Source organism: Streptomyces sp. NPDC043867 (assembly GCF_056435845.1).
Genome location: NZ_JBWKDS010000004.1, coordinates 20,706 through 77,963 on the forward strand (window position 1 = coordinate 20,706; position 57,258 = coordinate 77,963).

Here is a 57,258-nt window from a genome sequence, read left to right on the forward strand (position 1 = left end):
CTGGGACTCTCCGGAGGCGGCCCTGGCGCCGGGAGCGGCCGGGGTCCAGGAGACGGCCGACGTCCGGGAGACGGCCGGGGGTCCGGGAGGCGGCCGGGGTGCCGGGAGGCGGCTGGGGCTGCCCGGGAGGCGGCCGGGGTGCCGGGCGGCTGCTGGGACTCTCCGGAGGCGGCCCTGGCGCCGGGAGCGGCCGGGGTCCAGGAGACGGCCGACGTCCGGGAGACGGCCGGGGGTCCGGGAGGCGGCCGACGTCCGGGAGACGGCCGGGGGTCCGGGAGGCGGCCGACGTCCGGGAGACGGCCGGGGGTCCGGGAGGCGGCCGGGGTGCCGGGCGGCTGCTGGGACTCTCCGGAGGCGGGCCCTGGTGCCGGGAGCGGCCGGGGTCCGGGAGGCGGCCCGAGGTCCAGGAGGCGGCCGGGGTGCCGGGGAGCGGCTGAGGCTGTCCGGGAGGCGGCCGGGGTGCCGGGGAGCGGCTGAGGCTGTCCGGGAGGCGGCCGGTACCGCCTCACCTTCCCGCAACTTTCGGCTACCAAGCCGAAACATGGCTGTCCGGGAAGCGGCCCTGGCGCCGGGAGCGGCCGGGGTCCAGGAGGCGGCCCGGGGTCCGGGAGGCGGCCCGGGGTACCGGGAGGCGGCCCGGGGTCCAGGAGGCTCCCGGGGTCCGGGAGACGGCCGAGGTGCCGGGGAGCGGCCGGGGGGTCCAGGAGGCCGCCGGGGTGCCGGGAGGCGAAGAGCGGATGGCTTCGCGGGTGGCGGGCGGAGGACCGCCCGCAGGACGCTTCGCCCCGGACTGTCCGCAAATCGGCCGTCACTTGACTTGGCGGATCGGGAACTCCCTACATTCCGCCCGTGGACCCCGAAATGCTCAGATCCAGCTTCGCGGTCGTCGAGAGACGGGCCGAGTTCGCGGTCAAGTACTTCTACTCTCACCTGTTCCGTCACCATCCGGACGTTCGCGAGCTGTTCCCGCTGGACTTCCCGGAGGACATGGAGCGGCAGCGGGACCGGCTGTTCGCGGCGCTCACCCATGTCGTGGGGCGGCTGGAGGACCCGGCGCTCGCGGCATACCTGGGCGAGCTCGGACGGGACCACCGGAAGTACCTGGCTCAGCCGCGGCACTACGCGGCCGTGGGGACGAGCCTGATCGCCGCGTTCGCCGCCGTCGCGGGACCGGCCTGGAACGCGGAGGTCGAGAAGGCCTGGGGCGAGGCGTACGAGACGATCGCGGACGCGATGCTCCGGGGCGCCTCGCGGGCCGAGGACGACGGCGAGCCGCCGTGGTGGGACGCCGAGGTCCTCGCCCGCCGGCGCTTCGGTCAGGACGTCGTCGTGCTGACCCTGCGGCCGGCCCGGCCGCTGGCCCATCTCCCGGGCCAGTACGTCAGCGTCAGCGTCCCCTACTTACCGGGCATATGGCGTCCCTACTCGGTCGGCAACGCACCCCGGCCCGACCACACCCTCGACCTCCACGTCAGCCGCGTCGAGGAGGGGCTGCTGTCCACGGCCCTGGTGCGGCGGACCCGGGAGGGGAACCTGCTCCGGCTCGGCGCACCGAGCGGCGGGCTCACCCTGCGGCCCCCGGAGGACCGGCCCGTCACCTTCATCGCCGCCGGGACCGGCTGGGCGCCCGTCAAGGCGCTTCTGGAACAGCTGGTGCGGCTCGAACAGACCGAGCACACCGGGCACACCGAACGAACCGGGCGGATCGCGCAGGCCGCGTCCGCGGGCCGGGACGGGGCGCCCTACGACTCCCGGCTCTTCGTCGTCGCCCGCGATCTCGCCCACGTCTACGACCGCTCCGCCATCGAGGAGTTGCGGGCACGACTCCCCCGGCTGGCCGTCACCTTCATCACGCCCGCGCCCGGCCGGCCCAGGGCGCAGGCCACCGAGCGGCTGCTCACGGCCCTCGGCAACCGGGCCAACTGGGCCCAGCACGACGTCTATCTCGCCGGACCGGCCCAGCTCGTCGAAGAGGTCGGCGACGCGCTTCCCGCGCTCGGCACCGCGCCCGAGCGGATCTTCCACGATCTCCTGCCTTCCGCCGGGGAGTGCGGCATCCGGCCGTCGGGCCCCGCCGAGTGGTTCCTGGCCCGGCACCGGCCGAGCTGGCACAACCCGGCGAGCCGCGAGCCCGGCCACTGACCGGCCACGACACCCAGGGACGACACCCCGGTCGACCGGACACGGGCACGGCACTCAGCCCTCGGCCGTGCCCCCGGCTTCCGCCGCCTCCGCCGCTTCCGCCGCCTCCGTCGCCTCCGTCGCCCGGATCGCGTCCCGGTAGGTCCGCGCCGCCGCCCGCAGGGCCGTCTCCGGGTCGACGCCCGCCGCCTCCGCGCGGGCGGCGGCGGCCAGCAGCTCGTAGCCGACGCCCTCCCCCCGGGGCATCGGGACGTCGAGTCCGGCCGTGCGGACGCGTGCGGCGAGCTTCGCCGCCAGGGCCAGGCCCGGCTGCCCGAGGGGGATGCCCTCCGTCACGGACGTCCGACGCTTCTCCTGCGCCTTCGTCCGCAGCCAGTGCTCCTTGACCTCCTCGGGGGTCGAGGCGCTCTCGTCGCCGAAGACGTGGGGGTGGCGGTGGATGAGCTTGGTGACGATGCCGCCCGCCACGTCGTCGATCGAGAAGGGCTCGGTGCCGTCCTCGGGGCGTCCCTCCTCGGCGATCCGCGCGTGGAAGACGACCTGGAGCAGCACGTCGCCGAGTTCCTCCCGCAGCTCGTCCCGGTCGCCCTCCTCGATGGCCTCCACCAGCTCGTACGCCTCCTCGAGGCCGTACTTCGCCAGGCCCTCGTGGGTCTGCCGGGACGACCAGGGGCACTCGACGCGGATACGGTCCATGACCTGGACGAGGTCGAGGAGGCGGGCGCCGGGAAGGTCGTACGACGCGGGGAGCAGCTCCAGCTCCGGCATCTGTATGCGGCCGGATCCGGCGAGCCGGGCGAGTCCGTCGGTCAGCCGCGGCTCGCCCTCGCCGGTGGCGACGACGACCACCGTGCGGCCGCCGGAGCACTGGTCGAGCAGGTCCTCGGCGGCCGGGGATGCCTCGTCGACCGTGATGCCCGCCTCGCGCAGGTACGGCAGCTGCGGGTGGGCGCCGTCCGCGCACAGGACCCGGTCGGCCGCGTGCAGCGCCTGCCAGGCGGGCCAGGACAGCAGCCCGGGGGCGACGCGGTGGCTGGTGGTGAGCAGGACGATACGGCCGGACGCCGGGGCGGCCCCCTCGGGCACGGGGGTGTCACGGCCGGGTGCGCCGGCACCGGAGCGGTGCGCGTTCGGGTCGCCGTCGAGGCTGATTGCGTTCACCCCTCGAACGTAACCCACCGGGCCGGCGCCCCCGCCGGTTGTCCACAGGTCACCGGACGGCCGCCGTGACCGTGGGCAAACGGCTGAACCGTTTGTCCACAGCCTGGCGAGCCGGTGTCCGCACAGACCTACGCGGGCTTCCCGGCCGCCGCCGTGACCTCGCGCAGCCACGGGGTCTTCGCGTCGACGCGGCTGCTCTTCTCGACGTCCCAGGTGCCGTAGCGCGGGTTCAGGTCGACGTGGAGCTTCCTGGAGGCGTCGGACAGGGCCTTCCAGAACGTGGCCTTGCCCGCCTCGGTGTTCATGTCGGCGCCGAGCGCGGTGGCGAGCTTCTGCGCCTCGATCTCGGTGCGGAGGCTGTCGTCGAGGCGCTGGGGGGCCACGCCGTACTGCTGGAGCCAGGCCGTCTCCAGCGCCTTGGCGCCGCCCGCCTGCCGCTCCAGTCCCGCCCGCATCTGCTGGGTGTCCTTGCGGCTGACGCTCACGCCCGCGTCCTTCGCCGCCCGCGCCAGGACCCGGTCCAGGACCAGGCTGTGCAGGGTGTCGCGGGCCAGGCTGCCGGTCTTGGCGATCGCCTGCTCGTACTGCGCGTCGTCCTTGGTGGCGGCGCGCTGTGCCACGCGTACCTCGTGCACCCGGTTCTCCAGCTGGCCGACCGTGATCCGCCGGCCGTCCACGACGGCCGCGGCGCCGGGGTGCGCGTCGCTTCCGCAGGCGGTGAGAAGAGGAGCCGCGGCGATGAGCGCGGCGGAGACAACGAGCGCGGAACGACGGCGGCGGTGCAAGGGGGCCTCCCGAGGAGATGGTGAAGACAGGTGCGACACGCGGCGTCTCGTCGAGGGTGGTGGCCGGGCGACGGGCGGGGCGCACAAGGTCTTGCGGTGATCGATGTTAGGCAGTGGCTCAGCTCTCGGCCACCCATTCGACCAACGATTCGCGAGGACTTCGGGCACCCCCTGAGCACCGGCACGTACGCCCGCCGGCCGACGGGCAGGCCCACGGACCGCCGGGAGGGCGCCTCGGTCAGCCGCGGACCTGCCCCAGCCACTGCAGCGTCCGGCGGATCTCGGCCGCCATCGGATGCCCGGGCCCCCGCAGCCGTTCCACGTCGTGCAGCAGCCGGGCCAGCGTGTCGTGGGCGGCGGGGCGGTCACCGAGCGCGAGCAGCAAGTGCCCGATGCGGCGGCGCACTTCGAGGGAGAGCTCGGGATCGCCCGCGACGTACTGGTTCTCGTAGTACGGGAGCAGGGCGCGGTACTCCGCGAGCGCGGCGGCGGGTTCGCCGAGCTGTTCCAGGCACTGGGCGGCCTCGTAGCGGAAGCGCAGCGACTGGGTGTCGGCCTGTCCGGCCTCCGCGGCCCGCTCGTCGGCGAGGCGGCGCAGCTCGGGCAGGGCGCGCCGGTACTGGCCGTCGTCCATGAGGGTGGCCGCGTACTGCTTGCGCAGGGTGCGTACGACGGGTGAGTGCTCGCCGTGCTGGGCGGCGGCGGCCGGGAGGATCGCGCCGAGGATGTCGACGGCCTGGGTGATGCGGCCCTCGCCGAGCAGCCGCTTGACCTCGTCGACGGCGCCGGCGACGTCGGGCTTCTCGGCTGCGGGGGTGGACGCCGTCACGGTCGGCTGGGGCGCCGGGATGCGGGCGCGGTCAGGCCAGGGGGCGTGCGGACGCAGGAAGGGGCGCGTGGGGTCGAGCGGGGCACCAGAGGGCATGCCGCGCGCGGGCAGCAGCGGAAGCAGCTGCTCGTACGTCTCCTGTGCGGAGTCCGGGCGGTGCTGCGGGTCCTTGGCGAGCAGGCGCAGCACCAGGCGCTCCAGGGCCTCGGGGACCTCGGGCCGCAGCCGGCGCACGGGGAGGGGCGGTTCGTAGAGGTGGCGGTGCAGGACGCCGAGGGCGGTGGACCCCGAGAACGGCACGTCCCCGCTGAGGAGTTCGTGCAGCAGCACGCCGAGCGCGTACAGGTCGGTGTAGGGGCCGACCGCGCCGCCCATCGCCTGCTCGGGGGCCATGTAGGCGGGGCTGCCGATGGGCGAACCGGTGTGGGTGAGCCGGGTGGTGTCGGTGTCCATCACGGAGGCCACGCCGAGGTCGAGGACGGTGACCGTGCCGTCCTGCTTGACCATCACGTTCCGCGGTTTCAGGTCGCGGTGGACGATCGGCACGGCGTGCACGGCGGAGAGCACCGCGCACAGCTGCGCCGCGACCGCGACCGCCCACGGCCACGGGTAGGGGTCGTGTTCGGCGAGGTGGTCGGAGAGGTCGGCGCCGTCGACGTACTGCATGACGAGGAACAGTTCCTCGCCCTCGCTGCCCGCGTCGTGGACGGTGACCAGGCCCGGGTGGTCGACCTGGGCGGTGACCCGGCACTCGCGCACGAAGCGGCGGCGCAGTTCGTCGGCCTCCTGGCCCGCGACCTTGTCGGGGCGCAGCAGCTTGACGGCGACGCGCCGGTCCAGGCGCTGGTCGTAGGCCGTCCAGACCTGGCCCATGCCGCCCTGCCCGATCAGCGTGGACAGTTCGTAGCGGTCGCCGACCACGCGCCCCGTCGCCACGCTCATCTGCCGTCCTCGTGGGTGCCGTCGTGCTTGCGCAGGTAGTCGCTGAGTTCGTCGAGTTCGGCACGGACCTGGTCGATGCGGGCGGGCGCGGGACGCGTGGGCGGCTGCGCCGGCCGGGCGGGCGGCTGCGGCACGGGAGTCCCGGGGACGGGGGTGTGCGGCAGGGGGGCCTGGGGCACGGGGGTCGGCTGGTGCGCGACGGTGTACGGCGACGCGGGCTGCGGGTAGCCGTAGTGCGGGGTGTGGGGCTGCGGCGGCAGGTACCCGACGGGGCTCAGCCGCTGGTGGTGCCGGATGTCGGCGAACAGGAACCAGGCGGTGCAGGCGGCGGCGTTGAGCAGCAGGATGATCATGCCGGTGTTGCCGTTCGGGCTGCTGAAGTCGTCGGTGTGGTCGGTGCTGAGGAACGCGAAGCTGATGCCGAGGACCACGAGGGACCCCACGAACATCCACCAGTGCGCGGCGCGGCGGGTGACGATCGCGACCCGCAGGGGCGAGACCCACGCCAGGAACCCGATCGTCAGCAGGGGCACTGCCGCGAAGATGATGCGCAGCACGACCAGCGTCCCGGTCGAGGGTCGCTTCGGCGGAGGCGGCGCGTAGCCGTGGCCGTGCATGGCTGCTCCTGAATGCCTGGTGGGGCGGACGGGTGAGCTGGAAGTCCGAGCGTATAGGCCGACAAGCACTACCGGTCCCGGGTTGTACCGAACCGTTGTCGTGCTGATCACTTCGCCCGCCTCACGGGGACTCGGGCGCGACCGTCCCGTCCGTCAGCCCGTCGTACATGCCCCGCACGAGTTGCTCGCCCAGGCGGCCCGCGAGCCTGAGGGCGCCCTCGAACTCGGCGAGTGCCCGGAACCGTTCGCCGTAGCGGCGCTGCTGGTCGAACGGCAGCCGGGGCAGCTGGAGGCGGCGCACGTCGAGCCGGGTGGCGGTGGACGCGTAGCTGCTGGCCTGCCGGGTGTTGGCGGTGCCGCGCAGGAACCCGGCCAGGAACCACGGGTCGAGCGCGGCCGGGTCGGGGCGCAGCAGCGTGAGATTGCGCCCGAGGGCGGCTCCGGCGGTCTCCTCGTCGATCACGCGCGCGACCGCGCCGCCGCCGAGCACGGGGACGACGACGTCACCCGCCGCCACCAGCACGGCTTCCTCCTGCCCCTCGGGTAGGACACCGGAGGGGGCGGTCCCGGCGACGACGTCGTGGTCGGTGAGCACGGGCACGCGCGCGGGGGCACTGCTTCCGCCGGTGCGCAGCAACAGGGCGCCGCCGCGGGCCAGTTCGCCGACGGTGGTGAGCGGCCAGCGCGCCGGGTCCGCGTCGGCGTCGGGCCGCGGGGCGAGGTCGGCGGTGAGCCGGAGGGTCTCGCCGAGGCGTTCGCGTACCGTCGCGAGCCGCTCGGCGCCCCCGGCCTCGGCGGGCGGCGGCAGATGACGGGCGGGGGCCAGGTCCACGTCGTCGTCGAGGAGGTCGATGACGGGGACGGAGCGGCTGAGTCCGGGGCGCTCGGGTGCCGTGCCGGTGCGTTCGAAGGGCCGCCAGGCGTCGAGGACGGCGGTGCGCACGGTCTGCCAGTCGAAGCCGGCCCGGCCGCCTCCGGTCTCCCGGACCCGCTCGGCCGCGGAGCCGGCTCCCTCGGCGTGCGCGGCGGTGTCGGCGAGCAGCACCTCGGGGTGGGCGGGCGCCTTCCCGGGGCGGCGCAGCACCCACAGGTGCAGCGGGATGCTGTACGGGGGTGCCGCGCCGGCCGGCAGTGCGATCACCGCGCGCAGGGCTCCCCGGCGCAGCAGGTCGGCGCGGATCCGGCGGCCGGAGCGGCGGGATGCGACGGCGGGCGGCATGAGGAGGACGGCGGTGCCACCCTCCCCGAGGCGGGCGAGCGCGTGCTGGACCCAGGCCAGTTCCGACTCGGTGCGGGCCGGGAAGCCGTACTCCCAGCGGGCGTCGTAGGCGAGTTCGTCGTGGCCCCAGTTGCGTTCGTTGAACGGCGGGTGGCACAGCACGACGTCGGCGCGCAGCGTCTGGTGGGCGTCCGCGCGCAGGCTGTCGTCGGCGGCGGTGCGGACGGTGGCCTGGGTGTGCAGGGCGAGGCGGATGGCGCTCAGCGCGGCGAGTTCGGGGGCGCTGTCCTGGCCGTACAGCCGCTGGCCGGGTGCCGGCGCGACGGCGCGCAGGAGGGCGCCGGTGCCGCAGGCCGGGTCCAGCACGGTCCGGGCGGGGCCGGCGAGTTCGGCCATGAGTGCGGCGAGGTCGCCGGGCGTGAGCGTGTACTGCCTCGGGTTGGCGTCGAGGTGCCGCCCGAGCAGGAACTCGTACGTCTGCCGGGCGCCCAGCTCGGCCGCGAGCTCGGCGGCGCCGCGCAGGAGGGGCGCCGACGGGAGGAGTTCGGCGGTGGACGGGGTGGGCACGGCGCGTGCGCGGGCGGTGCCGAAGCGCGGGGTGAGCACCTGTTCGAGCGCGGCGGGGAGCTGCTCGGCGAGGCGTTCGTCGGAGGTGGCGCCGAGTTCGAGCCACACCGGGGGGCGGTCGTGGATGAGCAGGAGGGCGCACCCCGTGTGCACCAGGGCGGTGACCGGGCCTCCGGGGTGGCCCGCGAGGTGCTGCCACACGCGCTCCCGCAGCGGGACCTCGGCGAGTTTGCCCTGGGCGCGCAGCCACTCCTCGACCTCGGCCAGCGCGAAGGAGGGGCTGGTCTCGGTGCCGCCGACCGGCCTGGGGAAGTCGGCATGGCGGCGGCGCCAGTTGCTGACGGCCGCACGGCCGACCCCGGCGAGCCGCGCGATACCGGCGGCGGTCACCTCTGTCCCGTTCTCCTGCACCCGCCCGGCTCCCCTCTACCTGGTGTGTGGCGTCGAGCATACCGACGTATGCAAGATCTACCGGTTCACGATCGTGTACACAAGGGTCGCCGTTAACCGTGTTGACTCGGTTCACAACCTCTGCTGTGATTGACCTATGCACGGTCCGCCGTCGCGGTGCTCCCACGCAGCGCGTCAGGCCGGTTCCGACGTCACCCATGCCGTCTCACTCTGAGGAACTCCCATGCGCCGAACCGCACTTGCCGCTCTCTGCCTCGCCGCCGCGGCCACCGTCAGCCTCACCGGCTGCGGCGAGGACAAGGCGGACGGCCCCTTCGCCGGACTCTCCGGTGGCGAGATAGCCGACCGGGCCGTGAAGGCGACGAAGGGCGCCACGTCGCTCCGCATGAAGGGGGACGTCGCCGACGACGAGAGCGGCGGCACCATCCGGATCGACATCGCGCTGGACAGGAAGGGCAACTGCGCCGGCACGATGAGCGCCGGCGGGGAGGGCAAGGCCGACCTCATCAAGACCGGCGACACCCTCTACATGCGGTACGACGAGACCTTCCTGCGCGAGCAGAGCAAGGGCGACCCGAAGGACGAGACCGACAGCGTCGTCGCGATGATGGCGGGCAAGTGGACCAAGATGTCCGCGGCCGGCGGGGACGCCAAGGAGATCGAGAGCCTCTGCGACCTCGACACGGTGCTCTCCGAGGCCGGTGATGTGAACTCCGACGCCACCCGGGGCAGGACGTCGTCCGTCGACGGCACTCCGGCGATCGTCCTGCACGAGAACGACGGCAAGGACCGCGCCACCCTCTACGTGGCGACCGAGGGCAAGCCCTACCTGCTGAAGATCGACAGCAAGTCCGCAAAGGACCCGGGCACGCTGACCTTCAGCGACTACGACAAGCCGGTCCCCGCCGAGGCCCCCAAGGGCAAGGTCATGGACCTGGACAAGATGGGCTGAGCGCCCGCCCGCCGGACGCCGGACGGGAGGGTCACCCTGGTCACCCCAGGACGGCCGGCCGATGACCGCACCGCGGGCGGTCAGCCCGCGTGGAAGCGCTCCGGTGCCCGCGTGGGACTGCCGCCCGCGGGGAGTTTCTGGCCGGGACAGCCCGACAGGACCCGCTTCATGGCGGCCTTCTCGGCGCCGGTGACCCAGAGCCCGTACTTCTTCTTCACGGCCACCTGGGCGGCGACATACGTGCAGCGGTAACGCTTGTTCGGCGGGAGCCAGGTCGCCGTGTCGCCGTCCCCCTTGCTGCGGTTGCGCCCGGCGTCGACGGCGAGGAGGTTGAGCGGGCCGTTGGCCAGGGCGATGCGCTTGCTCGCGTCCCACTGCTGGGCGCCCTTCTGCCAGGCGTCGGAGAGCGCGACCAGGTGATCTATGTCCACCTGGCTCCGTCCGCGCGCGAACGTCACCTCCTTGCCGGTGTACGGATCCGGGTCGAGCGTCCCCGAGGACACCTTGCACGTGCCGTCGCTGAACTTCACGTCCTTCAGGTCCCGTTTGAGGATGTCGTCCCGGGTGTCGCAGCGGTTGGAGTCCGTGTCGGCCCAGGCCGTGCCGAACCGCTCCCGGTCGAACCCGGTCCTGGGCGCGCGTCCCTTCACGGTCAGCGAGTCCACGGCGGTGAGGGCGGCACCGCCGGCCGCCGTGTCCTCGGGCCCCGCGACGCCCGTCGTCTGCTCCTTGCAGCCGCTGACGGCGAACAGCACCAGAACAGCGGCGGTCACCCCACCCCTCAGACGTACCACGACGCCCCTCCCCTTGCCCTCCGGTACCGCCTGGAGCAGGCGGTTCTCCCAGCAGACACCGTAGCGGCCACGGAGTCCCGGCCCTATCCCACCCGAACGGGCAATCACCGCATGCCGGGCGTATCATCGAGGGTGAGTCACCTCTGGAAGGAGCTCTGGATGGGCATCTTCGACAGGTTCAAGAGCCACACGCGGGACAAGAGTCCGGAGATGTCGGACGCTGCGGAGCGGGAAATCAACAAGCGGACCGACGACAAGTACACGGACCAGGTCGACAAGGCCCAGCAACAGGCCGAGGACCGCATGCGGATGCATCGCGACAACCCCGACCGGCCGTAGCCCGCCGCACCACCCGTACCCCCGCACTTCCCACTGCCCGCGCGGACGGCCCCTACGGACCACTGCGGAGCAACACGTCAGTGCGCGGGGCGGCACGGCAGTGCGCGGGGCGGCACGGCACTGAAACGGTCGCCCTGTCACAGCACGCGCCCGACGTCACGCGGAAACCGCGATGCACGCCGCCCGCCGCCCCATGACGCACCGGTGCACGGACGTAACCACCGTGACCCCAGAGGCCGTCCGGGAGATCCCCTCCCCCGGGCGGCCTCGCGGCACGCAGGGTGCGAGGCGCTTCACCGCGCGGTGCGAGGCGCCTTGTCGTGCCCGCGGTGTGGGCGGCCGACGTCAGGCCTTTCCGATGCCCAGCGTCGTCTCCGACGGCAGGAGTCCCGAACCGATCACCGCGACCCAGAACTCGCCGAGCAGCTCGACGAGGCGGCCCATGGCGTCCGGACCGAGCGACTGCCAGGGCGCGGCGGCCAGTTCGTCCGTGTGCCGCTCCACCCGGCGGCGCAGCTCCCGGCCGGCCTCCGTGGCGGTGCCGTCCTCGGCGACGAGGCCGCGGTCCGCGAGCCGCCGGTGCGCGGCGGTCCACTCCTCGGCGCTCCAGCCGCGGCTGTCGAACCGCTCCCTGGAGGCCGCGCCTGTCGCCGCGAACGACACGAGCGACTCGACCGGGTCCAGGCCGGCGACGAGGAGCGCCGCCACATGTCCGTCACCGCGGTGCTCGCGCAGGAGGGTCGCCGCGTGCCACAGCTGCAGGGGCGGGGTGTCCGGCCAGGCCAACTCCGCGTTTGCCGCGGCCAGCGGACGGCCCGCGGTGTTCGCGGCCTCGGCCGCGCGGCGGGCGAGGGCGGCGGCCTCGGCCAGCTCGGGACTCGCGGCGCGGTCCCCGAATATCGCGCCGTAGGCCCGGCCGACGGCCCGCTCACGCGCCGCCAGTACGGCTTCCGGATCCGCCTTGCCCCACGCCGGATCGACGTACCGCGCGACCATGCGCGGGCTGAAGCTGTAGAACGCCGACGTGACGCGCTCGCTGCTGACGGCTCCCAACGGGGCGGCGCGGAACGGGAAGTAGCTCGGCCAGCGCTCCCCGGTCCCGAAGCCGAGCGCGGCCGCCTCCTCGAAGGCCTCCGGCGCGTAGTACAGAACGGCGTGCAGGGGCTCCAGCAGATGCCACAGCTGACGCACCCGGCCGAGCTCCACCTCGCCGCCCCGCCTCGGCCCCCCGGCCGTGGACCCACCGACCGCACGTGTCTCGCTGACGCTTTCCGGCATGGCGTGACTCCTCGTCGCGTCCCACTCACTCCACAACTTGACACTGACAAGATTGCCCGGACCCGCAGAACTTGTCAATGCCTAGATTCTGCGTACGCTGCTGCCCATGACCAGCACCGAGTCCGACGACCGCGGCCGCTACCACCACGGCGACCTGCGGCGCGCGATCCTGAGCGCCGCGCTGGACGTCATCGCGGCCGACGGCCCCTCCGCGCTGAGCCTGCGTGACCTGGCGCGCCGGGCGGGCGTCTCGCACGCGGCCCCCGCCCACCACTTCAAGGACCGCACCGGCCTGCTCACCTCGATCGCCGCCGAGGGTTTCGGGCTGCTGTCGGGCGCGCTCGCGGAGGCCGCCGACCTCCGGGACGCCGGCGTCCGCTACGTACGCTTCGCGCGCGAACACCCCGCGCACTTCCAGGTGATGTTCACCCCCGGCCTGCTGCGCGACGACGACCTGGAGCTGACAACGGCCCGGGCGCTGGCCGGGGAGCGCCTGCGCGCCGCGGTCACCGCCGTGCCGAGCGAGGGGCGGGGCACCGACGCCCGGCTCGCCGGGGTCGCAGCCTGGTCGCTGGCGCACGGTTACGCCACGCTGCTCCTCGGCCACAACCTGGACGGTCCGGTCGGTGACCGGGACCCCGAGGAGGTCTTCCGCACCCTGACGGGGCTGCTGTTCCGGTCCGGCTGACCGACAGCGCCCCGCCCCCGGGAAAGGGGCGGGGCGCCAAGTGGGGCCGGAGTTACGGGGGGTTGCGGGCGCCCGGCATTCGGGGCGCCCGGGCGGAGCCTACGAGCCGAGGATCGTCGTCAGGAATTCGCCGGTCCAGCCGAGCAGATCCCTGCCGACCAGCGGCTTGCCGCCCACCTTCGCCGTCTTCGGGCGGGGCACGAGAAGCTGGTGGGCGGTCGGCTTGATGACCGTGCCCGGGTGGAGACGCTTGAGGCGCAGTTCCTGCGACTCGCGCAACTCCACCGGCGCGAAACGGATGTTCGTCCCCTGGAGGACGATCTCGCCGACGCCGCACGCGCGCGCGAGCATCCGCAGGCCCGCGACCAGCAGCAGGTTCTCCACCGGCTCGGGCAACTTGCCGTAGCGGTCGACGAGTTCCTCACGGACCGCCTTGATGTCCTCCTCCGTGTTCGCGGAGGCGATGGCGCGGTACGCCTGCAGGCGGAGCCGCTCGCCGGGCGCGTAGTCGTGCGGGACGTGCGCGTCGACCGGGACCTCGATCCTGACCTCCAGCGGGGGCTCCTCCTCCACTCCGCCTTCGAGAGCGGCGCGGTAGTCCGCCACCGCCTCGCCCACCATGCGGATGTACAGGTCGAAGCCGACGCCCGCGATGTGGCCCGACTGCTCGCCGCCGAGGAGGTTTCCGGCGCCCCGGATCTCCAGGTCCTTCATCGCCACGTACATGCCCGCGCCCATCTCCGTGTGCTGGGCGATGGTGGCGAGGCGCTCGTGCGCGGTCTCGGTGAGCGGCTTCTCCGGCGGGTACAGGAAGTACGCGTAGCCGCGCTCCCGGCCGCGGCCCACCCGGCCGCGCAGCTGGTGCAGCTGCGAGAGGCCGAAGTTGTCGCCGCGCTCCACGATCAGCGTGTTCGCGTTCGAGATGTCGATGCCGGACTCGACGATCGTCGTCGACACCAGCACGTCGAACTTCTTCTCCCAGAAGTCGACGACGACCTGCTCCAGCGCCTGCTCCCCCATCTGGCCGTGCGCCGTCGCGATGCGCGCCTCGGGGACGATCTCCCGCAGGCGGGCGGCGGCCCGGTCGATGGACTCGACCCGGTTGTGGATGTAGAAGACCTGGCCCTCGCGCAGCAGTTCGCGGCGGACGGCCGCGCCGATCTGCTTCTCCTCGTACGGGCCGACGAAGGTCAGCACCGGGTGGCGCTCCTCCGGCGGGGTGGTGATCGTCGACATCTCGCGGATGCCCGTGACGGCCATCTCCAGCGTGCGGGGGATGGGGGTGGCGGACATCGTCAGGACGTCGACGTTCGCACGGAGCTTCTTCAGCTGCTCCTTGTGCTCGACGCCGAACCGCTGCTCCTCGTCGACGATGACCAGGCCCAGGTCCTTGAACCTGGTCTCGGAGGAGAACAGCCGGTGGGTGCCGATGACGATGTCCACCGAGCCGTCCCGCAGGCCCTCCAGGACCGCCTTCGCCTCGCTGTCCGTCTGGAAGCGGGACAGGGCGCGCACGTTCACCGGGAACTGCGCGTACCGCTCGGAGAACGTCCCGAAGTGCTGCTGGACGAGCAGTGTCGTCGGGACGAGCACGGCCACCTGCTTGCCGTCCTGCACCGCCTTGAAGGCGGCCCGCACGGCGATCTCCGTCTTGCCGTACCCCACGTCGCCGCAGACCAGGCGGTCCATCGGGACCGTCTTCTCCATGTCCTCCTTGACCTCGGCGATCGTGGTGAGCTGGTCCGGGGTCTCCGCGTACGGGAACGCGTCCTCCAGCTCGCGCTGCCAGGGCGTGTCGGGACCGAAGGCGTGGCCGGGCGCCGCCATCCGGGCCGAGTACAGCTTGATCAGGTCGGCGGCGATCTCCTTGACGGCCTTCTTGGCGCGCGCCTTGGTCTTGGTCCAGTCCGCGCCGCCCAGGCGGTGCAGCGTGGGCGCCTCCCCGCCGACGTACTTGGTGATCTGCTCGAGCTGGTCGGTGGGGATGTAGAGCCGGTCCCCGGGCTGGCCGCGCTTGGCGGGCGCGTACTCCACGACGAGGTACTCGCGGGTGGCGCCCTGGACGGTGCGCTGCACCATCTCGATGTAGCGGCCGACGCCGTGCTGCTCGTGGACGATGTAGTCGCCCGTCTCCAGCGTGAGCGGGTCGATGGTCTTGCGGCGGCGGGCCGGCATGCGCGCGCCGTCCCTGGTCGCCGAACGCTGGCCGGACAGGTCGGTCTCGGTCAGGACGGCCAGCTTCAGCCGCGGGTCCACGAAACCGTGGTCGATCGAACCGCAGGACACATGGACGAGGGAGGGGCTGATGCCGGCCAGGTCCGTGTCGAGGCGGGCGGCGACGCCCTCGCCGCCGAGGACCTCGACCGTGCGGGCGGCGGGGCCGTGGCCCTCGGTGACGAACACCGTGCGCCATCCGTCCGAGATCCAGCCCTTGGCGTCGGCGAGGGCGCGGGCCGTGTCGCCGCGGTAGGCCTCGGGGGCGTGCATGCCGAGCTTGAGGGTGGCCGCGTCGAGTTCCTCGTCGGCGGCGAAGGGGCTCACCGACCACCACATCATGCCGAGCTCGCGGGCCCGCTCGCGGACGTCCGCGATGGACCGGAGCGAGGCCGCGTCGAGGTCGATGGGGGCCTCGCCGCCGCCGGCGGTCGCCGCCCAGGACGCCTGCAGGAACTCCTGCGACGTCGCCACCAGGTCCGAGGCACGCGTCCGCACCCGCTCCGGGTCGCACACGACGGCCATCGAGCCCTTCGGCAGGACGTCGAGCAGCAGCTCCATGTCGTCGACCAGCACCGGCGCCAGGGACTCCATGCCCTCGACGGCGATGCCCTCGGCGATCTTGCCGAGCAGCTCGACCAGCTCCGGGTGGTCCTCGGCGAGGGCCGCGGCCCGCTGCCGTACGTCGTCGGTGAGCAGCAGCTCACGGCAGGGCGGGGCCCACAGGCCGTGGTCGGCGACCTCCAGGGAACGCTGGTCGGCGACCTTGAAGTAGCGGATCTCCTCGATGTCGTCGCCCCAGAACTCCACGCGGAGCGGGTGCTCCTCGGTGGGCGGGAAGACGTCCAGGATGCCGCCGCGGACCGCGAACTCGCCACGCTTCTCCACGAGCTCGACCCGGGAGTACGCGGCTGCCGCGAGCGCGTGGACGACCTCACCGAGGTCGGCGCTCTCGCCGCTGCGCAGCGCCACGGGCTCCAGGTCGCCCAGGCCCTTGACCTGCGGCTGGAGCACGGAGCGGATGGGGGCGACGACGACGGAGACCGGGCCGGTCTCCGGGTCGTCCTGCCGCGGGTGCGCGAGGCGGCGCAGCACGGCCAGGCGGCGGCCCACGGTGTCGCTGCGCGGGGAGAGCCGCTCGTGCGGGAGCGTCTCCCAGGACGGGTAGTCCACGACGCCGTCGGGCGGCAGGAGGGAGCGCAGCGCGGCGGCCAGGTCCTCCGCCTCGCGGCCGGTCGCCGTCACCGCGAGCACGGGGCGGCCGGTCTCGCGGGCCAGGGCGGCCACCGCGAAGGGGCGGGCCGCGGGGGGGCCGACCAGGTCGACGTGCATGCGGTTTCCGTCGGCTGCGGCCTTTACCGCTTCCGCGAGGGCGGCGTCCTTGACGACGGCGTCGAGCAGACCGTGCAGGCTCATGAAAGGCAATCCCGTCCGGGGGTGGGCAAAGCGAAGCGCCCGGCGCGAAGTCTGGCCGGGGGCCTCCAGCGTACGTCGGTGCGGGCGGCGGTGCCGTGCCTGTGGACGGCGGCCCCGGCCGCCCCGCCGCCCTACCCCGTCTGGGGTCCCGGCCGCGCCCCGGCAGCGCCCGGTGGGGGCGTGCGTCCCTGGGGGCTGCGCCCCCAGACCCCCTTCGCGCTCCGCGCTCGTCCTCAAACGCCGGACGGGCTGAAAAGCACGAGCCGCCAGGCGGGCTGAAAGGCACGAACTCCGGCCGGGATATCCCCCGGTTGACCTGGAAAGGCCCGGTCCCGGGGAGCCGGGTGGCTCTCCGGGACCGGGCCTGGTCCCCCGTGACCCCCGTCCGCGGGGGCTATTCGGTGGCGATGGCGTTGAGGACGTTCATGCGGCCCGCGCGGAACGCCGGGATCAGCGCCGCGAAGAGGCCCACGAAGGCGGAGCCGATGAAGACGCCGATGATCGTCGGCCAGGGGATGTCCAGGACGTTCAGGCCCTCCAGGGCGAGGAGCCGCTGGGCGGTGGCGCCCCAGCCCATGCCGAGGCCGAGGCCGAGCAGGGCGCCGAAGAGGGCGATGACGACGGACTCCAGGCGGATCATGCGGCGCAGCTGGCGGCGGGAGAGACCGATGGCGCGCATCAGGCCGATCTCGCGGGTGCGCTCGACGACCGAGAGGGCCAGCGTGTTCACCACGCCGAGGACGGCGACGATGATCGCCAGGGCGAGCAGGCCGTAGACCATGTTGAGGAGCTGGCCGACCTGGTCCTTCAGTTCCTGCTTGAAGTCCGTCTGGTCGCGGACCTGGTACTGCGGGTACGGCTTCATGGCCTTCTTGAGCGCCGCGTACGCCTGCTCCTCCTGGCCGGCCCTGGCGGAGGCGAACATGATCTCGTTGGGCGGGATCCGGTCCGCGGGGACGTACTTCTTCATGGTCGCAAGGCTCAGGTAGCGGGCGCCCTGGTCGATGGACGTGTCGTCGTCGGTGATGGCGGCGACCTTCAGCCTGGCGGTCTCGCCGCCCTTGAAGGCGACGCCGAGGGTGTCACCGACCTTGACGTGGTGCTTGGTCGCGTAGTCGGAGCCGACCGACATGGCGTCCTTGCCGTAGGCGGCCTTCAGCGTGCCGGAGGTCGTCTCGCGGCGCAGATCGTTCGCGTACGAGGGGTCGGCGGCGGTGACGCCGTCGGTGTCGGTCCTGCCGTCCGGGGAGGTCAGGGTGGCTTCGAGGGTCTTGTAGCGGGTGACGTGCTCGAGGCCCGGCGTGGACTGCATGGCCTTCTCGGCCTGGGGCACGATGCGCTGGTTGCCCTGGACGATGAAGTCCGCGCCGACCGTCTTGTCGAGCTCCTGGGTCGCCGAGGCCACCATGGACGAGCCGACGACGGACAGGCAGGCGACCAGGGCGAGGCCGATCATGAGGGCCGCGCCGGTGGCGCCGGTGCGCCGCGGGTTGCGCAGCGCGTTGCGCTCGGCCATCCGCCCGACGGGGCCGAAGGCCCGCAGCAGGACCGCGCTGATGACCCGGACGACGCCGCCCGCGAGCAGCGGGCCGATGATCACGAACCCGATGAGGGTGAGCACCACGCCCGCGCCGAGGACCAGGGAGCCCTCGCTCGCCTTGTCCGCGGTGGCCGCGGTGTAGAGGGCGAACGTTCCGGCGCCGGTGAGGATCAGGCCGATCAGGCCGCGTACGAGACCGGCCCTGCCGTCGGACGGCGTCCCGGCGTCGCGCAGGGCGGCCATCGGGGACACCTTGCCCGCGCGGCGGGCGGGGAGGTAGGCGGCGAAGACCGTGACGACGATGCCGAGGAGCAGGCCCGCCAGGGGGGTGGTCGCCTTCACCGTCAGGTCGGAGGTGGAGAGGTTCATGCCCATGGACGACATGAGCTTCATCAGGCCGATCGCGATGCCGACGCCCGCGCCGACGCCGAGGATCGAGCCGACCACGCCGAGCAGCAGCGCCTCGACGAGCACGGAACGGTTGACCTGCCTGCGGGAGGAACCGATCGCCCGCATCAGGCCGATCTCGCGGGTGCGCTGCGCGACCAGCATCGAGAAGGTGTTGATGATCAGGAAGATGCCGACCAGGAACGCGATGCCGGCGAAGCCGAGCATGGCGTACTTGATGACACCCATGAAGGAGTCGACGTCCGAGCGGTTCTCGTCCGCGCTCTCCTTCTGCGTCTGCACCTTGTAGGTGCCGTCGAGTGCGGCGGCGACGTTCTTCTTCAGCTGGGCGTCGGTGACACCGGCGTCGGCCATCAGGTTGATGTGCGTGAACCGGCCGCTCTCGCCGAGCAGTTCGCGCTGCGAGGTGGCGGTGTCGAAGTAGACGACGGAGGCACCGGGATTGGTGACGGTGAAGGAGGCGATACCGACGATCCTCGCCCTGAAGTCACCGGTGACCGCGATGGTGCGCAGTTCGTCGCCGAGCTTCAGGTGGTGCTTGCCGGCGGTGTCGGAGTCGACCATCACCTCGGTGGGCCCGCGCGGCGCGTGCCCCTCGGTGATCTTCATCGAACGCAGGTCGTTCTTCGTCCAGTTGCCCGCGATGGTGGGCCCGCCGTTGGTGGACCCCATGTTCTCGTTGTCGCTGTCGACGACGGTCACGTTCATCGAACTGACGGCGCCCTCGGCGGACTTGACGCCCCGCGCCTTCGCCGCCTCGGCCAGCACGGAGGCGGGCATCGACTCCGGCTTGCCGTTCTGCGGGGTGTCGTTGGTCTTCGCCTCCTTCGGGGTGACGGTGACGTCCGAGGAGGTGGCCGCGAACAGCTTGTCGAAGGTCGTGTTCATCGTGTCGGTGAACACCAGCGTGCCGCAGACGAACGCCACCGACAGCAGTACCGCGACGGCCGACAGGGCCATGCGGCCCTTGTGCGCGAAGAAGTTGCGCATCGAGGTCTTGACGACGGTCATGACGTACGCCCCCGCGCGTCGAAGTCCTTCATGCGGTCCAGCACGGCTTCCGCGGTGGGCCGCTGCATCTCGTCGACGATGCGGCCGTCGGCGAGGTACAGCACCCGGTCCGCGTACGACGCCGCCACCGGGTCGTGAGTGACCATCACGATGGTCTGGCCGAGCTCGTCGACGGAGCGGCGCAGGAAGCCCAGCACCTCGGCGCCGGCCCGGGAGTCGAGGTTTCCGGTCGGCTCGTCACCGAAGATGATCTCGGGGCGGGCGGCGAGGGCCCGGGCGACCGCGACGCGCTGCTGCTGCCCGCCGGAGAGCTGGGTCGGCCGGTGCTTGAGGCGGTCGCCGAGACCGACCGTGTCGACGACCTGGCTCAGCCACGCCTTGTCGGGCTTGCGGCCGGCGATGTCCATCGGCAGCGTGATGTTCTCTATCGCGTTCAGCGTCGGCAGCAGGTTGAACGCCTGGAAGATGAAACCGATCCGGTCCCGGCGCAGCTGGGTGAGCTTCTTGTCCTTGAGGCCGGTGATCTCCGTCTCGTCCAGGAAGATCTGCCCGGAGGTGACGGTGTCGAGTCCGGCGAGGCAGTGCATCAGCGTCGACTTGCCGGACCCCGAGGGGCCCATGATCGCGGTGAACCGGCTCCGCTCGATGTCGACGTCGATGTGGTCCAGCGCGACGACGCGGGTCTCCCCGGACCCGTACGCCTTCACGACCTGCCGCGCCCGGGCGGCAACGGCCGTACGCCCTCCAGTGCCCCCGTGCCTGGGAATGGTCACAGCCGTTGTCACGGTAAGTCTCCTATGTCGGTCAGCGGATGAGCGAAGAGATGCCGTGGTCGCATCTCGGTACCGCGGGTGGATCGTGCTGCTCGGTACGTGGATCAGTCTGGTGGCGGCAGGGGGTCGGGCGCGCTGGTGCGCAGCGCACTCTTCACCTGGGGAAAACCCCACCCCCGGGGGTGCGGCCCGCAGGACCCGAGCGGGTCCCGGTCCGCTCCCCAGTGGCATAAAGCCAGGTTAAGGACGGTCACCGTCCCCTCTCGTCCTCCGCCGGGACGAACCCTCCCCGAGCCCTGGTGGGTAGGTACCCCTAGGGGCTCTCCACCCTTCGGTGGAGTCCTTCTCGGGGTTGCCTCCACCCGCGGACCCATGCAGCGTCCACCCTGCCGCTGCGCGAGGGTCAAGTGAGAAGGTGTCGGCGGCAGATACGTGCAGGGGGAAGGAATCCGGTGGACCAGGAGGAGACGGAGACACCGGCCGCGCGGACCGGCGCACCGGCCGGCGCACCGGCCGAGGTCCGCCGGCGCCGCGCGGTCGTCGCGGCGCTCATGCTCGCGATGGCGCTCGCCGCGCTCGACGCCACCATCGTGTCGACCGCCGTGCCGCAGATCGTCGGAGACCTCGGCGGCTTCTCCGTCTTCTCCTGGCTGTTCTCGGGCTACCTGCTGGCCGTGACCGTGACCCTGCCCGTGTACGGCAAGCTCTCGGACACCTTCGGCCGCAAGCCGGTGCTGATCGCCGGCGCCGTGCTGTTCCTCCTCGGTTCCCTGCTCTGCGCCGGCGCCTGGAACATGGCCGCGCTCATCGCCTTCCGGGTCGTGCAGGGCCTGGGCGGCGGCGCCCTCCAGGGCACGGTCCAGACGCTCGCCGCCGATCTGTACCCGCTCGCGGAACGCCCGAAGATCCAGGCGCGGCTGTCCACCGTGTGGGCGACGTCGGCCGTCGCCGGGCCCGCGCTGGGCGGACTCCTCGCGACGTACGCGGACTGGCGCTGGATCTTCCTCATCAACCTGCCGATCGGCGCGCTCGCCCTGTGGCTGATCGTCCGCCACCTCCACGAGCCGCAGCGCGTCGCCCGCCGGGACCGGCCCCGGATCGACTGGGCGGGCGCGCTCGCCGTCTTCGCCTGCGGGGGCGTCCTGTTGATGGCGCTCGTGCAGGGCGGGGTCGCCTGGGCCTGGCTGTCGGCGCCCTCCCTCGCCCTGTTCGGCACGGGACTCGCCCTGGTGGCCGTCGTCGTCATCGTCGAACGGCGGGCGGCCGAGCCGGTCATCCCGGGCTGGGTGTGGCGGCGGCGCACCATCGCCGCGGTGAATCTGGCGCTCGGCGCCCTCGGGCTGCTCATGGTCGCCCCGACGGTCTTCCTGCCGACGTACGCCCAGGCGGTGCTCGGTCTCGCGCCCGTCGCCGCCGGATTCGTCCTGTCCGTATGGACGTTGAGCTGGCCGGTGTCGGCGGCGCTGAGCCAGCACGTGTACCGGCGGATCGGATTCCGCGCCACCGCGATGCTCGGCATCGGCACGGCGGCCCTGCTGCTGCTCGCGTTCCCCTTCCTCCCCTACCCGGGTGAACCGTGGCAGCCCGCCCTGCTGATGCTGCTGCTCGGCGGCGCGCTCGGCCTCTTCCAACTGCCGCTGCTGATCGGGGTGCAGTCAACCGTCGGCTGGGAGGAACGCGGCACGACCACCGCGTCCGTCCTCTTCTGCCGCCAGACCGGGCAGACGGTCGGGGCGGCCCTGTTCGGCGCCGTCGCCAACGGGGTGCTCGCCGCGCGTCTCGGCGGCGCGGGGGATCTCGACTCGGTGACCCGGGCGCTGGACTCCGGCCACGCCGACGAACACCTGAGCCAAGCGGTCGCCGCCGCGGTGCACGCGGTCTACCTGGGCGCGGCCTGCGCGGCGGCGCTCGCCTTTCTGGTCCTGCTGCTGATGGCCCCACGGTTCCCGGTGCTGGGGAATCCGGGGGACTGAACGGGCCAGGACCCGGACCGGAGTCCACGGCACCCGCACCTCCCGCCGAGGGAGATCCGTGGGCCGTTCCTCACACCTCCGCCACACCCCCCACCCGGCGCACGCACAGCGAAGCGACAGGTTGGCGCGGGGTAACACCGCAGGTCACCGAAGCAGCCGCGCACCGACCACTCAGTTCGGAGAAACCCCTCCTCCCATCGGCTACTTGCGAGTAACGTGCCTCGCTCACCCCCCGCTCCCTGCGGTCCCCACGGACCCGAGCCGCGCAAGGAGAAACGGGATGCCAGACGCGTTCTCGTTCCCCGAACACCAGCCGCATCAACCGAACCGGCCGTCGCCCCACAACTCGTCCCCCTCATACGCCACCTACCCCTGGGAGCCGCCACCGGCCGAGCCTCCGCGACCACGGCGGCCGCGCCATCACGCGCTCGGGCAGCACAGCGACATCCGCCTGCTGCGCAGCGCCTACCGCCGGCAGCGCCGGGTGGCCACACTCACCGCGCTCGGCTACTTCGTGCTCTTCCTCCTCCTCTCCGCGTTCGCCCCCTCGCTGATGGCGAGCCCCGTCTCCGGCGGGCTGTCCCTGGGGCTGCTGCTCGGAGTGCTCCAGGTCCCGGTCACCTGCCTGGCGATCTGGCTGTACGAGTACACGGCCCGCCGCCGTGTCGACCCCATCGCCGACCGCATCCGCAGACAGTCCGAACTGGACGTCCGACGGGAGGCCTCCCGATGACCGGCTTCAGCAGTTCCGCGCAGGCGATGTCCCTCGTCGCCTTCACCGCCGTCGCCACCATCACGCTGCTGCTGTGCGTGATGACGGGCCCCGACCGCGACGACATCGACGAGTTCTACACCGGGTACGGGTCGCTCTCCCCCCTGCGCAACGGCCTGGCCGTCGCCGGGGACTACATCTCCGCGGCGACCGTCCTCGGCACCGGCGGAGTCATCGCGCTCGCCGGGTACGACGGGGTCGTCCTCGCCCTGAGTACGGCGCTGTCCCTGATGCTGCTGATGTTCCTGCTGGCCGAACCGCTGCGCAACGCCGGCCGGTTCACCATGGGCGACGCGCTCGCCCGGCGGATGCCGGGACGCGCGGTCCGCATCACCGCGTGCGCCGCGACCATCACCGCGCTGCTCCCGCTGATGCTGGTGCAACTCGCCGGAACCGGCGACCTGCTGGCGTTCCTCCTCGGCTTCTCCAGCGACTCCCTGAAGACCGGCTGCGTGATCGGGCTCGGCGTGCTGATGATCAGTTACGCGGCGATCGGCGGCATGAAGGGCACCGCACTCATCCAGATCATGAAGATCGTGATGCTGCTGGGCTCCGGCACCGTGGTCGCCGTCCTCATCATGAGCAGGTTCGACTGGAGTCCGGGCGCCCTGCTGGACGCCGCCGCGCAGGGCAGCGGGGCCGGTCCGGCCTTCCTGCGGTCGGGACTCCAGTTCGCGGGCGGCCCCAGTCCACGCCTGGACATGATCAGCGCGGAGCTGACCGTCGTACTCGGCGGGGCGTGCCTGCCTCACATCACCATGCGCATGTACACCGCCAACAGCGCCCGCCAGGTCCGCCGTTCGCTGTCCTGGGCGGTGCCGTGCGTGGCCCTGTTCGTGCTGGTCATCTCGGTCGTCGGGTTCGGCGCGACGGCCCTGGTCGGACGCGGGGCGATCTCCGCCGCCGACCCGCAGGGCAACACGGCCTATCTGCTGGGCGCCCGGGCCGCGTTCGGGACGAACGTCTCGACGGCGGAGACCCTGCTGTTCACGACCGTCACCACGGCGATCTTCCTGACCGTGCTCGCCTCGGTCGCCGGGATGATCCTGGCCTGCGCCAACTCCCTCGCGCACGACGTGTTCGCGGCGCGCGTGCAGGAGATGACACCGCGCCGCGAGATGACCGTCGCCCGGCTCTCCGCACTGGCGGTAGGCGCACCGGCGATCCTGCTGGCCACGCTCGTCCAGCACCACAGCCTGCAGCCGCTGGTCACCCTGTCGTTCTGCCTGGGCGCCTCCGCCATCGCGCCCGCGCTGGTCTACAGCCTCTTCTGGCGCCGCTACACCCGGGCCGGCCTGATGTGCACCCTCATCGGCGGCTCGCTCACGGTCCTCGTGCTGATGACCGGCACCAACCTGGTGTCCGGCTCCCCCGCCTCCGCCTTCCCCGAGGCGGACTTCAACTGGTTCCCGTTCACCACGACCGGCATCCTCTCCATCCCGCTCGGCTTCGCCTACGGCTGGCTGGGCACGGTGGCCTCCGGACGCCGGAAGGCCGGGGAGCAGCGCCGCCAGTACGAGGCCGTGGAGGGCTGGATCCTGGCCGGCGCGGTCCGCCGCACCGACTGAGCCCCACGCGCCCGCCGAAAGCCACCCGGCCGGGCGAACACCGTCCACCGGCCGGGGGGCACCCCGGCCGATGGACAGCGGGGTCGGCTGGGGGAGCCACCCCGGCCGGTGCACGGCGGGCGCAGACTCGGGGCACCCCTGCGATGCAGGCAGGCGCAGACTCGGGGCGCCCGTCCGGGGGTGCCCGGTGGCACCGGGCGGTTGAACAGCGGGCATCGGCTCGGGGTGATCACCGGGATGCACGGCGGGCGCAGGCCCGGGGCGCCCCGGCGGGATGCACGGCGGGGGGCCGGCCGGGTTCACTCCGGACGGTGAAAGCGCGGGTGCCGGCCGGGTTCACTCCCTCGAGGGCGGTGGGCGTGGTCACTCCGCCGGCGCCCGGCCCGTCAGCGCCGTGAGTTTGCCGCGTACCTGGTCCATCTGGGCGCGTACCTCGTCCCATCGTTCGCCGTGCTCACGCAGGACACCCTCGGTCTCCCGCGCGATGCCGTCCGCACGGACCCTGGCCCCGGCGACCACCTCCGCGGCGCGCGCTTCCGCCGCCTCCTGGGTGTGCCGCACCGACTCCTCGGCCCGCGCCAGCTCCCGCCCCGCCGCGGCCAGGCCGGCCTCGGCGCGCGCCACCAGTTCCTCGTGGTGGGCGTCGAGCGCCGCCGCCCGCTCCGCGGCCGCCCGCTCGGCCTCCTCCCAGCGCGCCGCGTGCTCCCTCTCCTGCTCGGCGAGCAGTTCCCCGGTGCGCCGCCGCGCCTCCCGCAGCGCGGCCAGCGCCTCACTGCGGCCCGCCTTCACCGCACGGCGGGCCGAGATCCGCAGGTCGTCGGCCTCGGCACGGGCCACCCGCAGCCGCTCTCCCACGTGCTCGTCGGTCGCGGCGCGCACCTCGTCGGCGTACGCCTCGGCGTCCTCGCGCAGCCGCCGGCCCGCCGCCTCCGCGTCCTCGACGAGCTGCCGCGCCTGCCGCCGGGCGCCCTCGCGCACCCCGTCGGCCTCCTGTCCGACGAGCGCGAAGAGCCGCCGCGCACTCTCACCGAGACTCTCGTACGTCTGCGGGGCCAGCCCGGCGACCACCTCGCGCAGGTCCTTGGCGTCGGCCTCCATCTCCCTGGCCAGCACGGTCAGCCGGGCGGCCCGCTCCCAGGCGGCGTCACGGTCCCGCGAGAGGGCCGCGGCGAACGCGTCGACCTGCTCGGGACGGTAACCGCGCCGTACGGCCACGAAGCCGTGCGGCGACACCGAAGCGCTGCTCATCCGGGAACCCCTCTCCGCCGAACACACACGAACTGACGAATGATTTCGCGTATATCGTGACGGATCACACGGAAGTGTTCATAACGCGACACTCCGCTTGACCGTTCCGGTCAGGGTTCACAACGAAAGGGGCGGTTCCGGTCGTACGACCGGAACCGCCCCTTCGGCGTCGAGCACCACGGCTCAGCGGCGCCTCACAGCAGCCCGTCCCACATCTGCTCCAGCAGCACCGACCACCAGCTCTCCGGCGACCCCAGGGCCGCCGGGTCGAGGGCCGCCAGCTGCGCCTGGAAGTCGACGGTCCAGCGTCCCGCCTGCTCCTGGTTCAGGCCGTACCGCAGCCGCCACATCCGGCCCAGCAGCGCCAGACAACGCGTGAACTCGGGCAGGCCCGTGTTCACGAACTGCGGCGGCACCGACCCGCCGCCGGGACTCGCCTCCACCGGCACGGCCACGATGTTCGCCGTGCCGTACTGGACACAGACCGCCCGGCCGAAGTCGGTGCCCATCACGAGGTACGAACCCGCGTCCGGGGCCGGCTGCACACCCCGCTCCTGCGCCAGCTCGGCGAGCGTCGGCACCGGGCGGCCCGGCTGCGCCTGCGCCCAGAAGAACGGGCCCATGTCGACCGGCAGTCCGGCCACCACCAGGGTGTGCGCCACGATCGGCGGCACCCCCTGCCGGGAGACCGCCGCATGGTCGAAGCGGAAGACACCCGGCCCGAACGCCGCCGCCAGCTCGTGCGCGATGCTCTCCGGCGGGACCGGCGGCGCGGGCTGCACCGGCGGGATCGGCGCCCGCACCGGGGCGGGCCGCGCCGGGCCGTCCGCCACCTGATGCAACTCGCCCTGATGCGCCAGCAGTTGATGCATTCCCTGCTGACGGCTCGCGTGATCCGTACCGTACGGGGCGATGCTGGTGATCCGGGCCTGCGGCCACGTCTCCCGGATCATCCGCGCGCAGTACGCACCCGGCAGCTCGCAGGACTCCAGCTCCGTGTGCAGCTCAAGCACCTGCTGCGGCGGCACGTTCATCGCACGCAGCTCGTGCAGGATCTGCCACTCCGGGTGCGGGGTGCCCGGCGCGGAACGCCGGATCAGCTGCTGCTCCGACCCGTCCTGGGCGCGGTAGCGCAACACGGCCTGGTAGCCGGGACCCACGGTCGGCTGACCGCCCTGCGGATAGCCGTACGCCGGCGGCTGTCCGGGCACGGGCTGACCCGGCATCGGCTGACCGGGCACGGGCCGACCGGGCATCGGCTGCGGCCCGCCCGGGGGCATCCCGGGGGCCTGCGGCGGCGGCGGCGCGGAGGGGCCGCCGACCGCGGGGCCGGCCAGCATCGTCGCCGCGTGATGCACGGCACCCGGGGCGCCGGGAGCCCCCGGGGCGCCGGGCGGCCTCGGACCGCCGACGGCGGGGCCCGCCAGCATCGTCGCCGCGTGGTGGGCGTCACCCGCAGGCGTACCACCGGGCGGGTTCGGCGCACCCGGAGCATGCGGGGCGCCCGGAGGGCTCGGGGGCGGGGGCGCGCCCGGACCGCCGACCGCGGGGCCCGCCAGCATCGTCGCCGCGTGGTGGGCGTCACCCGCAGGCGTACCACCGGGCGCGCCCGGGGCCTGCGGTGCGGACGGCGCACCCGGGCCCGGGAGGCCCTCTGGCCGGTCCGGACCCAACTGGGACATCAGCTGCGTCGGCACGTAACCGCCCGCCGGGGCGCCCGGCGCACCGGGACCGGGCGGGGGCGTACTACCCGGGCGTGCGCCCGGCATCCCGGGCGCACCCGGCGGCGGAGGCGTCGCCGCCCCGCCACCCCGCGCACCGCGCGCCGGCCGCTGCGCCTTGCTGGTCGCGGCGTCCGCGATGTCACCAGCGTGCGGCGGCAGCGGGCGCCCGGCGGACGCCGGACCGGCGGGCGGCTGCGGCGCACCGGGACCGGCGGGACCCTGCGGGTAGCCGTAGGACGGGGCGCCCGGCGGAGGCGTGCCCTGCGGACCACCGGGGACGGGCACACCGGGAGGCGGCGTGCCAGGACCTCCGGGGGCATGGGCACCCGGCGCCGGAACACCCGGAGCGCCGGGGGCGGTCGCGCCCGGAGGTGGCGTGCCGGGGGGCGGGGTGCCGGGGCCACCGGGAGCAGCCGTGCCCGGGGCGCCGGGAGCGCCGGGAGCCCCGGGAGCCCCGGGAGCAGCCATGCCCGGGCCACCGGACACCGGCACACCCGGAGGCGGCGTACCCGGACCACCGGAGAACGGCGTGCCGGGAGGCGGCGTACCCGGGCCGCCCGGCCCCTGCGGATAGCCGTACGCGGAACCGGCGGGCACAGACCCGGACGGAACCCCACCGGGGCCCCGCGCACCCGGGTCCTGCGGGGAAGGGGAACGGGACGGCAACGGCGACGGCGTGCCGGGGTCGTCCAGCGCGGGCGCCAGCGTCGTACGCGGAAGGGCACTGCCACCCGACATCAGGGCCGTCTTCGCATCCGGCGTCACACCCGGCGGCGGCGCCACCTCGTCGAAGTCGCTCAGCGGCGGCGCGAACACCGTCGCGGGCAACGGCACCGAACGGTCCTCGCCCGCATCGGCGTTGGTGTCCGTCCCGGCCCACGGCGTCGCCCCCGCGGGCGCACCCGACGGCGCACGGTCCTGCGGCGGCGCGTCCCGCACCTCGTCGTCGGACGCGGCGGCCGGCCACGCCGTCGCCCCCTGGGGAGCGGCAGCGACACCGGCACCCGAGGACTCAGAAGACACCCGGACACCCTCGCCGTCCGACACCCCGGCGACCCCCGGACCCCCGCCCACAGAAGCCCCGTCGGCAGACACCTCCGCAGCCGCCGGACGCGACCCCGCCCCGTCCGACGCACCCGCCCGGCGGTCCGGAATCCCCATCCGGTCCGCCGCCTCCTGAAGCCACTCCGGAGGACTCAACAGGAACGACGTCTGATTCAGATCCACCCGCGCAGCAGGCGCCGGACCCGCCGGCGCGTCCGACACCCCGTACTCCTCCTCGTACCGGCGAACGACCTCACCCACCGGCAACGCCGGCCACAACGTCGCCTCACCACTGTCACGCGCGATGACGAGCCGCTGCGCCCCACCGTCCGAACGCGGACCGTCGGCACGGTCCTCCGCCCACACCACGAACCCGAGATCGAACTCCCGCACCCGCACCTCCCGGTGCTGATACGAGGCCACGTCCCCGTTGATCCACTCTTCCGCGCGCTCCTGCGCCTGCGCGAAGGTCACCATCGGACGCTCACTCCCCCACCGAAGAGACGGGCACGGCGTACGCGAAGCCACCGTCCACCATCAGATTCGCCACCGTCTCCAACTCCGGCGGACTGCCCGCCAGCCGGGACAGGAACGCGTCGAAATCGTCCCCGCACGGCAGCAACAGCCGCTCCACCCGCTCGGCCGGCGGCCACGCGTCCCGGTCACGCGCATCGTCGTACGCGCAGAACCACACCGACCCGACCGCGTCACCCTTCACCTTCACCGCGAGCAGACCACCCTGCACGAACCCGACGCACAGATAGTCCTTCGTCAGATGATCACGCAGACACTTGTTGATGTAGACGAGATCATTGACCGCCGCCTCGTCACGCACCGTGAAGAACGGCTGGTCCACCAGCAGCCCCAGCTCCGCGTCGAGCGCCGCACCCACCGGCGCACACCCGCCCGCCGCCTTCAGGAACGACCGGTAGGCACCCGGAAGCCGGTACCCCAGGTCCTCCTCGACCCCCAGCACCTGCTGCTCCGACACCGCCACCGACGACTTCGGCAACCCGAAATGCGCCGGCCGCGTCTCCTGCAACGGCCGCGTGCCCCTCTTGTCCTGATCCACCGCGGCCGTCGCCAGACCACCGTGATGCCGCAACAACGCCTTCACCTCGACCGGCACCAACTCCAGCCGCCGCGACCCCGGCACGTGATGCCACGTCCACCCGTGCGGCGTCGCCACCGACGGAATCGTGTCCCACAGGTCGTGCCCGGTCGCGGCCAGCGCGGCATTCGCCGACACGTAATCCGTCAGCCGCAGCTCATCGACCCCGAAACCCTCCGGCGGCTCGGCGATCTCCGCGGCGGCACGCGCATACGGCGAGAAGTCGGGATAGCCGTGCTCGTCCACCCGCACACCTCCGGGATGACGCGCGGCCCGGACCGGATCCGGAAAATGCACGACCTGCCCCGCGTATGCCGCGTTCGGCGGCGCGGCTTGCTGCCCGAGCCGACCTGTCGTCATGGCGATTGCCCCCTGCGGCGTTCTTCGTACGGCGGTATGGATCCCGGATGTCGACAGCCTATGCGGTACGACGACACAGGTCACCGGGCCTCCAGTTCCGTGACCAGCCGTCACCCCGCCGTGACCGTACGCCGAAGACCGGGCGTGTCGCGGCGCCCCAGCTTCCCCACCAGCCACGCCGTTTGGCAGTCTGTGTCCCCACCGGCGGCGGCGGTCACATCAGCGGCCGCCACCACGGGCCGGGAGGGGATGGCAACCATGAACGCGACACAGACGGGCACGTCCGGCGATCCACGCGTCGGCTGGAGCAGCACCGAAACACCCCACGCCCCCACACTCCTCCACCGCCGCGACGGCATACTCCCCACCGTCGCCGCCGCCCTCTCCGTACGCGGCGCCACCCTCACCGGAACAGCCGCCCGCGGCGACCAGCCCCCCGCCCTCCACCCCCTCGTACAGGACTTCCTGGACACCCTCACCAGCTCCCAGCGCGACCGCTTCACCGGACGCTGCGCCGAGACCATCCTCATCTCCCGCCACATCACGTCCGCCGACGCCACCCGCAGCAGACGAGCCGCCCGCAGACCCATGACCAACGGCGAAGCCCGCAAAGCCCTCAAGCACGCCAAACTCACCGCCCGCCGCATCCGCGAGGACGGCGACCCCCTCCACGGCAGCTTCGCCGCACCCTGCCGCTCCTGCACCGCACTCAGCGCCCACTTCGGCGTACGCGTCGTCGACCCCACAGCACAGGACGACTGACCCCACCCCCCACCACGCCGGACCACGACACTCGACGAACCAAGGGCAGATGCACGCCGACCGCACCTCCACCACACGCTTCCCCGTCCCCGTCGACGCCGCGCTGCGGGACGCGGGCTGGCAGCCGGGACGCTGGGACATAAAGCAGGCCGAATACTGGGCCGACACACTGCGCGGACACACCTCACCCGCAGGACACCGCCACACCGTCTTCCCCGCCGCCGTAGAAGCCTGGGCCGAATTCGGCGGCCTGCGCATCACCCCCCAGGGACCCGGCCGCCGCGTCGCCCCCGTCAACCTCCACCTCGACCCGCTGCACGGCCTCCACATGGCCCGCACCCTCGGCGACCTCGGCCGCGCCCTCGACACCGAGGTCTGCCCCCTCGGCGAGGAGACCGACACCGGCGCCGCCCTCGCCATCGACACCGAAGGCCGCGTCTACGCCCTCGACCACACCGGCGACTGGTACCTCGGCCACGACCTCGACCAGGCCCTCGCCACACTCCTCACCGGCCTCGAACCGGTCCGCCTCACCGCCGTCTGACCCACCCCGGGACACCCGCGGACCCACACCCCGACGGACACCCGCACCACGCCTGACGCGCACCCGCACCCTCAGGCCGCCGGCAACACCGCCGACACCCGGTAACCCCCCGCATCCGTCGGCCCCGAGACGAACACACCCCCGAGCGCCGTCACCCGCTCCTTCATCCCCAGCAGCCCGTTGCCACCACTCGGCAACCGAGCCGACGACGCCGAACCCGGCTCCGGCGGCGGCTCGTTCTCCACCTGCATCGCGATCTCCGACGAACGATGCGCCAACCGCACATACGTCTTCGCCCCCGCCGCATGCTTGTGCACGTTCGTCAACGCCTCCTGCACCACCCGGTACGCCGTCTGCTCCACCTCCGGCGCATACGACCGCACCACCCCCTCCACCGACAGCGCCACCACCATCCCCGCCGCCGCCGACTGCCCCACCAACTCGTCCAACTCCGCCAGACACGGCCCGTCCGCCGCCTCGTCCACCGCCCGCGACGCCGCCACCGCAGCCGCCACCCCCACCGCCACCAACGGCACCGCCGGACCCCGCCCCACCCGGGAACCCGCCACCTCCCCCGTCCGCAGCACCCCCAGCATCTCCCGCAACTCCGTCAACGCCTGCCGGCCCATGTCCCCCACCAGCGCCGCATTGCGCACCGCCTTCTCCGGATCCTTCCGCGCCACCGCCTGCAACGCCGCCGCGTGCACCACCATCAGACTCACCCGGTGCGCCACCACGTCGTGCATCTCACGCGCGATCCGCGTCCGCTCCTCGTTGCGCGCCCACTCCGCACGCTCCTCCGCCCGCTCCGCAAGCAGCTGCAACTCCCGCTCCAGCGAATCCGCCCGCTCCCGCAGACTCTCCATCAACCGGCGCCGTGCCCCCACATACAGCCCCAGCAGCACCGGGGGCGCCGTCATCCCGAGCGACGTCGTGATCGACAGGAACGGGACGAACCAGTCCCCCATCGTCAGATCCCCGCGCACCACGTCCTGACGCGCCCGCACGAACGTCACGATCAGCGTCCCCACCAGGGACATGCCCGCCAGCGCCCCGATGATCCGGCGCGGCAGCTCGGACGCGGCGAGCGTGTACAGCCCGACGACACCCATCAGGAAACCCATCTGCGCAGGCGTGATCGCGATGGCTACGAGCACCACCGCGATCGGCCACCTCCGCCGCAGCACCAGCACCGAGCCGGCCACAAGACCGAACACGATGCCCGCCGCGAGCGGCAGACCCGCGTCCCGCGCGAACGGAACCCCCTCCGCCGCGCACTCGACCGCCGACGCCAGCGCCAGGCCGACGTCCAGCACCGCACTGCGCCACTTCGTCCACCACCACGGCCCTCTCCCGGCCGCGGTGTGGTCTTCCCCCGTCGTGGTCATGCCTCCCAGCCTACGGGCGCACCCCGGGCGGTTTCCGGTGAGTTTCCGCGACCGACCCCCACCACACTCCGTTATCGAACAGAAGCGAAACCTGCCGGTATCCCTCGAACTGCTGAATCGCACATTGTTCGCCCCCGGACGCCCGCATTCCGCCCGAAGCCTGTGCCCATGGCATATCCACACGGCAAATACACCGACTTCGAAACCCTGCGGGAACGGGCGGTGGCGCTGCGACGGGCGGGGCTCAGCCGCCGCCAGATCCGCGACCGGCTCCTCGTGGACAACAACGACATCCTCAACCGGCTCCTGGACGGCGAGCCCGCCCCCGAGTGGACCCACCGCCCCAACGCCAAGGACGACCTCCGCGCCCGGGCCCGCGAACTGCGCCTCAAGGGCTGGACGTACGACCGGATCCAGCTGGAGCTGGGCTGCTCGAAGAGCTCGATCTCTCTGTGGGTGCGAGACCTGCCGAAGCCGGAGCGCCGCAACCCGGCGGAACAGGCCAGGCTCGCGGCCCGCAAGCGGTGGGAGCACGAACTGGCCGTACGGGACGAGGAGCGCCGACGCGTCAAGGCAGCCGCAGCCGCGGAGATCGGCCCCCTGTCCGCCCGCGAGCTGTTCCTGCTGGGCGTCGGCCTGTACTGGGCGGAGGGCGCGAAGGACAAGCCGTACGACCGCCGCGAGAAGGTCACCTTCGTCAACAGCGACCCCGGCATGATCGAGGTCTTCCTCCGCTGGCTCGACCTGCTCGGCGTGGAGCGGGACCGCCTGCGCTACTCCGTGATGATCCACGAGAACGCCGACGTCGCAGGCGCCGAACGGTACTGGGCGGACCTGGTCGGAGCCGACCCGTCCGCCTTCTACAAGACGACGCTCAAGAAGCACAATCCCAAGACGGTCCGCAGGAACGTGGGCCCGGCGTATCAAGGGTGCCTGGCAGTCACTGTCCGCCAAGGCGCCGACCTCTACCGTCGCATCGAAGGGGCTTGGTACGGCATAGTGTTGTCCGCGCGCGACGCCGGTCGATCGAACCGGACATAACGCGCAGACCATCCCGGGTCGTCTAATGGCAGGACAAATGGTTTTGGTCCATTGAATGAGGGTTCGATTCCTTCCCCGGGAGCAAGCAATGTCCGGGCCCTGACGGCTCCGTCAGGGCCCGCTCTCATGTCGCCCCCGAAACGCCCCGGTATCCTGCGGATGTCCACCCCGCCATCCGTAGCCGAAGGGCATCCCCGTGAGCGCCAACCGCCCGGCAGCCGTCGTCGTCCTTGCAGCGGGTGAGGGCACCCGTATGAAGTCGGCCACACCGAAGGTCCTGCACGAACTCTGCGGACGCTCCCTGGTGGGCCATGTGCTCGCCGCCGCGCGCGAGTTGGACCCCGAGAACCTGGTCGTCGTCGTGGGTCACGCCCGTGAGCAGGTCACCGCGCACCTCGCCGGCACCGACCCGGGCGTACGCACGGCCGTGCAGGCCGAGCAGAAGGGGACCGGGCACGCCGTCCGGATGGGCCTGGAGGAGCTGGGCGGAGCCGTCGCCGGGACCGTCGTGGTGGTGTGCGGCGACACGCCGCTGCTGACGGGCGCGACCCTGGAGCGGCTCGCGGCGACGCACGCCGAGGACGGCAACGCGGTCACGGTGCTGACCGCCGAGGTGCCGGACGCGACGGGGTACGGCCGCATCGTGCGGGACGGCGCGAGCGGCGCGGTGACGGCGATCGTGGAGCACAAGGACGCGAGCGAGTCGCAGCGTGCCGTCCGGGAGATCAATTCCGGGGTGTTCGCGTTCGACGGGCGGCTGCTGGCGCAGGCGCTGGGCAAGGTGCGTACGGACAACAGCCAGGGTGAGGAGTACCTGACGGATGTGCTCGGGATCCTGCGGGAGGCGGGTCACCGGGTGGGGGCGTCGGTGGCGGCCGATCACCGGGAGATCGCCGGTATCAACAACCGGGTGCAGTTGGCTCAGGCGCGGCGGATTCTGAACGACCGGTTGCTGGAGCGGGCGATGCTCGCGGGGGTGACCGTGGTGGATCCGGCGTCGACGTGGGTGGATGTGACGGTGACGTTCGAGCGGGACGCGGTGGTGCTGCCGGGGACGCAGCTTCTGGGTGCGACGCATCTGGGTGAGGGTGCGGAGGTGGGTCCGCATTCGCGTCTGAAGGACACCTCGGTGGGTGCGGGGGCGCGGGTGGACAACACGGTGGCGGACGGCGCGGAGGTGGGTCCGCAGGCGAGTGTGGGTCCGTTCGCGTATCTGCGTCCTGGTACGCGTCTGGGGCTGAAGTCCAAGGTGGGTACGTACGTGGAGACGAAGAACGCTTCGATCGGTGAGGGGACGAAGGTGCCGCATCTGTCGTATGTGGGTGATGCGACGATCGGTGAGTATTCCAACATCGGTGCGGCGAGCGTGTTCGTGAACTACGACGGGCAGGACAAGCACCACACGACGGTGGGTTCGCATTGCCGTACGGGTTCGGACAACATGTTTGTGGCTCCTGTCACGGTCGGGGACGGCGCGTACACCGCGGCGGGCTCGGTGATCACGAAGGATGTGCCGCCCGGTTCGCTGGCCGTGGCCCGTGGCCAGCAGCGGAATATCGAGGGTTGGGTGGCCCGTAAGCGTCCGGGGAGCGCGGCCGCGAAGGCGGCGGAGGCGGCTTCCCGGGAGCCGGACGGCGAAGGCTGACCGGAAACCGGCACGTCGGACACGGCGTACCGTGATAGGTGCACAACTCGCACCCCCAGCTGAGATCACTTCTCAACGCCCAGCTGAGACACCTCTGAGGAGACAGTGCTGTGACCGGGATCAAGACGACCGGCGAGAAGAAGATGATGTTCTTCTCCGGCCGCGCCCACCCCGAGCTTGCCGAGGAGGTCGCCCACAAGCTGGGTGTCGGGGTTGTCCCGACGAAGGCCTTCGACTTCGCGAACGGTGAGATCTACATCCGTTATCAGGAGTCGGCTCGTGGCGCCGACTGCTTCCTGATGCAGAGCCACACGGCTCCGATCAACAAGTGGATCATGGAGCAGTTGATCATGATCGATGCTCTGAAGCGGGCTTCCGCGCGGAGCATCACGGTGATCGTGCCGTTCTACGGTTACGCGCGGCAGGACAAGAAGCACCGTGGGCGTGAACCGATCTCGGCGCGTCTGATCGCGGACCTGATGAAGACGGCTGGTGCGCACCGGATCCTGACGGTGGATCTGCACACGGACCAGATCCAGGGCTTCTTCGACGGTCCGGTGGACCATCTGTTCGCGCTGCCGATTCTGGCGGACTACGTGGGCGCGAAGGTGGACCGGAGCAAGCTGACGGTGGTGTCTCCGGACGCCGGCCGGGTGCGGGTGGCGGACCGCTGGTGCGACCGGCTGGACGCGCCGCTGGCGATCGTGCACAAGCGTCGTGACAAGGACGTCGCCAATCAGGTGACCGTGCACGAGGTCGTCGGTGATGTGAAGGGCCGGGTCTGTGTCCTGGTCGACGACATGATCGACACGGGTGGCACGATCTGTGCGGCGGCGGACGCCCTGTTCGCGCACGGTGCGGAGGATGTCATCGTGACGGCGACGCACGGTGTGCTGTCGGGTCCGGCGGCGGACCGGCTGAAGAACTCGAAGGTGAGCGAGTTCGTGTTCACGGACACGCTGCCGACGCCGGGTGAGCTGGAGCTGGACAAGATCACGGTGCTGTCCATCGCGCCGACGATCGCGAACGCGGTGCGTGAGGTGTTCGAGGACGGTTCGGTGACGAGCCTGTTCGAGGAGCAGTGAGCCGTCCGCGGGCTCACTGAAGATCGATTTCTGGTACGGCCTCCGCGCCGAGTAAGCTGTGACAGTTGCTCGGCGAGGGAGGCCGTACCGCGTTTTCGGGGTATGGCTGTCCGTTATCGACGCGCTCTTCGTAGCAGGCCGTTCGTGGCCGGGTGACCACTTTCCCCACGTACTACGAGGAGTGACATGTCCGAGGTCAAGATCGCCGCTGAGACCCGCACCGAGTTCGGCAAGGGTGCCGCGCGTCGTATCCGTCGTGACAGCAAGGTTCCCGGTGTCGTGTACGGCCACGGTGCCGACCCGGTTCACGTGACGCTTCCGGGTCACGAGCTGCTGCTCGCCCTGCGTACGCCGAACGTGCTGCTGTCCCTGGAGCTCGACGGCAAGTCGCAGCTGGCCATCCCGAAGGCCGTGCAGCGTGACGCGATCAAGGGCTTCCTGGAGCACGTCGACCTGCTGCTCGTCCGCAGTGGCGAGAAGGTCACGGTCGAGGTCTACGTCCACACCGAGGGCGAGCTGGCTCCGGGCGCCTACCTGCTCGAGCACGTGCTGAGCACGCTGACGGTCGAGGCCGAGGCCACGCACATCCCCGAGTCGGTCACCGTGTCCATCGAGGGTCTGGAGGCCGGTGCCGCCATCCTCGCGAAGGACATCCCGCTGCCGTCGGGCACGAAGCTGGCGATCGACGAGGACGCGGTCGTCCTCCAGGTCCTGGCCGCGCAGGCGGAGGAGGCCTCTGCGGAGGCCGAGGGTGCGGGCGACGAGGCCGCCGAGGCCTGATCCCCCCGAATTTCTCTGTTGTCAGCCGCCGTTCCGTTCCGGAGCGGCGGCTGGCGCGTATCCAGCACACATGGGAGACACGGACGTGACGACCGACGCCAATGCGCCCTGGCTGATCGTGGGGCTCGGCAATCCGGGGCCGGAGTATGCGATGAACCGGCACAACGTGGGCTTCATGGTGGCCGATCTGCTGGCGGAGCGGGTCGGCGGGAAGTTCAAGCGGGCCGGGAAGGCGCAGGCTCAGGTGATCGAGGGGCGGATCGGTCCGCCGGGTCCTGCGAACCGGCGGGTGATTCTGGCGAAGCCGATGTCGTACATGAATCTGTCGGGTGGTCCGGTGAACGCGCTGCGGGATTTCTACAAGGTGCCGGTGGGTCATGTGGTGGCGGTGCATGACGAGTTGGACATCGAGCACGGGGTGCTGCGGTTGAAGCTGGGCGGGGGTGACAACGGGCACAACGGGCTGAAGTCGATGACGAAGGTGATGGGTCCGGACTATCACCGGGTGCGTTTCGGTATCGGACGTCCGCCGGGGCGGATGCAGGTGGCGGATTTCGTGCTGAAGGACTTCTCGTCGGCGGAGCGCAAGGAGCTGGGGTATTTCGTGGACCGTGCGGCGGATGCGGTGGAGGCCCTGGTGATCGAGGGGCTTGAGCGGGCGCAGTCGACGTACAACTCGTGAGGGACCGGGTGCTGTCCGGTCCGGCTGCGGGGGGACAACGGCGACTTGTCGCCCGGCCGGGTTGACCGGGTGCAGTGCCATGGCCAAGGATCGCGGCCATGTGTCCCCGGGCGTCCTCCAGTCAGAGCGCGTATGCGGCGCTGCGGTTCGGGCGGCTGGCGGCGATGGGTGTGGTCGCGGCGTTGATCCTCGTCGCGGGTGTGTGGGGTTCCTGGGGTACGGCGCAGCACGTGATGCTGACCAAGGGGCGTGAGCAGGGGACGATGCGGGTGACGTCCTGTGCGGACGATGTCTGCTGGGGGCCGTTCCGGCCGACGTCGGTGGGGTCGCAGGCGCGTGGCCGGGTGGTCATCGAGCGGTCGGTGGCGGTGGAGGCGGGGCGGACGTACTCCGTGGCGGTGAAGCCGGGCAGTGCTCGTGTGGTGCGTACGGGGCCTGCGGGGCTGTTGTATGCGTGGGTTCCGCTGGCGGGTGCGTTGTTGCTGGCGTCGGTGGTGGTGGCGGGTGGTCTGCGGTTGCCGCGGGTGGCGTGGTTGATGGCGGGGGCGGGTGTCACGTTCTTGACGGCGACGTTCCTGGTGCTGTGAACCGGTGATGTTCCAGGTGCTGTGAACGGGTGTGGCCCCCGTCCTCGTGGTGCGAGGGCGGGGGCCACCTTGTGTGGGCCGGGGGGTCAGCCGGTGTTGCGCAGTCCGGCGGCGACGCCGTTGACGGTGAGGAGCAGGGCCCTGGAGAGCAGCGGGTCCGGTTCGGAGCCGGCTGCGGCCTCGTCGCGCTGGCGCTTGAGGAGGGCGACCTGGAGGTAGGAGATGGGGTCCAGGTAGGCGTCGCGGATGGCGAAGGTCTGCTGGAGGACGGGGTGGTTGTCGAGCAGTCGTTCGCCGCCGGTGACGCGCAGCACCTCGCGGACGGTGAGTTCGTGTTCGGCCTTGATGGTGTCGAAGACGTGCTTGAGCTCGTCGGGGACGAGGGTCTCGACGTAGTGGCCGGCGATCCTGAGGTCCGTCTTGGCCAGCGTCATCTCGACGTTGGAGAGGAAGTTGCGGAAGAAGTGCCACTGCTCGTGCATCTCGTCGAGGACGCTGTCGAGGCCGGTCTCGCGCAGGGCCTTGAGGCCGGAGCCGACGCCGAACCAGCCGGGCACGATCTGCCGGGACTGGGTCCAGCCGAAGACCCACGGGATGGCGCGCAGTCCGTCGAGCGAGACGCCCGAGCCGGGGCGGCGGGAGGGCCGTGAGCCCAGGTGCAGGTCGGCGAGCTGGTCGACCGGCGTGGAGGCGAGGAAGTAGGTCGGCAGGTCGGGGTCCTCGACGAGCCGGCGGTAGGCGGCGTGGGCGGCGTCGGAGACGACGTCCATCGCGGCGTCCCAGCGGGCGAGTGACTCGTCGGACTGGCGGGGGGCGGTGTGCAGGGCGGATGCCTGGAGGGTGGCGGCGACGGTCAGTTCGAGGTTCTCGCGGGCGAGTGACGGTACGAGGTACTTGTCGGAGATGACCTCGCCCTGTTCGGTCACCTTGATCTCGCCTTCGAGGGTGCCCCACGGCTGGGCGAGGATCGCGTCGTGGGAGGGGCCGCCGCCGCGGCCGACGGTGCCGCCGCGGCCGTGGAAGAGGCGCAGGCGGACGCCGTAGCGGTGGGCGACGTCGCGCAGGCGGCGCTGGGCGCGGTGGATCTCCCACTGGGAGGTGGTGATGCCGCCGAACTTGGAGGAGTCGGAGTAGCCGAGCATGACCTCCTGGACGTCGCCGCGCAGGGCGACCAGGCGCCGGTAGGAGGGGTCGGCGAGCATCTCGTCGAGGATGACGTCGGCGGCGCGCAGTTCGTCGGTGGTCTCCAGCAGCGGCACGATGCCGATCTTGGCCCAGCCGGCGTGCAGGTCGATGAGTCCGGCCTCGCGGGCGAGGACGGCGGCGGCGAAGACGTCGTCGGCGCCCTGGCACATGGAGATGATGTACGACTCGATGACCTCGGGTCCGAAGACTTCGAGTGCCTTCTTGACGGTCTGGAAGACGCCGAGGGTCTTCTCGCCCGCGGCGTCGACGGGGGCGGGGCTGGGGGCGAGGGGGCGCCGGGAGCGCAGTTCCTTGGCGAGGAGCTTGCCGCGGTAGTCGCGGGGCATGTCGGCGTAGCGCCAGGATTCCTCGCCGAGGCGGTCGAAGAGCTGGCCGAGGGCGTGGTGGTGGGCGTCGGCGTGTTCGCGGACGTCCATGGTGGCGAGCTGGAGGCCGAAGGCGGCGAGGGTGCGGATGGTGCGGTTCATCCGGCCGTCGGCGAAGAGGGCGCCGCGGTGCTCGCGCAGGGAGCTCTGGATGAGGGTGAGGTCGGCGAGCAGTTCGCCGGTGCCGAGGTAGTCGCGGCCGTCCTGGTGGGGGGTGCCCTTGGCGAGGCGCTGCTTGGTGTTCTCGAGCTTCTGGCGGATGCAGGTGGCCTTGAGCCGGTAGGGCTCTTCGGCGTTGAGCCGCTTGTAGCGGGGGCTGATCTCGGGGAGCTGCTCGAGGTCGGTCTGGAGGGAGGTGAGCAGTTCTTCGGTGGCGCCGGTGTATCTGATGGAGTTCGACAGGAAGCCGCGGAGCTCGTCGATCATGTCCAGGGCGTCGTTGATGCCGTGTTCGTGCTGGAGGATCAGGACGTCCCAGGTGACCTGGGGGGTGACGTTGGGGTTGCCGTCGCGGTCGCCGCCGATCCAGGTGCCGAAGGTGAGGGGGCGGGTGTCGTCGGGGAGGACGACGCCGACGCGTTCGAGTTCGGCGGTGAGGTCCTCGAGGACGTCGCCGACGGCGCCGGCGTGCAGTTCGTCGAGGTAGTAGATGGCGTTGCGGGCCTCGTCGGCGGGCTCGGGGCGGACGACGCGCAGTTCGTCGGTCTGCCAGACGAGGTCGATGTTCTCGGCCAGTCGGGTGTCGTAGCGGCGTCGGTCGGTCTCGGTGACGGGGGTTTCGAGGAGGGCGGCGATGCGGCGCAGCTTGTTGAGGACCGAGCGGCGGGCGGCTTCGGTGGGGTGTGCGGTGAAGACGGGGCGCACGTTGAGGTTGCGGACGGTGTCGCGCAGGTGGTCGGGGTCGGCGTCCTTGAGGCGGTCGGCCGTGCGGGCGAGGAGGCCGCCTTCGGCGGCGCGCCTGGCGCGCAGTTCGCGGCCGCGGTGCACCTGTTCGGTGACGTTCGCCAGGTGGAAGTACGTGGAGAAGGCGCGGACCAGCTTGGCTGCGGTCTCCAGTTCGGTGCCGCGGAGCAGCTCGGCGGCGGCTTCGCCGTCCTCGCGGGTCAGGCTGCGGACCTTCTCGACGAGTTCCAGGAGTTCGGGGCCCTCCTGGCGTACGAGGGTTTCTCCCAGCAGGTCGCCCAGGCGGCGGATGTCGGCGCGCAGCTCGCTGCTGGTCGTCGTGGTCTGTTCGTCGGCACTGCTCACAGGTGCGGCTCCTTGCAGTGTTGAAGCTCGTCTGAAGCTCGTCTGGCGGGGAACCCGGGTGGTGACCGCGCGGCGGGGTGCCGCTCAGGGACGTGGCGCCCGGGAAGATTTCAGAACGGACCGCGCTGTCCGACCGACTCCAAGGATAGGTGTCCATGCGGAGGCGCAGACTGTCGGGCTGTTGCCGTCGGCTTTCGCGCTGCCATACTTACGATACCGTAGGTTACGGAACCGTAGGGATGCCCGTCAGCTCCAGGGATGTCTGTCGGGTCCCTGCTTCCGGCATTTTCTGACTCTTGACCCTCGACCCCACAAGGGGACGCCCATGACCGCAAGCTCCGATGTGTTCGAAGACGCCCCCCGGGCGGACGACGACGGCTCGCTGCCGCCCGCCACGCTGGGCGGTGAGCAGAAGCGTTCGGTGGAACAGTTCGCGCTGCTCCTCTTCATCGTCTTTCCCTTCCTCGCCCTGCTGGCGGCGGTGCCGCTGGCCTGGGGCCGGGGGGTGAGCTGGCTGGACCTCGGCCTGCTGGTGTTCTTCTACTACCTGGGCTGCCACGGCATCACGATCGGTTTCCACCGGTACTTCACGCACGGTTCCTTCAAGGCCAAGCGGCCGCTGCGGATCGCGCTGGCGATCGCCGGTTCGATGGCGGTGGAGGGGCCGGTGGTGCGCTGGGTCGCCGATCACCGCAAGCACCACAAGTACTCGGACGCCGAGGGTGACCCGCATTCGCCGTGGCGTTTCGGTGAGACGCTTCCGGCGCTGATGAAGGGCCTGTGGTGGGCGCACATCGGCTGGATGTTCGACGAGGAGCGGACTTCGCAGGAGAAGTACGCGCCTGATCTGATCAAGGACCCGGCGATCCGGGCGATCTCGCGGCAGTTCCTCGCCTGGACGGCGCTGTCGCTGGCGCTGCCTGCTGTGATCGGTGGTCTGGTGACGATGTCCTGGTGGGGCGCGTTCACCGGTTTCTTCTGGGGTTCGCTGGTGCGGGTGGCGCTGCTGCACCATGTGACGTGGTCGATCAACTCGATCTGTCATGCGGTGGGCAAGCGGCCCTTCAAGTCGCGTGACCGTTCGGGCAACGTGTGGTGGCTGGCCGTGCTGTCGTGCGGTGAGTCCTGGCACAACCTGCACCATGCGGACCCGACGTCGGCGCGGCACGGTGTGGAGCGCGGTCAGCTGGATTCCTCGGCGCGGATCATCCGCTGGTGCGAGCGGCTGGGCTGGGCGTACGACGTGCGCTGGCCGTCACGCTCGCGTATCGATTCCCGCCGGAACCCGGACGGGACGGGCGCCCGCCGCAGGCCGGAGACCGCCGAAGCGGCATGATGGACGGCGTGGCGACCGACTCGAGCACATCCGGCAACGACAAGCAGCGGCGTCCGCGCCGCACCCGTATGACCGGTGCGGAGAGACGTCAGCAGCTGCTCGAGATCGGTCGCACGCTGTTCGCCGCGAAGGGTTTCGAGGCCACGTCGGTGGAGGAGATCGCGGCGAAGGCCGGGGTCTCCAAGCCGGTGGTGTACGAGCACTTCGGCGGCAAGGAGGGCCTGTACGCGGTGGTGGTGGACCGGGAGATGCGCCGGCTGCTGGACATGGTGACCAGCTCGCTGACGGCCGGCCACCCCCGTGAGCTGTGCGAGCAGGCCGCGTTCGCGCTCCTGGACTACATCGAGGAGTACACGGACGGTTTCCGGATTCTGGTGCGTGACTCCCCGATCCCGCAGTCGACGGGTTCCTTCGCGTCGCTGATCTCGGACATCGCCACCCAGGTGGAGGACATCCTGGGCCGCGAGTTCAAGAGCCGTGGCTTCGATCCGAAGCTGGCGCCCCTGTACGCGCAGGCGCTGGTGGGCATGGTGGCGCTGACGGGTCAGTGGTGGCTGGACGTGCGGCGGCCGAAGAAGGCCGAGGTGGCCGCGCATCTGGTGAATCTGGCGTGGCACGGGCTGGACGGCCTGGAGGCGAAGCCGCGCCTGATAGGCCACCGCAAGGCGTAGGGTCCGTCGTCGGTCAGGTCGCAGTCGCGGGGTCCGGCACCGGTCGGTGACCGCTCGTTCCCTGCGGCCCGACCGACGACAGGCTCTGGTCTTCGGCAACCGGTTCCAGGAATTCGAGCCGGTTGCCGACCGGGTCCTCGGAGTAGAAGCGGCGGTGGCCGGGCAGGCCGTCGTCCCAGGTGACGGGGGCCCGGTGGGCGGTGAGCCGGTCGGCGTACGCCTCGATGCCGCGGACTCGCAGGCCGGGGTGGGCCTTCTTCGCGGGCCGGAAGTCCTTTTCGATCCCGAGGTGCAGCCGCACCGTTCCCGCGGCGAACCAGCAGCCGCCGCGGGCGGCGAGGGCGGGTGGCTTGGGGATCTCGGTCATGCCGAGGACGTGTGTGTAGTACGCGCGGAGGGCGTCCTCCGAGCCGGGCGGGGCGGCGAGCTGGACGTGGTCGACGGCGGTCAGCACCTCAGTCCGCCTTCCGGGCGACGGCGAAGACGCGGCGGAACGGGAACACCGTGCCGTGTCCGCCGGCCGGGTAAGCGGTGCGCAGGGCCTCGCGGTACTCGTCGACGAAGGCGTCCGCGTCCGGGCCCAGTTCGGTGAGGACGGGCCGCAGACCCGTCCCCTTCACCCAGTCCAGCACCGGGTCCTCGCCCGGGAGGAGATGCAGGTACGTGGTCTCCCAGACGTCGGTCCGGCAGCCGAGGGCGACGAGGCGGTCCAGGTAGCCGGCGGGGGTGAGGATCGCCCCGTCGTGGCGCAGCGTCTCGCCGAGGCGGTCCTGCCAGCGCGGGGAGCGGGCGATCTCGCGCATGAGGCGGTGGCTGGGCGAGTCGAAGTTGCCGGGGACCTGGAAGGCGAGGGTGCCGCCGGGGGCGAGGCCCTCGACCCAGGCGGGGAAGGACGCGGGGTGCCCGGGCACCCACTGCAGGGTGGCGTTGCTGATGATCAGGTCGTACGGCTCCGCGGGCGTCCAGGTGCGGGCGTCGGCGCCTGCGAAGTCGAGCCGGCCGCCGCCCGGGGTGGGGCCGGCGTGGTCGGTGCGGGCGCGTTCCAGCATCTGCGGGGAGTTGTCGTAGCCGGTGATGTGTGCGGTGGGCCAGCGTTCGGCGAGCAGGGCGGTGACGTTGCCGGGGCCGCAGCCGAGGTCGGCGATGCGGGCCGGTTCCCGCGGCAGGGCCGGCACGCGGGCGAGGAGGTCGGCGAAGGGGCGGGCGCGGTGGTCGGCGTGGCGCAGGTACTGGCTGGGGTCCCAGTGGGGAGCGGCGGCGGGCATGGCGGGCCTCCTGGAGGGTCACGTCCGGTGGGGACGTGACCTGGGCGAGGTGTCCTGGGCGATCTCCACCCTCACACCCCAAGTATCTTGACGTCAAGAGACTTCACGTCGACACAACCACTACACTGATCGTCATGGAGGACGAGGTCGATCGGCTGGTCGCAGCGTGGCGCCGGGAGCGCCCTGACCTCGACGTGGAACCGCTCGAGGTGCTCAGCCGGGTGAGCAGGCTGGCCCGGCACCTGGACCGGGCACGCCGGCTGGCGTTCGCCGAGCACAGTCTGGAGCCCTGGGAGTTCGACGTCCTGACGTCGCTGCGGCGCGCGGGCGCCCCTTACCAGCTCTCCCCCGGCCAGCTCCTCACCCAGACCCTGGTCACCTCGGGCACGATGACGAACCGCATCGACCGGCTCGCCAAGAAGGGGCTGGTGGAGCGGCTGCCCGACCCCAGCGACCGGCGGGGCGTGCTGGTGCGGCTCACGGAGGAGGGCCAGGACCGCGCCGACCAGGCACTGGCCGGACTCCTGGACCAGGAGCGCGCGATCCTCGCGGAGCTCAGCCGCGGGCAGCGCGGCGAACTGGCCGCACTGCTACGCCAGTTGACCGCCCCGTTCGACAACATCCCCGGTTAGGTCGGCGGGTCCGACCCCGGCCCGGCGCGCGAGCGCGACCGCGGCGAGCGTGGAGTGCACCCCGAGCTTGCCGAGGACGTTCTGCATGTGGGTCCGCACGGTGTGCGGCGAGAGGAACAGCCGCTCGGCGACCGCCTTGCGCCCCAGCCCGGCCACCATGCACCGCAGCACTTCCCGCTCCCTCGGCGTGAGGGACTCCACCAGCCGCTCGCTCTCGGTGCGGTGCTTGCGGGCGGCGGTCAGCTCCCGCAGCACGCCGGTGAGCAGGGCGGGCGGCAGATGCGTCTCGTCCCGCAGGACTCCCCGGATGACGGTGAGCAGCCGGGACAGCGAGCAGTCCTTGGCGACCCAGCCCGAGGCGCCGGCCTGCAGGGCGAGGGCCGCGCGGCGCGGGTCGTCCCTCTCGGCGAGCACCACCGTGCGGACGTGGGGCTGACCGGAGCGGACGCCGGCGACGAGCGAGATCCCGTCGACGAGCCCGTCCTCGTTGCTCTCCTGCACGGGGACGGCCGGACGCGTGCCCGGCACGTTGCCGCCCAGGTCCGCGTCGACGAGAGCCACGTCGAATCTGCGCCCTTCCGCGGCGCCCCGCTCCAGGCAGCGCAGAGCGGCGGGGCCACTGCCCGCCGCGGACACGTCGACGTCGGGCTCGGCGGCCAGGGCCGCGGCGAGCGACTCGGCGAAGATGCGGTGGTCGTCGACGACCAGGACACGGATGCGAACCACTGAAACCCCCACTGTCGGAGGACGGCCTGCGCAGGTACGGCGCCCGGAATGATCCCCTGGCCCCCAGGGCCCGGGGTGGGGCGACGCAGCCGCACGGCCGCCGCCGTGCTGGAACTGCTACCCCCACTCCGGGCGTCGTACCCGGCTGTCTCGCCCCCTGATCAGCACCGGCCCCCACCGGCACTGTTCATCAGGGTAGGGCCGGGAGCGGGGAGCGGAAGGCGATTTGCAGAACTGGCCGGCCGGCGCGTTTATGGTGGGCCGTATGTTCCGTCTTGAGACAGAAGTGGACCGGGAGCGACGGGATCTGCTGCGCAGGCGGCTGCGGGACGCCAACACGCGGGCCTCCCCGGTGCTGCGCTCCCTGCGCGGAACCCCCGGTGAACGAGAGGTTCCGCTTCATGTCTGGGCGCTGGACGGGACGGGGGCTCTCGCGGGGGGTCTGGTCGGGCACGCGTGGGCGACCTGGCTCCACGTCACGTATCTCTGGGTGGACGAGCGGTACCGGGGGGCCGGGCTCGGGGCCCGGCTGCTCGCCCGGGCGGAGCGGGCGGCGCGGGACGACCACGGTTGCCGCAGTGCCCGGCTGGAGACCTGGGACTTCCAGGCGCCCGGGTTCTACGAGAAGCAGGGCTACGAGGTGGTGTGCGTGATCCCCGGCTATCCGCCGGGGATCACCGAGTACACGCTGACGAAGCGTCTGACCCGCTGAGCGACGTGATCCTCGCGGCACACGGACGCCCGGCCCGCTTCTCGTGCGCCGCCGCGCGGCGGACCGCCCGGACGGGCTGAGGAGACCGGCGCTCAGCCCACCCGGTGGGCGCCCGCCGCGGGCACCGCCGGGAAGACGCGGGGGGCGGTGTGACCGGCCGCGGTGAACGCCTCCGTCACCGCCTTGGTGACGGTGTCGACGTCGGCGGACTCCACGAGGACGACCGCCGAACCGCCGAAGCCCCCGCCGGTCATCCGAGCGCCGAGCGCCCCGGCCGCGTTGGCGGCGAAAACCGCGAGGTCCAGCTCGGGGCAGGAGATGCGCAGGTCGTCGCGGAGGGAGGCGTGCCCCTCGGTGAGGACGGGCCCGATGCCGCGCACGTCTCCCGCGTCCAGCAGGCCGATGACCCGCTCCACCCGGTGGTCGTCGGAGACCACGTGCCGTACGTAGCGGCGCACGCGCTCGTCGGTGAGCCGGGCCAGGGCCGCGTCGAGGTCCTCGTGGGCGACGTCGCGCAGATGGGAGACGCCGAGCTGCCGGGCGCCCTCCTCGCATCCCTGGCGCCGCTCGGCGTAGGCGCCGTCGCCGAGGGCGTGCTTCACGCGGGTGTCGACGACGAGCAGTTCGAGACCCTGGGCGGCGAGGTCGAAGGGGACCTGACGGATCGACAGGTCGCGGCAGTCGAGGTGCAGGGCGTGCCCCTCGGTGCAGCACGCGGACGCCGTCTGGTCCATGATCCCGCAGGGCACGCCGACGAAGTCGTTCTCGGCGCGCTGGGCGAGGCGGGCCAGTTCGGGCCGGGTGAGCCCGAATCCGAAGAGGTCGTTCAGGGATAGCGCCGTGACGACTTCGAGGGCCGCGGAGGAGGAGAGGCCCGCGCCGGTCGGCACGGTGGACGCCAGGTGCACGTCGGCGCCGGTCACGGCGTGCCCGGCGGCGCGCAGGGCCCACACCACGCCGGCCGGGTACGCGGCCCAGCTGGTGTTGGTCAGCGGCTCGAGCGAGTCGACGTGCAGTTCGACGACGGGACCCTCGACGTCGGCCGAGTGGAGCCGCAGGATGCCGTCGTCGCGCCGGGAGACCGCCGCCACCGCGGTGTGCGGCAGGGCGAGCGGCATCACGAACCCCTCGTTGAAGTCCGTGTACTCACCGATCAGGTTGACCCGGCCGGGGGCCGCCCAGACGCCTTCCGGCGCGGCCCCGTACAGCTCCTGGAATCCTTCGCGAACCCCCACCTGGTACTCCCTCAGTCCCTGTTCTGTGCGAACGCCCACGCGTCCGCGACGATCCCCGCGAGATCCGCGCGGGACGGGTTCCAGCCGAGCCGCTCGCGCGCGGTGGCGGCGGAGGCGACCAGGACGGCCGGGTCGCCGGCCCGGCGCGGCGCCGCCACCTCGGGGATCGGGTGCCCGGTCACCTGCCGGACGGTCTCGATGACCTCGCGGACGGAGAAGCCGTTGCCGTTGCCCAGGTTGCAGATGAGGTGCTCGCCCGGGCGGGCCGCGGTCAGCGCCAGCAGGTGCGCCTCGGCGAGGTCGGCGACGTGGATGTAGTCGCGGACGCAGGTGCCGTCCGGGGTCGGGTAGTCGTCCCCGTAGACCGAGATCGCGTCGCGGCGGCCCTGGGCGACCTGGAGGACCAGCGGGATGAGGTGCGACTCGGGGTCGTGCCGCTCGCCGCAGTCCCCGTAGGCGCCGGCCACGTTGAAGTAGCGCAGGGACACCGCGCCGAGTCCGTGGGCCGCCGCCTCGCCGCTGATCATGTGGTCGACGGCGAGCTTGGAGGCGCCGTAGGGGTTCGTCGGGGCGGTCGGGGCGCTCTCCACGATCGGGGTGACCTCGGGCTCGCCGTAGGTCGCGGCGGTGGAGGAGAAGACGAGTGTGCGCACGCCCGCGGAGCGCATCGCGGCGAGCAGCGCCATGGTGCCGCCGACGTTGTTGTCCCAGTACTTCTCGGGCTTGACGACGGACTCGCCGACCTGGGAGAAGGCGGCGAAGTGCAGGACCGCGTCGTAGGAGGAGTCCAGCCATTTGGTGGCGTCGCGGATGTCGCCCTCGATGAACGCGGCGCCCGCCGGGACTCCCTCGCGGAAGCCGGTCGAGAGGTTGTCGAGGACGGTGACCTCGTGGCCCGCCTCCAGCAGATGCCGCGCGACCACGCTGCCGACATAGCCCGCGCCGCCGGTGACCAGGTACTTCCCACTCATGAACTCGCTACCTCTCGCAGTCGCTGAGCCGCGGTCTCCGGCGGCACGTCGTTGATGAACACGCTCATGCCGGACTCGGAACCCGCGAGAAACTTCAGCTTGCCGGAAGTGCGGCGAATGGTGAAAAGCTCGAGGTGGAGTGCGAAGTCGTCGCGTTCGGCGCCCTCGAACTCCTCCAGCGTGCCGAACGGCGCCTGGTGCCAGGCGGCGATGTACGGCGTCGCGGGCTCGCCCTCGCCCTCTTTCCCTCCGTCCCGCCGGTCGAAGATCCGGTCGAAGCGCCTCAAGAGTTCCAGATAGACCTGGGGGAACTCTGTGCGCGCGCCGTCGTCGAGGCCGAGCAGGTCGGGGACCCGGCGCTTGGGGTAGAGGTGCACCTCGTAGGGCCAGTGCGCCGCGTACGGCACGAAGGCCGCCCAGTGCTCGGTCTCCAGGACGACCCGGTCGCCCTCGGCGAGTTCGCGGGCCACGACCTCGTCGAAGAGGTTGCCGCCGTCGGTGGCCTGCTTGTGGGCGGCCAGCGAGCGCAGCATCAGGGCGGTGCGCGGGGTGGTGAAGGGGTAGGCGTAGATCTGGCCGTGCGGGTGGCCGAGGGTGACGCCGATCTCGGCACCGCGGTTCTCGAAGCAGAAGACCTGTTCGACGGAGGGGAGATGGGACAGTTCGGCGGTGCGGTCGGTCCACGCCTCCAGGACCAGGCCCGCCTGCTCCTCGGTGAGGTCGGCGAAGGACGCGTCGTGGTCGGAGGTGAAGCAGACGACCTCACAGCGGCCGGAGTCACCCGCCAGCGAGGGGAAACGGTTCTCGAAGACCACCACGTCGTAGGAGGAGTCCGGGATCTCGCTCAGCCTCTCGCCCCGGGAGGGGCACAGCGGGCACTCGTCGGCCGGCGGGTGGTAGGTGCGGCCCTGGCGGTGCGAGGCGACGGCCACCGAGTCGCCGAGCAGCGGGTCGCGGCGGACCTCGGAGGTGGTGACGGTCGGCTCCAGCGGACGCCGGTCCGCCGCGTCGCGCACTGTGTCGTCCCGCGAGTCGTAATAGACGAGCTCACGGCCGTCCGCCAGCCGGGTCGAGGTCTTCTTCACTGCCGGACTCCCCTGTCCCACCCATCAAACAGAACCGAACACAACAAACCACAAGTCCCCACGGGCGTCAACATCACAATCAAACAAAGAACATCAACTGAAGTGTTCATTTTCTGAACGCGGAGGCGTAGGTTCCGGTCGGATACGTTCACGCAACGAAGCGAGTTCCTATGCAGTCCCCCACCTCCCTGCCCCACGGCACCTATCTCGCCGAGGGGCTCCGACTCCCCACGAACGGGCTCGACTACGCGATCCTGGCGATCTACTTCGTCGTGGTGCTGGGCATCGGCTTCGCCGCGCGCCGCTCGGTGAAGACGAGTCTCGACTTCTTCCTGTCCGGGCGCTCCCTGCCGGCCTGGGTCACGGGTCTCGCGTTCGTCGCGGCCAACCTGGGCGCGACCGAGATCCTCGGCATGGCCGCGACCGGCGCGCAGTACGGCGTGGCCGTCGTCCACTGGTACTGGATCGGCGCCATCCCCGCCATGGTCTTCCTGGGCCTGGTGATGATGCCGTTCTACTACGGCTCCAAGGTCCGCTCGGTGCCGGAGTTCCTGCTCCAGCGTTTCGACAGGTCCGCACATCTGCTGAGCTCGGTCCTGTTCGCCTTCGCCGCCGTGCTGATCGCGGGCGTGAACCTCTACGCGCTGGCGATCGTCGTCGAGGCACTGCTGGGCTGGCCGCAGTGGGTGGCGATCGTCGTCGCGGGCTTCTTCGTCCTCGCGTACATCACCTTCGGCGGTCTGTCCTCGGCGATCTACAACGAGGTCCTGCAGTTCTTCGTGATCCTCGCCGCGCTCATCCCGCTCTCCGTCCTCGGCCTGAAGAAGGTCGGCGGCTGGGACGGCCTGACCGACTCGCTCACCAAGAGCCACGGCGACAACTTCCTGTCCGCCTGGGGCGGTACGGGCATCGGTGACCCCAACCCGCTCGGCGCGAACTGGCTGACGATCGTCCTCGGTCTCGGCTTCGTGCTCTCCTTCGGCTACTGGACGACGAACTTCGCCGAGGTGCAGCGCGCGCTGTCCGCGAAGAACCTCTCCGCCGCCCAGCGCACCCCGCTGATCGCCGCGTTCCCGAAGATCTTCATCGTGTTCCTGGTGATGATCCCGGGTCTGGTGGCCGCCGTCCTCGTACCGAAGATAGGCACCGGCGGCTCGGACCTCCAGTACAACGACGCCATCCCGTACCTGATGCAGGAGCTGCTGCCCAACGGTGTCCTCGGCATCGCGGTGACCGGCCTGCTCGCCGCGTTCATGGCCGGCATGGCGGCGAACGTGTCGTCCTTCAACACCGTGTTCACCACCGACATCTGGCAGCGGTACGTGGTCACGGACCGCGAGGACGGCTACTACGTCAAGTTCGGCCGGCTGATCACCGCGATCGGTGTGCTGGCCTCCATCGGCACGGCGTTCATCGCCTCCAGCTTCTCCAACATCATGAGCTACCTCCAGACGCTCTTCTCCTTCTTCAACGTGCCGATGTTCGTGGTCTTCATCATCGGCATGTTCTGGAAGCGCGCCTCCGTGAAGTCCGGTGTCTGGGGCCTGGTCGCGGGCACCACGGCCGCGATGGTGAACTACTTCTGGATCTACAAGCAGGGTGTCATCGGCATCCCGAGCGACCAGGGCGCCAACTTCGTGTCGGCGATCGTCGGTTTCGTCGCGGGCGCGGTCGTCATGGTCGCCGTCACCCTGTTCACCGCTCCGAAGCCGGAGGCCGAACTGGCGGGACTGGTCTACGGAACGACCTCCCCGGGTCTCGCGGAACCGCCCGCGGCGGGCGACGACGCCTGGTACCGCAAGCCGGCGCTGCTGGGCTGGGGCGCGATCGCCCTGGCCGCGCTGTGCTACGTCCCGTACTCCTTCTGACCCGATCGGAGGCACTGACCATGTCCGAACTGCAGCGCGAAGTCTCCGAACTGGAGAGCAAGTCCGCGACCGCCGCCCGTCTCTTCGACATCCGGCGGATCATCGGCGGCCTGTTCGTGGTCTACGGCGTGATCGTCACGATCGCCGGGATCAACCCGTCCGACGCCGACCTGAAGAAGGCCCAGGACGTCAACATCAACCTCTGGACGGGCCTCGCGATGCTCGCCCTGGGGCTGTTCTTCCTGGTGTGGCTCAAGCTTCGCCCCATCGCCCCGGCGACGCCGGACGAGACCGGGGCGCCGGACGAGCACGCGTGACGCACCCGGGCCCGGCCGGCCGTTCCGGTCGGTGCCCGAGGCAGGCGGGGCCGGAGTTCACTCCGGCCCCGCACCCGTCTGTGCAGGGAGGTGCGGCACCGGACCCGCCCGGTCGAGCAGCCCGGTGCGCGCGGCCAGTGCCGCCGCCTCCAGGCGCGAGCCCACGCCCAGTTTCATCAGCACCCGCTGGACATGGGTGCGCGCGGTGCTGGGCGCGATGCCCATCCCCGCCGCGATCAGCCGGGTGTCCTCGCCGTCGGCGACCCGCACCAGCACCTCCACCTCGCGCGGGGTGAGCATCTGGAGCAGCCGCTGGCCCTCGTCGTCGGGCTGCGCGGCCGGATTGAGCAGCTCGCCGAACGCGCCCTGCAGCAACTGCGGGGCCACGGCGACCTCCCCGGCCCTCGCCTTCATGATCGCGCGCTCGACGCCCTCGATCCGCTCGTCGTGCCGCACGTACCCGGAGGCACCGGCGGCGAAGGCGGCGGCGATCCCGCGCGGGTTCGGCACCGGCCCGAGCACCAGGACCGCCACCTGCGGGCGCTCCCGCTTGATCTTCACCACCGGGTCGAAGATCCCCGGCTCGGCCGGTGTCGCCGTGCCGATCAGGCACACCTCGGGTGCCCGGGCGATCACCAGCTCGGCCGCCCCCGCGGCGGGCGCCGCGGCGGCGAGCACCCGGTGCCCGCGCAGTTTCAGCGCCGAGGCCAGTGCCTCGGCGAGCAGTCGGTGGTCGTCGACCACCATGAGCCGAACTCCCATCGAGCAACCCCCAGTCCCCCTGAGCATCCCCACTGGTTCCCCGTGGTAACGAGCCCCCCGGCTCTCCATCCCCCGGAAGCTACACGCTTGTTCGACGTTGCGCTTCCCCTACCGGGGAGAAGCGACCCGGAACACCGAAATCCCTCCCCCTCGCGCACGATGCGGGGTAGGCGCACGGCCCCGCCCCTGAGCAGGGACGGGGCCGTCGGCCACGGGTGCGGTACCGCGCGCGGTACCCGGCGCGTCCTGGCGCGCGGCGCGCTCCTCGGCGCCGGGCGCGCTACTTGGCGCCGAACCCGAGAGCCGTGTACTCCTTCTCGTCCTTCGAGTACGGCTTGCTGATCAGCTCCTTGCCCATGAACAGGCGGCCGGAGGTGTAGAGCAGCTCGCAGGAGCTCGGGACCATGCTGCTGATCGCGCGCAGCACGGTCTCGGAGGCGGGGGTCTCCAGGAGCTTCGTCTGCTTCAGCGACTTGCCGTCCACCGAGACGACCTGGGCGCCCTTGTCGTACGGGCCGTCCTTGTACGCGATGACGTTGGCGCCGTCCATCCGGATGGGGAACATCGAGTAGCCGTCGCCCGCGTCGATCCGGTCGCCGGTGGTCTTCCCGGTGGCCAGCGAGAAGGAGATGATCTCGTTGGTCCGGCTGTACTGGGCGGTTCCCTCGTGCTCCTTGGTCGGCACGTACAGCTTGTCGTTGCCGACCGCGATGCCGTTGCAGTCGTGCACCTTGTTGACGCCGCAGTCGTGCTCGTACTTGCCGTCCGCCAGCGTGATCTTGGTGCGCAGCTTGCCGCTCTCGTCGAGCGAGAACGCGTCCGTGACACCGGAGGCGGTGATGTCACCGGAGTCGACGCCGAAGACCACCGGCTTGGTGGAGATCACCTTGGCGTTGTCGATGCCGGCCGGGAGCTTGTACGTCCACCTGACGCTGCCGCTCTTCGGGTCGAGCAGCTGCACCTGGTACTTCTCGTTGCCGTAGTCACCGCACTTGCGGACCGCGACGAGCTGCTCGCCGCCGGCGTAGCCGACGTCCTTGCAGGAGCTGACCTTCGGCTGCCACAGGACCTTGCCCGTCTTGGCGTCGAACGCGGCGCCGCCGGAGTAGCCGCCGCCGACCGCGACGGTGCTGCCGCTGATGGTGACCTCGCCGAACGCGATCTCCGTCCCGCTGATGGCGGCCGTCTTGGTCCACAGCTCCTTGCCGGTGTCCATGTCGAAGGCGACGACCTTCGTGCAGGGGTGGCGGTCGTTCTTGCCGCTGCGCTCGGCCTCCTCGGTCACCACCGCGGCGACGCCGTCCTCTGTGATCTCGCGCGAGCCCGCGCAGGTCTGGCCGGGCAGGTCGAGGGTCCACTTCTCGGAGCCGCTGTCGGGCTCGTAGCCCACGATCTTGCCGACGCCCGCCTTGGCGTACACCGCGTCGGTGAGCCAGGAGCCGGTGACGCTGTCGATCCGCTCGTCCTTGACCTCGTGCGCGGGCACCTGGAAGAGGACCTCGGCGGCCGGGTCGGAGGGGGCCTTCTCCTTGGCGCCGCCACCGCCGGAGGTGCCGGAGGTGTCGCCGCCCTTCCCGTCCGTGCCGCCGGAGTTGCCACCCGGTCCCGCGGAGGTGTCCTTGCTCTTGTCGTCCTTGCCGGAGGACGCCTTGTACCAGACACCGCCGCCGATGATGAGGGCGATGACGACGACGGCCGCGACGATGATGATCATCTGGGGGCTGAACTTCCGGCCGCCGCCCTGGTGGGGCACCTGCGGCTGCATCGGGAAGGTCTGCGGCTGCGGATAGCCGTACGGCGGCTGGGGCTGCTGGCCCGGATACCCGTACCCGGGCTGTCCGGGCGGCGGCGACTGCGGGGTGTGCGGGTAGCCGTAGCCCGGGCCCTGCGGCGGCTGCGGGGGCGCGCCCTGCGGCGGGGCGGGCGGGGGCGCCTGCGGGGGCTGGGGGGTCTGCGGGTAGCCGTAACCGGGGGCCGGAGGCTGCTGGGGCGCCCCGAAACCGCCCGGCGGCGGGGTCTGGGGGGCACCGAAGCCGCCCGGCGGCGGGTCCTGCGGAGCGCCGAACCCTCCTTGCTGCGGGGGCTGGTTGGGCGGCGGCGGGGGCGGCGGCTGGCTCATGACGTCTCTACCTCGGGGTGTTCGGAGTGCGAAGGGCGCGCGGGGGTGACGGGAAGGGGCGCTGTCGGCGGGCCGGCGGTCACTTGCCGTAGGCCAGCATCAGCTTCTCCTTCGACTCGTCGTTGCCCGTCAGCCGGGTCGTGGACAGGTAGAAGCGTCCGTCCACGTAGTCGAGTGCCTTGGAGTAGAAGCCGTTCTCGATGTCCGCGGTGCCCTGCGGGTTCTGCAGCAGCTTCGTCGTCTTGTGGCCGCCGCCCCCGGTCGGGACGGACACGATCCGGCCGCCCGCGTCGTAGGACGGCTCGACGTACGCGATGAGGTCGCCGCCGTCGAGCTTCAGCGGCAGCATCGTCTGGTCCGTGGGCGACTTGGTGCGCCACTTCTCCTTGCCGCTCTCCAGGCTGATCGCGACGATCTCGTTCGGGCCGGTCTTCGCCTCGGTGGGCAGGTAGAGGGTGTTGGCGTCGGCCGCGACCCCCGTGCAGCCCTGGAGTTCACGGGTGAGGATGGCCCAGCCGCACTCCGGTGCGAACGACTCGTCGACGTCGACCTGCGAGCGGATCGTGCCGTCGTTCTTCAGCGTGGAGATGTTCCACTGCTTCTTGTCCTTGTTGGTGAGGTACAGGACGACCGGGTCGACCGAGTACGTCCGCGCGACCTGCCAGCCCTTGACGACCTTCTGCGTCCACCTGGTCGTGCCGGTCGCCGGGTCCAGCTCCTGCACCTCGTCGTGCGCGTCGGAGCTGCCGGCGCCGCAGGAGGAGACGGAGATCAGCTTGCTGCCGCCGGCGAACGCGGTCGGGAAGCAGGCCGTGCCGTACTTCTTCTTGTCCCACAGCTTCTTGCCCGAGGACATGTCGTACGCGGTGCCGGACTGCGAGCGGCCGACCATCAACGTGTCGCCGGAGATGGTCAGTTCGACGGACAGGGCGCTGTCGAAGAGGCCGCCGTCGGCGACCTTCGCGCTCCAGCCCTTCTTGCCGGTGGTGAGGTCGATCTGCTGGATCTGGTTGCACTTGGCGCCGTCCGTGGCGCCGGCCTTGTACGCGATGACGATCTTGTCGTCGGACGTCTTCTGCCGGGAGGCCGCGCAGATCTTCTGCGGGAACGTGATGGCGTCCCAGGTGGGCTTGCCGTCACCGACGTCGTAGGCGAAGAGCTGCTTGTAGGCCGCCTTCACCGCCGTCTTGCCGGTGATCCACATGCCGGGGGCGTCGGCGCCGGAACCGGGGGCGTCGGGCGCCTCCTTGTACCAGAGCACCTTCGCCTCGCCGTCCTGGCGGCCCTCGTTGAGGTTGTCCGGGTCCTCGCCGCCGTCACCGCTGCCGTCGCCCTCGTCGACCGGGGCGGACTGGGTCGGCTTGTCGTCCTGGCTCTTCTTCGCGACCGGCTTCTTGTCGCCGTCACCGCCGTTGACGACCGCGAACACGGTGCCGCCTATGACGAGCAGCGCGGCGACCGCCGCGCCGATGATCATCGCGGGCTTGCCCCGGAACGGGTTCCTCGGCCCGCCGCCGGGCGGCGGAGGCACCGGGCCGCCGGGGAACTGGCCCTGCGGATAGCCGTAACCGGCCTGCGGCGGCTGCCCGTAGGGGCCCGGCCGGCCGTAAGGGCCCGGCTGCTGCGGCTGACCGTAGGGACCGGGACCGGCCTGCGTCGGCTGGCCGTAGGGACCCGGCTGCTGCGGCTGGCCGTAGGGGCCGGGCTGCTGCGGCGGGGCGTACGGGCCCGGCTGGGCGTACGGGCCGGGCTGCTGCGGGTATCCGTAGCCGGGCTGCGGCGGCTGCGGAGGGCCGCCGGCGGGCGGGCCCGGCGGGGCCTGGGGCGGCGGGGGCGTGGCGCCCTGCCGCGGGTCCCGCGGTGCCCCGGAGGCGTGCTGGGTCGGCTGGTCGTGCGGTGTTCCCGAGTCGCCCTTGGGCGGCTGGTTGGGCGGCTGAGTCATCAGCGCTCCCCCTCTTCACTGATTTTTAGCCACCCACGGTCGCGCTGGAGTGGTTCTCAGACTGTCTTCAGACGGCCCTTTGTATCACTGCGCAGCCCTCGAACAAGGGGCCGGTCCTCCCCCTGTTCCCAAGGGAGGACCGGCCCGTGATGCCCTCGTTACGCGCCTTCACGCGCCCTTCACCCCACCCGGCCGCGTCCTACGCGTCCTCGGCGAGCTCCAGCCACCGCAGTTCGAGCTCCTCGCGCTCCCCGGCCAACTCCCGCAGCTCGGCGTCCAGTTCGGCCACCTTTGCGAAGTCCGTCGCGTTGGCGGCGATCTGGGCGTGCAGCCTGGTCTCCTTGTCGGAGACCTTGTCCAACTGCCGCTCGATCTTCTGCAGTTCCTTCTTCGCGGCG

General features: G+C 71.8%; 46 protein-coding genes and 1 tRNA gene (1 of these 47 cut by a window edge). 22 read left to right on the plus strand and 25 right to left on the minus strand.

The genetic code is table 11. The features are described 5' to 3' along the window. Positions 1–849 precede the first annotated feature (849 nt). Complete coding sequence (locus AC069T_RS05160; RefSeq protein WP_478781419.1) at positions 850–2,142, plus strand: globin domain-containing protein; 1,293 nt, start codon at positions 850–852, stop codon at positions 2,140–2,142. Positions 2,143–2,196: 54 nt separating this feature from the next. On the opposite strand, the gene AC069T_RS05165 is transcribed toward AC069T_RS05160, so the two are convergent. From AC069T_RS05165 to AC069T_RS05185, 5 genes are all read right to left on the minus strand, one after another. Continuing rightward, positions 2,197–3,228, minus strand: a complete 1,032-nt coding sequence (locus AC069T_RS05165; protein ID WP_478781639.1) for a nucleoside triphosphate pyrophosphohydrolase — start codon at positions 3,226–3,228, stop codon at positions 2,197–2,199. 203 nt (positions 3,229–3,431) lie between these two features. After that, on the minus strand, positions 3,432–4,088 hold the full coding sequence (locus AC069T_RS05170; RefSeq protein ID WP_478781420.1) for a SurA N-terminal domain-containing protein: 657 nt from the start codon (positions 4,086–4,088) through the stop codon (positions 3,432–3,434). 238 nt (positions 4,089–4,326) lie between these two features. Then, entirely contained in the window at positions 4,327–5,859 is a 1,533-nt protein-coding gene (locus tag AC069T_RS05175) for a protein kinase domain-containing protein (protein ID WP_478781421.1), read from the minus strand. Beyond that, the gene (locus AC069T_RS05180; protein ID WP_478781422.1) at positions 5,856–6,476 is read right to left on the minus strand and encodes a hypothetical protein; all 621 of its coding nucleotides are present in this window, start codon (positions 6,474–6,476) and stop codon (positions 5,856–5,858) included. Before AC069T_RS05180 ends, AC069T_RS05175 begins: the two co-directional genes overlap by 4 nt. Before the next feature lie 121 nt (positions 6,477–6,597). After that, the gene (locus AC069T_RS05185) at positions 6,598–8,673 is read right to left on the minus strand and encodes an N-6 DNA methylase (protein ID WP_478781423.1); all 2,076 of its coding nucleotides are present in this window, start codon (positions 8,671–8,673) and stop codon (positions 6,598–6,600) included. 223 nt (positions 8,674–8,896) lie between these two features. On the opposite strand from AC069T_RS05185, the gene AC069T_RS05190 reads away from it, so the two are divergent. Next, complete coding sequence (locus tag AC069T_RS05190; protein ID WP_478781424.1) at positions 8,897–9,625, plus strand: hypothetical protein; 729 nt, start codon at positions 8,897–8,899, stop codon at positions 9,623–9,625. Positions 9,626–9,705: 80 nt separating this feature from the next. Here the strand turns inward: AC069T_RS05190 and AC069T_RS05195 are convergent, their stop codons facing one another. Further along, positions 9,706–10,419, minus strand: coding sequence for an HNH endonuclease family protein (locus tag AC069T_RS05195; protein ID WP_478781425.1), 714 nt, complete (start codon positions 10,417–10,419; stop codon positions 9,706–9,708). 159 nt (positions 10,420–10,578) lie between these two features. Here AC069T_RS05195 and AC069T_RS05200 point away from each other — a divergent pair, with 159 nt between their 5' ends. After that, entirely contained in the window at positions 10,579–10,758 is a 180-nt protein-coding gene (locus AC069T_RS05200; protein WP_478781426.1) for an antitoxin, read from the plus strand. Positions 10,759–11,103: 345 nt separating this feature from the next. Here AC069T_RS05200 and AC069T_RS05205 read toward each other — a convergent pair whose 3' ends face one another. Beyond that, entirely contained in the window at positions 11,104–12,036 is a 933-nt protein-coding gene (locus AC069T_RS05205) for an SCO6745 family protein (protein WP_478781427.1), read from the minus strand. A gap of 106 nt (positions 12,037–12,142) precedes the next feature. Here AC069T_RS05205 and AC069T_RS05210 point away from each other — a divergent pair, with 106 nt between their 5' ends. Next, positions 12,143–12,724 carry a TetR/AcrR family transcriptional regulator gene (locus AC069T_RS05210; RefSeq protein ID WP_478781428.1) on the plus strand — a complete coding sequence of 194 codons (582 nt, stop codon included), beginning with the start codon at positions 12,143–12,145 and terminating at the stop codon, positions 12,722–12,724. A gap of 99 nt (positions 12,725–12,823) precedes the next feature. Here the strand turns inward: AC069T_RS05210 and mfd are convergent, their stop codons facing one another. From mfd to AC069T_RS05225, 3 genes are all read right to left on the minus strand, one after another. Next, a complete protein-coding gene (mfd, locus tag AC069T_RS05215) occupies positions 12,824–16,354 on the minus strand; it encodes a transcription-repair coupling factor (RefSeq protein WP_478781429.1) in 3,531 nt (1,176 codons plus the stop codon). Between the two features lie 394 nt (positions 16,355–16,748). Continuing rightward, a complete protein-coding gene (locus tag AC069T_RS05220) occupies positions 16,749–19,313 on the minus strand; it encodes an ABC transporter permease (RefSeq protein WP_478781430.1) in 2,565 nt (854 codons plus the stop codon). Continuing rightward, entirely contained in the window at positions 19,310–20,098 is a 789-nt protein-coding gene (locus AC069T_RS05225) for an ABC transporter ATP-binding protein (RefSeq protein WP_476753827.1), read from the minus strand. The genes AC069T_RS05220 and AC069T_RS05225 overlap by 4 nt, the downstream gene beginning before the upstream one ends. A 440-nt stretch (positions 20,099–20,538) precedes the next feature. Here AC069T_RS05225 and AC069T_RS05230 point away from each other — a divergent pair, with 440 nt between their 5' ends. From AC069T_RS05230 to AC069T_RS05240, 3 genes are all read left to right on the plus strand, one after another. After that, complete coding sequence (locus AC069T_RS05230) at positions 20,539–22,059, plus strand: MFS transporter (protein WP_478781431.1); 1,521 nt, start codon at positions 20,539–20,541, stop codon at positions 22,057–22,059. Between the two features lie 280 nt (positions 22,060–22,339). Further along, positions 22,340–22,792: a DUF485 domain-containing protein gene (locus AC069T_RS05235; protein ID WP_478781432.1), complete on the plus strand. Its 453-nt coding sequence runs from the start codon at positions 22,340–22,342 to the stop codon at positions 22,790–22,792. Next, the gene (locus tag AC069T_RS05240; RefSeq protein ID WP_478781433.1) at positions 22,789–24,399 is read left to right on the plus strand and encodes a sodium/solute symporter; all 1,611 of its coding nucleotides are present in this window, start codon (positions 22,789–22,791) and stop codon (positions 24,397–24,399) included. The genes AC069T_RS05235 and AC069T_RS05240 overlap by 4 nt, the downstream gene beginning before the upstream one ends. Before the next feature lie 363 nt (positions 24,400–24,762). On the opposite strand, the gene AC069T_RS05245 is transcribed toward AC069T_RS05240, so the two are convergent. The 3 genes from AC069T_RS05245 to AC069T_RS05255 form a co-directional block, all read right to left on the minus strand. After that, positions 24,763–25,647 (minus strand): cellulose-binding protein, encoded by an 885-nt coding sequence (locus tag AC069T_RS05245; protein WP_478781434.1) that lies wholly within the window; start codon positions 25,645–25,647, stop codon positions 24,763–24,765. 194 nt (positions 25,648–25,841) lie between these two features. Then, complete coding sequence (locus tag AC069T_RS05250; protein WP_478781435.1) at positions 25,842–28,892, minus strand: SUKH-4 family immunity protein; 3,051 nt, start codon at positions 28,890–28,892, stop codon at positions 25,842–25,844. A 7-nt stretch (positions 28,893–28,899) separates the two neighbouring features. Further along, the gene (locus tag AC069T_RS05255; protein ID WP_358850092.1) at positions 28,900–29,886 is read right to left on the minus strand and encodes an SMI1/KNR4 family protein; all 987 of its coding nucleotides are present in this window, start codon (positions 29,884–29,886) and stop codon (positions 28,900–28,902) included. Between the two features lie 249 nt (positions 29,887–30,135). Here AC069T_RS05255 and AC069T_RS05260 point away from each other — a divergent pair, with 249 nt between their 5' ends. Beyond that, positions 30,136–30,648 (plus strand): YwqJ-related putative deaminase, encoded by a 513-nt coding sequence (locus AC069T_RS05260; RefSeq protein WP_478781436.1) that lies wholly within the window; start codon positions 30,136–30,138, stop codon positions 30,646–30,648. A gap of 49 nt (positions 30,649–30,697) precedes the next feature. Continuing rightward, complete coding sequence (locus tag AC069T_RS05265) at positions 30,698–31,192, plus strand: SUKH-3 domain-containing protein (protein ID WP_478781437.1); 495 nt, start codon at positions 30,698–30,700, stop codon at positions 31,190–31,192. Between the two features lie 71 nt (positions 31,193–31,263). Here the strand turns inward: AC069T_RS05265 and AC069T_RS05270 are convergent, their stop codons facing one another. Continuing rightward, entirely contained in the window at positions 31,264–32,580 is a 1,317-nt protein-coding gene (locus AC069T_RS05270) for a sensor histidine kinase (RefSeq protein WP_478781438.1), read from the minus strand. 168 nt (positions 32,581–32,748) lie between these two features. Here AC069T_RS05270 and AC069T_RS05275 point away from each other — a divergent pair, with 168 nt between their 5' ends. From AC069T_RS05275 to AC069T_RS05305, 7 genes are all read left to right on the plus strand, one after another. Then, positions 32,749–33,621 (plus strand): hypothetical protein, encoded by an 873-nt coding sequence (locus AC069T_RS05275; RefSeq protein ID WP_478781439.1) that lies wholly within the window; start codon positions 32,749–32,751, stop codon positions 33,619–33,621. 11 nt (positions 33,622–33,632) lie between these two features. Then, positions 33,633–33,703, plus strand: a tRNA-Gln gene (locus tag AC069T_RS05280). A gap of 114 nt (positions 33,704–33,817) precedes the next feature. Further along, the gene (gene glmU, locus AC069T_RS05285; protein ID WP_478781440.1) at positions 33,818–35,266 is read left to right on the plus strand and encodes a bifunctional UDP-N-acetylglucosamine diphosphorylase/glucosamine-1-phosphate N-acetyltransferase GlmU; all 1,449 of its coding nucleotides are present in this window, start codon (positions 33,818–33,820) and stop codon (positions 35,264–35,266) included. A 110-nt stretch (positions 35,267–35,376) separates the two neighbouring features. Next, on the plus strand, positions 35,377–36,351 hold the full coding sequence (locus AC069T_RS05290) for a ribose-phosphate diphosphokinase (protein ID WP_121402468.1): 975 nt from the start codon (positions 35,377–35,379) through the stop codon (positions 36,349–36,351). 186 nt (positions 36,352–36,537) lie between these two features. Continuing rightward, the gene (locus AC069T_RS05295; RefSeq protein ID WP_478781441.1) at positions 36,538–37,131 is read left to right on the plus strand and encodes a 50S ribosomal protein L25/general stress protein Ctc; all 594 of its coding nucleotides are present in this window, start codon (positions 36,538–36,540) and stop codon (positions 37,129–37,131) included. Positions 37,132–37,201: 70 nt separating this feature from the next. Continuing rightward, positions 37,202–37,813 carry an aminoacyl-tRNA hydrolase gene (pth, locus tag AC069T_RS05300; RefSeq protein ID WP_478781442.1) on the plus strand — a complete coding sequence of 204 codons (612 nt, stop codon included), beginning with the start codon at positions 37,202–37,204 and terminating at the stop codon, positions 37,811–37,813. A 98-nt stretch (positions 37,814–37,911) separates the two neighbouring features. Beyond that, positions 37,912–38,400, plus strand: a complete 489-nt coding sequence (locus tag AC069T_RS05305) for a hypothetical protein (RefSeq protein WP_478781443.1) — start codon at positions 37,912–37,914, stop codon at positions 38,398–38,400. An 86-nt stretch (positions 38,401–38,486) separates the two neighbouring features. Here AC069T_RS05305 and ppc read toward each other — a convergent pair whose 3' ends face one another. After that, on the minus strand, positions 38,487–41,219 hold the full coding sequence (gene ppc / locus AC069T_RS05310) for a phosphoenolpyruvate carboxylase (RefSeq protein ID WP_478781444.1): 2,733 nt from the start codon (positions 41,217–41,219) through the stop codon (positions 38,487–38,489). Between the two features lie 325 nt (positions 41,220–41,544). Between ppc and AC069T_RS05315 the strand changes: the two genes are divergently transcribed. Beyond that, positions 41,545–42,555, plus strand: coding sequence for an acyl-CoA desaturase (locus tag AC069T_RS05315; protein ID WP_478781445.1), 1,011 nt, complete (start codon positions 41,545–41,547; stop codon positions 42,553–42,555). Further along, entirely contained in the window at positions 42,552–43,226 is a 675-nt protein-coding gene (locus AC069T_RS05320; RefSeq protein WP_355790251.1) for a TetR/AcrR family transcriptional regulator, read from the plus strand. The genes AC069T_RS05315 and AC069T_RS05320 overlap by 4 nt, the downstream gene beginning before the upstream one ends. 13 nt (positions 43,227–43,239) lie before the next feature. Here the strand turns inward: AC069T_RS05320 and AC069T_RS05325 are convergent, their stop codons facing one another. Together AC069T_RS05325 and AC069T_RS05330 are read right to left on the minus strand one after the other, a co-directional pair. Then, on the minus strand, positions 43,240–43,680 hold the full coding sequence (locus AC069T_RS05325) for a VOC family protein (RefSeq protein WP_478781446.1): 441 nt from the start codon (positions 43,678–43,680) through the stop codon (positions 43,240–43,242). Between the two features lies 1 nt (position 43,681). Next, entirely contained in the window at positions 43,682–44,491 is an 810-nt protein-coding gene (locus AC069T_RS05330; protein ID WP_478781447.1) for a trans-aconitate 2-methyltransferase, read from the minus strand. A 134-nt stretch (positions 44,492–44,625) separates the two neighbouring features. On the opposite strand from AC069T_RS05330, the gene AC069T_RS05335 reads away from it, so the two are divergent. Beyond that, positions 44,626–45,123 (plus strand): MarR family winged helix-turn-helix transcriptional regulator, encoded by a 498-nt coding sequence (locus tag AC069T_RS05335; protein WP_476753845.1) that lies wholly within the window; start codon positions 44,626–44,628, stop codon positions 45,121–45,123. Here AC069T_RS05335 and AC069T_RS05340 read toward each other — a convergent pair. After that, positions 45,082–45,849, minus strand: coding sequence for a LuxR C-terminal-related transcriptional regulator (locus tag AC069T_RS05340; protein WP_478781448.1), 768 nt, complete (start codon positions 45,847–45,849; stop codon positions 45,082–45,084). The genes AC069T_RS05335 and AC069T_RS05340 overlap by 42 nt on opposite strands. Before the next feature lie 253 nt (positions 45,850–46,102). Here AC069T_RS05340 and AC069T_RS05345 point away from each other — a divergent pair, with 253 nt between their 5' ends. Then, positions 46,103–46,561 carry a GNAT family N-acetyltransferase gene (locus AC069T_RS05345; protein ID WP_478781640.1) on the plus strand — a complete coding sequence of 153 codons (459 nt, stop codon included), beginning with the start codon at positions 46,103–46,105 and terminating at the stop codon, positions 46,559–46,561. 92 nt (positions 46,562–46,653) lie between these two features. Here the strand turns inward: AC069T_RS05345 and galK are convergent, their stop codons facing one another. Genes galK through galT form a run of 3 tightly spaced genes read right to left on the minus strand, consistent with a single transcriptional unit; the run spans position 46,654 to position 49,852 of the window. Further along, positions 46,654–47,796, minus strand: coding sequence for a galactokinase (gene galK / locus AC069T_RS05350; protein ID WP_478781449.1), 1,143 nt, complete (start codon positions 47,794–47,796; stop codon positions 46,654–46,656). A gap of 11 nt (positions 47,797–47,807) precedes the next feature. After that, positions 47,808–48,767, minus strand: a complete 960-nt coding sequence (gene galE / locus AC069T_RS05355) for a UDP-glucose 4-epimerase GalE (protein ID WP_478781450.1) — start codon at positions 48,765–48,767, stop codon at positions 47,808–47,810. Next, the gene (galT, locus tag AC069T_RS05360) at positions 48,764–49,852 is read right to left on the minus strand and encodes a galactose-1-phosphate uridylyltransferase (protein ID WP_478781451.1); all 1,089 of its coding nucleotides are present in this window, start codon (positions 49,850–49,852) and stop codon (positions 48,764–48,766) included. The genes galE and galT overlap by 4 nt, the downstream gene beginning before the upstream one ends. A 170-nt stretch (positions 49,853–50,022) precedes the next feature. On the opposite strand from galT, the gene AC069T_RS05365 reads away from it, so the two are divergent. Both AC069T_RS05365 and AC069T_RS05370 read left to right on the plus strand, forming a co-directional pair. After that, positions 50,023–51,720, plus strand: a complete 1,698-nt coding sequence (locus AC069T_RS05365) for a sodium:solute symporter family protein (protein ID WP_478781452.1) — start codon at positions 50,023–50,025, stop codon at positions 51,718–51,720. A gap of 20 nt (positions 51,721–51,740) precedes the next feature. Beyond that, on the plus strand, positions 51,741–52,037 hold the full coding sequence (locus AC069T_RS05370) for a hypothetical protein (RefSeq protein WP_478781453.1): 297 nt from the start codon (positions 51,741–51,743) through the stop codon (positions 52,035–52,037). 57 nt (positions 52,038–52,094) lie between these two features. On the opposite strand, the gene AC069T_RS05375 is transcribed toward AC069T_RS05370, so the two are convergent. The 4 genes from AC069T_RS05375 to AC069T_RS05390 form a co-directional block, all read right to left on the minus strand. Further along, complete coding sequence (locus AC069T_RS05375; RefSeq protein ID WP_478781454.1) at positions 52,095–52,799, minus strand: helix-turn-helix transcriptional regulator; 705 nt, start codon at positions 52,797–52,799, stop codon at positions 52,095–52,097. Positions 52,800–53,079: 280 nt separating this feature from the next. Further along, positions 53,080–54,918: an outer membrane protein assembly factor BamB family protein gene (locus AC069T_RS05380; protein ID WP_478781455.1), complete on the minus strand. Its 1,839-nt coding sequence runs from the start codon at positions 54,916–54,918 to the stop codon at positions 53,080–53,082. Positions 54,919–54,997: 79 nt separating this feature from the next. Further along, positions 54,998–56,860 (minus strand): outer membrane protein assembly factor BamB family protein, encoded by a 1,863-nt coding sequence (locus AC069T_RS05385; protein WP_478781456.1) that lies wholly within the window; start codon positions 56,858–56,860, stop codon positions 54,998–55,000. Between the two features lie 199 nt (positions 56,861–57,059). Beyond that, a protein-coding gene (locus AC069T_RS05390; RefSeq protein WP_388788404.1) for an ABC-F family ATP-binding cassette domain-containing protein crosses the window boundary here: on the minus strand, positions 57,060–57,258 show its end. It continues 1,607 nt past the right edge of the window; 199 of the gene's 1,806 nt are visible here — the last part of the coding sequence; its start codon lies beyond the right edge, outside the window — the gene reads right to left on this strand; it ends in the stop codon at positions 57,060–57,062.

What these genes read in the sequence shown, in the direction of transcription:
- AC069T_RS05260 (WP_478781436.1), top strand. Translation starts at nt 30,136, where the DNA reads ATGGCAACCATGAACGCGACACAGACGGGCACGTCCGGCGATCCACGC.
- AC069T_RS05190 (WP_478781424.1), top strand. Translation starts at nt 8,897, where the DNA reads ATGCGCCGAACCGCACTTGCCGCTCTCTGCCTCGCCGCCGCGGCCACC.
- AC069T_RS05315 (WP_478781445.1), top strand. Translation starts at nt 41,545, where the DNA reads ATGACCGCAAGCTCCGATGTGTTCGAAGACGCCCCCCGGGCGGACGAC.
- mfd (WP_478781429.1), bottom strand. Translation starts at nt 16,354, where the DNA reads ATGAGCCTGCACGGTCTGCTCGACGCCGTCGTCAAGGACGCCGCCCTC.
- AC069T_RS05295 (WP_478781441.1), top strand. Translation starts at nt 36,538, where the DNA reads ATGTCCGAGGTCAAGATCGCCGCTGAGACCCGCACCGAGTTCGGCAAG.
- AC069T_RS05235 (WP_478781432.1), top strand. Translation starts at nt 22,340, where the DNA reads ATGCCAGACGCGTTCTCGTTCCCCGAACACCAGCCGCATCAACCGAAC.
- AC069T_RS05210 (WP_478781428.1), top strand. Translation starts at nt 12,143, where the DNA reads ATGACCAGCACCGAGTCCGACGACCGCGGCCGCTACCACCACGGCGAC.
- AC069T_RS05305 (WP_478781443.1), top strand. Translation starts at nt 37,912, where the DNA reads ATGTGTCCCCGGGCGTCCTCCAGTCAGAGCGCGTATGCGGCGCTGCGG.
- AC069T_RS05320 (WP_355790251.1), top strand. Translation starts at nt 42,552, where the DNA reads ATGATGGACGGCGTGGCGACCGACTCGAGCACATCCGGCAACGACAAG.
- AC069T_RS05220 (WP_478781430.1), bottom strand. Translation starts at nt 19,313, where the DNA reads ATGACCGTCGTCAAGACCTCGATGCGCAACTTCTTCGCGCACAAGGGC.
- AC069T_RS05175 (WP_478781421.1), bottom strand. Translation starts at nt 5,859, where the DNA reads ATGAGCGTGGCGACGGGGCGCGTGGTCGGCGACCGCTACGAACTGTCC.
- AC069T_RS05240 (WP_478781433.1), top strand. Translation starts at nt 22,789, where the DNA reads ATGACCGGCTTCAGCAGTTCCGCGCAGGCGATGTCCCTCGTCGCCTTC.
- AC069T_RS05375 (WP_478781454.1), bottom strand. Translation starts at nt 52,799, where the DNA reads ATGGGAGTTCGGCTCATGGTGGTCGACGACCACCGACTGCTCGCCGAG.
- AC069T_RS05335 (WP_476753845.1), top strand. Translation starts at nt 44,626, where the DNA reads ATGGAGGACGAGGTCGATCGGCTGGTCGCAGCGTGGCGCCGGGAGCGC.
- AC069T_RS05365 (WP_478781452.1), top strand. Translation starts at nt 50,023, where the DNA reads ATGCAGTCCCCCACCTCCCTGCCCCACGGCACCTATCTCGCCGAGGGG.
- AC069T_RS05255 (WP_358850092.1), bottom strand. Translation starts at nt 29,886, where the DNA reads ATGACGACAGGTCGGCTCGGGCAGCAAGCCGCGCCGCCGAACGCGGCA.
- AC069T_RS05275 (WP_478781439.1), top strand. Translation starts at nt 32,749, where the DNA reads ATGGCATATCCACACGGCAAATACACCGACTTCGAAACCCTGCGGGAA.
- AC069T_RS05270 (WP_478781438.1), bottom strand. Translation starts at nt 32,580, where the DNA reads ATGACCACGACGGGGGAAGACCACACCGCGGCCGGGAGAGGGCCGTGG.
- galE (WP_478781450.1), bottom strand. Translation starts at nt 48,767, where the DNA reads ATGAGTGGGAAGTACCTGGTCACCGGCGGCGCGGGCTATGTCGGCAGC.
- AC069T_RS05180 (WP_478781422.1), bottom strand. Translation starts at nt 6,476, where the DNA reads ATGCACGGCCACGGCTACGCGCCGCCTCCGCCGAAGCGACCCTCGACC.
- AC069T_RS05265 (WP_478781437.1), top strand. Translation starts at nt 30,698, where the DNA reads ATGCACGCCGACCGCACCTCCACCACACGCTTCCCCGTCCCCGTCGAC.
- AC069T_RS05345 (WP_478781640.1), top strand. Translation starts at nt 46,103, where the DNA reads ATGGTGGGCCGTATGTTCCGTCTTGAGACAGAAGTGGACCGGGAGCGA.
- AC069T_RS05370 (WP_478781453.1), top strand. Translation starts at nt 51,741, where the DNA reads ATGTCCGAACTGCAGCGCGAAGTCTCCGAACTGGAGAGCAAGTCCGCG.
- AC069T_RS05380 (WP_478781455.1), bottom strand. Translation starts at nt 54,918, where the DNA reads ATGAGCCAGCCGCCGCCCCCGCCGCCGCCCAACCAGCCCCCGCAGCAA.
- AC069T_RS05200 (WP_478781426.1), top strand. Translation starts at nt 10,579, where the DNA reads ATGGGCATCTTCGACAGGTTCAAGAGCCACACGCGGGACAAGAGTCCG.
- AC069T_RS05330 (WP_478781447.1), bottom strand. Translation starts at nt 44,491, where the DNA reads ATGCCCGCCGCCGCTCCCCACTGGGACCCCAGCCAGTACCTGCGCCAC.
- AC069T_RS05250 (WP_478781435.1), bottom strand. Translation starts at nt 28,892, where the DNA reads ATGGTGACCTTCGCGCAGGCGCAGGAGCGCGCGGAAGAGTGGATCAAC.
- AC069T_RS05205 (WP_478781427.1), bottom strand. Translation starts at nt 12,036, where the DNA reads ATGCCGGAAAGCGTCAGCGAGACACGTGCGGTCGGTGGGTCCACGGCC.
- AC069T_RS05245 (WP_478781434.1), bottom strand. Translation starts at nt 25,647, where the DNA reads ATGAGCAGCGCTTCGGTGTCGCCGCACGGCTTCGTGGCCGTACGGCGC.
- pth (WP_478781442.1), top strand. Translation starts at nt 37,202, where the DNA reads ATGGGAGACACGGACGTGACGACCGACGCCAATGCGCCCTGGCTGATC.
- AC069T_RS05385 (WP_478781456.1), bottom strand. Translation starts at nt 56,860, where the DNA reads ATGACTCAGCCGCCCAACCAGCCGCCCAAGGGCGACTCGGGAACACCG.